The organism is Paenibacillus sp. J45TS6 (assembly GCF_018403285.1).
Taxonomy (GTDB): domain Bacteria; phylum Bacillota; class Bacilli; order Paenibacillales; family Paenibacillaceae; genus Paenibacillus.
On sequence record NZ_BOSJ01000025.1, the window covers coordinates 1 to 50,946 of the forward strand.

48 protein-coding genes, 1 tRNA gene, 3 rRNA genes, 1 other RNA gene and 1 riboswitch are annotated in these 50,946 nt (G+C 41.6%); of the genes, 42 read left to right on the forward strand and 11 right to left on the reverse strand.

Annotated features, from left to right (window positions below; translation table 11 throughout):
- From KJS58_RS22640 to KJS58_RS22655, 4 genes are all read left to right on the forward strand, one after another.
- Nucleotides 1-187, forward strand: a 23S ribosomal RNA gene (locus KJS58_RS22640); the annotation flags it as partial.
- Between the two features lie 136 nt (nt 188-323).
- Nucleotides 324-440: ribosomal RNA gene (rrf, locus tag KJS58_RS22645) — 5S ribosomal RNA — on the forward strand.
- 196 nt (nt 441-636) lie between these two features.
- Nucleotides 637-2,211 (forward strand): glucose-specific PTS transporter subunit IIBC, encoded by a 1,575-nt coding sequence (ptsG, locus tag KJS58_RS22650; protein WP_213535746.1) that lies wholly within the window; start codon nt 637-639, stop codon nt 2,209-2,211.
- A gap of 7 nt (nt 2,212-2,218) precedes the next feature.
- Entirely contained in the window at nt 2,219-2,935 is a 717-nt protein-coding gene (locus tag KJS58_RS22655) for an N-acetylmannosamine-6-phosphate 2-epimerase (protein WP_191805147.1), read from the forward strand.
- 53 nt (nt 2,936-2,988) lie between these two features.
- On the opposite strand, the gene KJS58_RS22660 is transcribed toward KJS58_RS22655, so the two are convergent.
- Nucleotides 2,989-3,780, reverse strand: coding sequence for a MurR/RpiR family transcriptional regulator (locus KJS58_RS22660; RefSeq protein ID WP_213535748.1), 792 nt, complete (start codon nt 3,778-3,780; stop codon nt 2,989-2,991).
- Between the two features lie 456 nt (nt 3,781-4,236).
- Between KJS58_RS22660 and guaB the strand changes: the two genes are divergently transcribed.
- From guaB to KJS58_RS22705, 9 genes are all read left to right on the forward strand, one after another.
- On the forward strand, nt 4,237-5,694 hold the full coding sequence (gene guaB / locus KJS58_RS22665) for an IMP dehydrogenase (RefSeq protein WP_213535750.1): 1,458 nt from the start codon (nt 4,237-4,239) through the stop codon (nt 5,692-5,694).
- A 404-nt stretch (nt 5,695-6,098) separates the two neighbouring features.
- Nucleotides 6,099-7,418, forward strand: coding sequence for a D-alanyl-D-alanine carboxypeptidase family protein (locus KJS58_RS22670; protein WP_213535831.1), 1,320 nt, complete (start codon nt 6,099-6,101; stop codon nt 7,416-7,418).
- Nucleotides 7,419-7,632: 214 nt separating this feature from the next.
- Nucleotides 7,633-8,514, forward strand: a complete 882-nt coding sequence (pdxS, locus tag KJS58_RS22675; protein WP_160037021.1) for a pyridoxal 5'-phosphate synthase lyase subunit PdxS — start codon at nt 7,633-7,635, stop codon at nt 8,512-8,514.
- A gap of 18 nt (nt 8,515-8,532) precedes the next feature.
- A complete protein-coding gene (gene pdxT, locus KJS58_RS22680) occupies nt 8,533-9,117 on the forward strand; it encodes a pyridoxal 5'-phosphate synthase glutaminase subunit PdxT (RefSeq protein ID WP_283771327.1) in 585 nt (194 codons plus the stop codon).
- 134 nt (nt 9,118-9,251) lie between these two features.
- Nucleotides 9,252-10,532, forward strand: coding sequence for a serine--tRNA ligase (gene serS, locus KJS58_RS22685; RefSeq protein WP_213535753.1), 1,281 nt, complete (start codon nt 9,252-9,254; stop codon nt 10,530-10,532).
- 95 nt (nt 10,533-10,627) lie between these two features.
- Nucleotides 10,628-10,716: transfer RNA gene (locus tag KJS58_RS22690), tRNA-Ser, on the forward strand.
- Between the two features lie 156 nt (nt 10,717-10,872).
- Nucleotides 10,873-11,214 (forward strand): hypothetical protein, encoded by a 342-nt coding sequence (locus KJS58_RS22695; RefSeq protein WP_213535755.1) that lies wholly within the window; start codon nt 10,873-10,875, stop codon nt 11,212-11,214.
- A gap of 12 nt (nt 11,215-11,226) precedes the next feature.
- The gene (locus KJS58_RS22700) at nt 11,227-11,376 is read left to right on the forward strand and encodes a small acid-soluble spore protein P (RefSeq protein WP_213535757.1); all 150 of its coding nucleotides are present in this window, start codon (nt 11,227-11,229) and stop codon (nt 11,374-11,376) included.
- Between the two features lie 184 nt (nt 11,377-11,560).
- On the forward strand, nt 11,561-12,640 hold the full coding sequence (locus tag KJS58_RS22705; protein ID WP_213535759.1) for a hypothetical protein: 1,080 nt from the start codon (nt 11,561-11,563) through the stop codon (nt 12,638-12,640).
- Between the two features lie 132 nt (nt 12,641-12,772).
- On the opposite strand, the gene tadA is transcribed toward KJS58_RS22705, so the two are convergent.
- Complete coding sequence (gene tadA, locus KJS58_RS22710) at nt 12,773-13,291, reverse strand: tRNA adenosine(34) deaminase TadA (protein WP_213535761.1); 519 nt, start codon at nt 13,289-13,291, stop codon at nt 12,773-12,775.
- Between the two features lie 354 nt (nt 13,292-13,645).
- Between tadA and KJS58_RS22715 the strand changes: the two genes are divergently transcribed.
- On the forward strand, nt 13,646-15,931 hold the full coding sequence (locus tag KJS58_RS22715) for an ATP-binding protein (RefSeq protein ID WP_213535763.1): 2,286 nt from the start codon (nt 13,646-13,648) through the stop codon (nt 15,929-15,931).
- A 46-nt stretch (nt 15,932-15,977) separates the two neighbouring features.
- A complete protein-coding gene (rluF, locus tag KJS58_RS22720) occupies nt 15,978-16,679 on the forward strand; it encodes a 23S rRNA pseudouridine(2604) synthase RluF (RefSeq protein WP_213535765.1) in 702 nt (233 codons plus the stop codon).
- A gap of 58 nt (nt 16,680-16,737) precedes the next feature.
- Here the strand turns inward: rluF and KJS58_RS22725 are convergent, their stop codons facing one another.
- Together KJS58_RS22725 and motA are read right to left on the reverse strand one after the other, a co-directional pair.
- Nucleotides 16,738-17,532 carry a flagellar motor protein MotB gene (locus KJS58_RS22725; protein WP_213535767.1) on the reverse strand — a complete coding sequence of 265 codons (795 nt, stop codon included), beginning with the start codon at nt 17,530-17,532 and terminating at the stop codon, nt 16,738-16,740.
- Entirely contained in the window at nt 17,519-18,319 is an 801-nt protein-coding gene (motA, locus tag KJS58_RS22730; protein WP_213535769.1) for a flagellar motor stator protein MotA, read from the reverse strand. Before motA ends, KJS58_RS22725 begins: the two co-directional genes overlap by 14 nt.
- A gap of 147 nt (nt 18,320-18,466) precedes the next feature.
- On the opposite strand from motA, the gene KJS58_RS22735 reads away from it, so the two are divergent.
- Together KJS58_RS22735 and KJS58_RS22740 are read left to right on the forward strand one after the other, a co-directional pair.
- Complete coding sequence (locus tag KJS58_RS22735; RefSeq protein WP_213535771.1) at nt 18,467-18,760, forward strand: hypothetical protein; 294 nt, start codon at nt 18,467-18,469, stop codon at nt 18,758-18,760.
- A 208-nt stretch (nt 18,761-18,968) separates the two neighbouring features.
- The gene (locus tag KJS58_RS22740) at nt 18,969-19,265 is read left to right on the forward strand and encodes a 4a-hydroxytetrahydrobiopterin dehydratase (RefSeq protein ID WP_213535773.1); all 297 of its coding nucleotides are present in this window, start codon (nt 18,969-18,971) and stop codon (nt 19,263-19,265) included.
- A gap of 57 nt (nt 19,266-19,322) precedes the next feature.
- Here KJS58_RS22740 and KJS58_RS22745 read toward each other — a convergent pair whose 3' ends face one another.
- From KJS58_RS22745 to KJS58_RS22765, 5 genes are all read right to left on the reverse strand, one after another.
- On the reverse strand, nt 19,323-19,688 hold the full coding sequence (locus tag KJS58_RS22745; RefSeq protein WP_213535775.1) for a c-type cytochrome: 366 nt from the start codon (nt 19,686-19,688) through the stop codon (nt 19,323-19,325).
- A 122-nt stretch (nt 19,689-19,810) separates the two neighbouring features.
- Nucleotides 19,811-20,305 (reverse strand): GNAT family N-acetyltransferase, encoded by a 495-nt coding sequence (locus KJS58_RS22750; protein ID WP_213535777.1) that lies wholly within the window; start codon nt 20,303-20,305, stop codon nt 19,811-19,813.
- A 166-nt stretch (nt 20,306-20,471) separates the two neighbouring features.
- The gene (locus KJS58_RS22755) at nt 20,472-20,939 is read right to left on the reverse strand and encodes a C40 family peptidase (RefSeq protein ID WP_213535779.1); all 468 of its coding nucleotides are present in this window, start codon (nt 20,937-20,939) and stop codon (nt 20,472-20,474) included.
- A 4-nt stretch (nt 20,940-20,943) separates the two neighbouring features.
- Nucleotides 20,944-21,083, reverse strand: a riboswitch (cyclic di-AMP (ydaO/yuaA leader).
- A gap of 239 nt (nt 21,084-21,322) precedes the next feature.
- Nucleotides 21,323-22,153 (reverse strand): hypothetical protein, encoded by an 831-nt coding sequence (locus KJS58_RS22760; protein WP_213535781.1) that lies wholly within the window; start codon nt 22,151-22,153, stop codon nt 21,323-21,325.
- Between the two features lie 10 nt (nt 22,154-22,163).
- Nucleotides 22,164-24,143, reverse strand: a complete 1,980-nt coding sequence (locus tag KJS58_RS22765) for a M1 family metallopeptidase (RefSeq protein ID WP_213535783.1) — start codon at nt 24,141-24,143, stop codon at nt 22,164-22,166.
- Nucleotides 24,144-24,246: 103 nt separating this feature from the next.
- Between KJS58_RS22765 and KJS58_RS22770 the strand changes: the two genes are divergently transcribed.
- Nucleotides 24,247-24,756 (forward strand): YwhD family protein, encoded by a 510-nt coding sequence (locus KJS58_RS22770; RefSeq protein ID WP_213535785.1) that lies wholly within the window; start codon nt 24,247-24,249, stop codon nt 24,754-24,756.
- Nucleotides 24,757-24,834: 78 nt separating this feature from the next.
- Here the strand turns inward: KJS58_RS22770 and KJS58_RS22775 are convergent, their stop codons facing one another.
- A complete protein-coding gene (locus tag KJS58_RS22775) occupies nt 24,835-26,889 on the reverse strand; it encodes a transglycosylase domain-containing protein (RefSeq protein WP_213535787.1) in 2,055 nt (684 codons plus the stop codon).
- A gap of 184 nt (nt 26,890-27,073) precedes the next feature.
- Here KJS58_RS22775 and KJS58_RS22780 point away from each other — a divergent pair, with 184 nt between their 5' ends.
- The 10 genes from KJS58_RS22780 (at nt 27,074) to argS (ending at nt 37,329) form a co-directional block, all read left to right on the forward strand.
- Nucleotides 27,074-29,986: a Na+/H+ antiporter subunit A gene (locus KJS58_RS22780; protein WP_213535789.1), complete on the forward strand. Its 2,913-nt coding sequence runs from the start codon at nt 27,074-27,076 to the stop codon at nt 29,984-29,986.
- 2 nt (nt 29,987-29,988) lie between these two features.
- On the forward strand, nt 29,989-30,327 hold the full coding sequence (locus tag KJS58_RS22785) for a Na(+)/H(+) antiporter subunit C (protein ID WP_160034311.1): 339 nt from the start codon (nt 29,989-29,991) through the stop codon (nt 30,325-30,327).
- Nucleotides 30,320-31,804, forward strand: coding sequence for a Na+/H+ antiporter subunit D (locus KJS58_RS22790; protein ID WP_213535791.1), 1,485 nt, complete (start codon nt 30,320-30,322; stop codon nt 31,802-31,804). The genes KJS58_RS22785 and KJS58_RS22790 overlap by 8 nt, the downstream gene beginning before the upstream one ends.
- Nucleotides 31,805-31,807: 3 nt before the next feature.
- Nucleotides 31,808-32,284 (forward strand): Na+/H+ antiporter subunit E, encoded by a 477-nt coding sequence (locus KJS58_RS22795; RefSeq protein ID WP_213535793.1) that lies wholly within the window; start codon nt 31,808-31,810, stop codon nt 32,282-32,284.
- Nucleotides 32,284-32,568 (forward strand): Na(+)/H(+) antiporter subunit F1, encoded by a 285-nt coding sequence (locus KJS58_RS22800; protein WP_160034317.1) that lies wholly within the window; start codon nt 32,284-32,286, stop codon nt 32,566-32,568. The genes KJS58_RS22795 and KJS58_RS22800 overlap by 1 nt, the downstream gene beginning before the upstream one ends.
- Entirely contained in the window at nt 32,552-32,950 is a 399-nt protein-coding gene (gene mnhG, locus KJS58_RS22805) for a monovalent cation/H(+) antiporter subunit G (RefSeq protein ID WP_213535795.1), read from the forward strand. Before KJS58_RS22800 ends, mnhG begins: the two co-directional genes overlap by 17 nt.
- Before the next feature lie 294 nt (nt 32,951-33,244).
- Nucleotides 33,245-34,072, forward strand: coding sequence for a polyamine aminopropyltransferase (speE, locus tag KJS58_RS22810; protein WP_213535804.1), 828 nt, complete (start codon nt 33,245-33,247; stop codon nt 34,070-34,072).
- Nucleotides 34,073-34,088: 16 nt separating this feature from the next.
- Nucleotides 34,089-34,958, forward strand: coding sequence for an agmatinase (gene speB, locus KJS58_RS22815; RefSeq protein ID WP_213535806.1), 870 nt, complete (start codon nt 34,089-34,091; stop codon nt 34,956-34,958).
- A 267-nt stretch (nt 34,959-35,225) separates the two neighbouring features.
- Nucleotides 35,226-35,645: a YwiB family protein gene (locus tag KJS58_RS22820; protein ID WP_213535808.1), complete on the forward strand. Its 420-nt coding sequence runs from the start codon at nt 35,226-35,228 to the stop codon at nt 35,643-35,645.
- 4 nt (nt 35,646-35,649) lie between these two features.
- The gene (gene argS / locus KJS58_RS22825; RefSeq protein ID WP_213535810.1) at nt 35,650-37,329 is read left to right on the forward strand and encodes an arginine--tRNA ligase; all 1,680 of its coding nucleotides are present in this window, start codon (nt 35,650-35,652) and stop codon (nt 37,327-37,329) included.
- Between the two features lie 118 nt (nt 37,330-37,447).
- On the opposite strand, the gene KJS58_RS22830 is transcribed toward argS, so the two are convergent.
- Complete coding sequence (locus KJS58_RS22830) at nt 37,448-38,602, reverse strand: S8 family peptidase (protein ID WP_213535812.1); 1,155 nt, start codon at nt 38,600-38,602, stop codon at nt 37,448-37,450.
- Between the two features lie 414 nt (nt 38,603-39,016).
- Between KJS58_RS22830 and rpoE the strand changes: the two genes are divergently transcribed.
- The 14 genes from rpoE to KJS58_RS22900 all read left to right on the forward strand — a co-directional run.
- The gene (gene rpoE / locus KJS58_RS22835; protein ID WP_213535814.1) at nt 39,017-39,562 is read left to right on the forward strand and encodes a DNA-directed RNA polymerase subunit delta; all 546 of its coding nucleotides are present in this window, start codon (nt 39,017-39,019) and stop codon (nt 39,560-39,562) included.
- A gap of 330 nt (nt 39,563-39,892) precedes the next feature.
- Complete coding sequence (locus tag KJS58_RS22840) at nt 39,893-41,503, forward strand: CTP synthase (RefSeq protein ID WP_213535816.1); 1,611 nt, start codon at nt 39,893-39,895, stop codon at nt 41,501-41,503.
- A 195-nt stretch (nt 41,504-41,698) separates the two neighbouring features.
- Nucleotides 41,699-42,073, forward strand: coding sequence for a response regulator (locus KJS58_RS22845; RefSeq protein ID WP_160034335.1), 375 nt, complete (start codon nt 41,699-41,701; stop codon nt 42,071-42,073).
- Between the two features lie 189 nt (nt 42,074-42,262).
- Nucleotides 42,263-43,117 (forward strand): class II fructose-1,6-bisphosphate aldolase, encoded by an 855-nt coding sequence (gene fba / locus KJS58_RS22850; RefSeq protein ID WP_213535818.1) that lies wholly within the window; start codon nt 42,263-42,265, stop codon nt 43,115-43,117.
- A gap of 170 nt (nt 43,118-43,287) precedes the next feature.
- Nucleotides 43,288-44,541 (forward strand): UDP-N-acetylglucosamine 1-carboxyvinyltransferase, encoded by a 1,254-nt coding sequence (locus KJS58_RS22855; protein WP_213535820.1) that lies wholly within the window; start codon nt 43,288-43,290, stop codon nt 44,539-44,541.
- Nucleotides 44,542-44,814: 273 nt separating this feature from the next.
- On the forward strand, nt 44,815-46,131 hold the full coding sequence (gene rho / locus KJS58_RS22860) for a transcription termination factor Rho (RefSeq protein WP_213535822.1): 1,317 nt from the start codon (nt 44,815-44,817) through the stop codon (nt 46,129-46,131).
- A gap of 107 nt (nt 46,132-46,238) precedes the next feature.
- Nucleotides 46,239-46,436 carry a 50S ribosomal protein L31 gene (gene rpmE, locus KJS58_RS22865; protein ID WP_160034343.1) on the forward strand — a complete coding sequence of 66 codons (198 nt, stop codon included), beginning with the start codon at nt 46,239-46,241 and terminating at the stop codon, nt 46,434-46,436.
- A 122-nt stretch (nt 46,437-46,558) separates the two neighbouring features.
- An RNA gene (gene ffs, locus KJS58_RS22870) (signal recognition particle sRNA large type) lies at nt 46,559-46,826 on the forward strand.
- A 206-nt stretch (nt 46,827-47,032) separates the two neighbouring features.
- A complete protein-coding gene (dnaX, locus tag KJS58_RS22875; protein WP_213535824.1) occupies nt 47,033-48,766 on the forward strand; it encodes a DNA polymerase III subunit gamma/tau in 1,734 nt (577 codons plus the stop codon).
- A 41-nt stretch (nt 48,767-48,807) separates the two neighbouring features.
- Entirely contained in the window at nt 48,808-49,119 is a 312-nt protein-coding gene (locus KJS58_RS22880) for a YbaB/EbfC family nucleoid-associated protein (protein ID WP_160034347.1), read from the forward strand.
- A gap of 30 nt (nt 49,120-49,149) precedes the next feature.
- Nucleotides 49,150-49,749 carry a recombination mediator RecR gene (gene recR, locus KJS58_RS22885; RefSeq protein ID WP_213535826.1) on the forward strand — a complete coding sequence of 200 codons (600 nt, stop codon included), beginning with the start codon at nt 49,150-49,152 and terminating at the stop codon, nt 49,747-49,749.
- 225 nt (nt 49,750-49,974) lie between these two features.
- A complete protein-coding gene (locus tag KJS58_RS22890) occupies nt 49,975-50,286 on the forward strand; it encodes a DUF2508 family protein (RefSeq protein ID WP_213535828.1) in 312 nt (103 codons plus the stop codon).
- Nucleotides 50,283-50,555: a pro-sigmaK processing inhibitor BofA family protein gene (locus KJS58_RS22895; RefSeq protein ID WP_213535829.1), complete on the forward strand. Its 273-nt coding sequence runs from the start codon at nt 50,283-50,285 to the stop codon at nt 50,553-50,555. The genes KJS58_RS22890 and KJS58_RS22895 overlap by 4 nt, the downstream gene beginning before the upstream one ends.
- Before the next feature lie 327 nt (nt 50,556-50,882).
- Nucleotides 50,883-50,946, forward strand: a 16S ribosomal RNA gene (locus KJS58_RS22900); the annotation flags it as partial.

The following is a 50,946-nucleotide window of genomic DNA, read 5'->3' on the forward strand; positions in this document are numbered from 1 at the left end:
AGGAGCATCGCTGGGTAGCTATGTATGGAAGGGATAAGCGCTGAAAGCATCTAAGCGCGAAGCCCACCTCAAGATGAGATTTCCCAATTAGTAAGACCCCTTGAAGACGACGAGGTAGATAGGCTGGAGGTGGAAGTGCAGCAATGCATGGAGCTGACCAGTACTAATCGGTCGAGGGCTTATCCTAAATATATAAAATCGCAAAGATTGTTTCGTATCTAGTTTTCAGGGAGCAAAACCTTGAAAAACGCTATTGGTTTTATACACACTTTATAGTGATGTACCAAAACCAACGCGGATCGCATTTGTTTCACAAATGCTCGTTTGGTGGCGATAGCGGAGGGGTTCCACACGTACCCATCCCGAACACGACCGTTAAGCCCTCCAGCGCCGATGGTACTTGGACCGCAGGGTCCTGGGAGAGTAGGACGTCGCCAAGCAAATAGAAAACCGTTGTTGACAATACGTCAGCGACGGTTTTTTTGTGTTTCCATGAAGAAAATAGATGAAGATAAAGTTTATAGTAACCAATGCGGAATGACTCGTTTTATGAAAGCGATTAAAATAATCATTGACGAAAATTGTTTTCATAACTATCATGAACATGAAAACGATTATTGAGGAGTGGTCATCCAGGTGAAACAATACTTCGAGAAAGCTCAAAAGTTTGGTAAGTCTTTTATGCTCCCTATCGCAGTTCTACCTGCAGCTGGTTTGTTATTAGGTATTGGCGGTGCTTTATCTAATGCAAATACAGTAGCAACTTACCCATTCTTGCAAGTGGAATGGCTCCAGCAGATTTTTACCGTTATGAGCAGTGCAGGAAGCATTGTATTCGATAACCTCGCTCTTATATTTGCAATTGGGGTAGCCGTCGGTCTGGCTCGTGCAGACAAAGGGACTGCCGGACTTGCAGCGGGACTGGCATACTTGGTAATGAATGCTTCGATTAATGCTATGCTGATTAATACGGGTCAGTTAGCAGAAGATCAATTAGCCTCAGTCGGGCAAGGAATGGTCTTAGGAATACAAACGCTTCAGACGGGTGTACTTGGAGGAATCATAGTTGGTCTGGTTACAGCCATGCTGCATAATAAGTACAACAAGATTGAATTTCCTGCTTTTCTTGGTTTCTTTGGGGGCTCTCGGTTCATTCCTATTGTTTCTTCTTTTGCGGCCATCTTCATCGGTATTATATTATTCCTGATATGGCCAACTGTTCAGCTGGGGATTTCTCAACTTGGCAGTCTGGTAGATAAAACAGGATATGTTGGTACCTTATTTTACGGATTTTTGTTAAGAATGCTTGGACCACTGGGTCTGCATCATATATTCTATCTTCCTTTCTGGCAGACAGGACTTGGCGGCACGGTAGATGTTGCAGGTACAGTCTACGAAGGTACACAAAATATATTTTTTGCTCAGCTGGGTGACCCAGCAACAGAGAAATTTTTCTCTGGTACATCAAGATTTATGTCCGGACGTTTTATTACGATGATGTTTGGATTACTCGGTGCTGCATTAGCTATTTATCATACGGCACGGCCGGAACGAAAAAAAGTAGTTGGCGGATTGATGTTATCGGCTGCTTTGACATCATTTCTTACAGGAATTACAGAACCTTTAGAGTTCTCGTTTCTTTTTGTAGCTCCGGTACTGTATGTCGTTCATGCTATATTTGATGGATTTGCTTTTATGCTTTCACATATCTTTGAGATTACAATCGGACAAACGTTCTCTGGTGGCTTAATTGACTTCATTCTCTTTGGAGTACTGCAAGGTAATGCTAAGACAAACTGGATACTTGTTCCGATCATCGGGGTGGTCTGGTTCTTCCTTTACTACTTCACGTTCCGAGTTCTAATAGTTAAATTGAAACTGAAGACTATGGGCCGGGAAGACGAGACAGACACTGATAAAGTAGAATTTTCTACAGATGCTAAGCCAAAAAAGGCAAATGCAAAAACCGGAAATGAACGTTCGATCGCTATTCTTAACGGACTTGGCGGTAAGGATAATATTAAAGAAGTAGATTGCTGTGCAACAAGACTTCGCGTGTCTGTTCTGGATATGGATAAAGTAGATGAGAATATGCTTAAAGAGACAGGAGCTACTGCGGTAGTTAAAGTCGGAAATGGTGTTCAAGTCATATACGGACCTCAGGTTACGATTATTAAGAATGAAATTGAAGAATATATGGAAACGGAGTGATGAAAAAATGGAATTAAATACGTTAGGAATTCAAGGTGGACTTATTGTATCATGCCAAGCACTTGAGCATGAGCCTTTACATAGCTCTTTTATCATGGGAAGATTGGCCATCGCGGCAAAACAAGGTGGAGCAATTGGAATACGCGCGAATACAGCTGCTGACGTTAAAGAGATTAAACAGCAGGTAGATTTGCCGGTCATCGGAATTGTAAAAAGAAATTATGGAACGAATCCAGTATTTATTACACCAACGATTCAGGAAGTAGATGAGCTTGCAGCTGTAGGCGCTGAAATCATTGCAGTTGATGCAACTGTAAGAGCCCGCCCAGATGGAAAAACATTAGAGGCATTTGTAAAAGAAATCCGCAGTAAATATCCAGATGTTTTACTTATGGCGGACATTTCTTCAACAGAAGAAGCTATAAATGCTGAAAAGCTAGGCTTTGATCTTATTTCTACTACGCTAGTAGGATACACAGAAGAAACATCCCACATGAAATTATATGATGAGGATTTTGCAGTACTAAAAGAAATTATCGCTAGTGTTCATACACCCGTTGTTGCAGAAGGAAATGTGATGACACCAGAGATGGCAGCCCGTTGTCTAGAAGTAGGAGTATACTGTGTCGTTGTAGGAGGCGCAATTACTCGACCTCAGCAAATTACTGAGCGATTCGCTGCTGCGATCTCTGGAATAAGTAAAGTAGCACCTGCTACGAAGTAACGAATTACGATATAAATGATCAGGCCAAAGCTAAAAAAGCTTTGGCCTGATTTTTATTCCCGATGATACAAAGCTTTAAGTGTATTCTGACGAGCTTCAAATAAAGATTCATCCTCAAGTAAGAGTAGGGAAATCACATCCAGGATATAGATGATGGCGAGCTGGCTATTAATAAAGTGGACATCTCCTGTGCGATCGATATCAGGGGTGAAAAGGCATATATCAGATATCTCCGAAAGAGGAGTATGATCAAAATTAGTAATGCCAACCACTTTGGCTCCGCGTTTCTTAGCAGCATCCAGTGCATCACTGACTTCAATCGTTCTTCCAGAATTGGATATCCCGATCACTAGATCATCCTGTCCTAACAGAGAAGCACTCATAATCATCATATGTGAATCGGTTACAGCATCAATGATGATATTCATCCGAGTTAGACGGTATTTAAACTCCAGAGCAGATAATCCGGAGCTTCCTAGACCATAAACATAGATTCGGCGTGATTTCTTTATTAAAGTCACAACTTGTTCAATCTGTTCCGTATCCAGCATTTCAGCCGTAGCATTAATAATGTCATTATAGGCTTGTTGGGTTTTAGGAAAAAAACGAGTTTCCGGATGAGGTTGCTGAACCTCACGATTGAGAAGAATTTTGAAATCAACAAAAGTTGCACAACCTACTTTTCGACAGAATCGTGTGATGGTCGAGGTAGAGGTGTATGTATTTGCAGCCAAATCACGGATATTTATATTCATAATAGATGCCTGATTACGCATGACATAATCGGCAATTTCTTTTTCTTTTGCTGAAAAACGTTGATATTCAATTTGTAGCTTATCGATCATACTAGACGACATCGTATTCGACCTCATTCCGTTCATAATTTAGCTAGGAAAAAGATTATTATATAGTAGTCTACTGCCGAATGATGAAAAGTACAAATAGGAAAGATTCGCATCTTACCTAAGAAATTAATCCATATAAGAGCTTTCAAAAGTAAGAAGAGGAGACAATAGGACAAAACTAATGAAATTCGAGAATTTATATTTACCAGTATAGGCTTCATTTCGTGAGATTCTATAGCTAAGAAAGCAAGCAGTTAACCAGAAGTGTCCGTCAGGGACAAACAGTTGTTTTTCTACAGCGATACACTCTTTCACAGCAAGTTACTTTTCCTTGACAGTGCAAATGGGCCTTTGCTAAGATTGCAATAATATATTTTCAGAAAATGTTCATTAGATCCATAAATGCTTTCATTTAGAGATCTTCAGTCTATATATAATAAAAGGAGGAACATCGTAGTGTGGGGAGATAAGTTTAGTAAAGAAGGTTTAACATTTGATGATGTTTTGTTAGTACCGCGTAAGTCTGAGGTACTTCCCAAGGAAGTTGATGTTTCGGTTCGTTTAAGTGATAACGTGAAGCTTAATATTCCACTGATCAGTGCTGCGATGGATACTGTTACAGAAGCACCTTTGGCGATTGCAATTGCGAGAGAAGGCGGTATCGGTATCATTCATAAAAATATGCCGGTTGAACAGCAAGCCGAAGAAGTAGATCGTGTAAAACGTTCAGAGAGCGGCGTAATTACGAATCCTTTCTCATTGACTAAAGATCATTTAGTATCTGATGCAGAAAAAGTAATGGCGAAATATCGCATCTCCGGTGTGCCTATCGTTGATGAAGCACAGAAATTGGTCGGAATTCTAACCAACCGTGATTTACGTTTTATTAAAAACTATGACATTAAGATCTCCGAAGTAATGACAAGTGAGAATCTGGTGACAGCACCTGTAGGTACTACGCTTGTACAAGCTCAAGAGATTTTGCAAAAACATAAAATTGAGAAGCTTCCGCTTGTTGATGAGTCGAATACTTTAAAAGGTCTTATCACCATTAAAGATATTGAAAAAGCAATCCAATTCCCGAATGCTGCAAAAGACAGTCAAGGAAGATTGGTTGTTGGTGCCGCTGTTGGTGTATCCAGTGACTTGTACGAGCGTACAGAAGCATTGGTAAAAGCAGGTGTGGATCTGATCTCGATCGATTCCGCACACGGTCACAGTAAAAACATTCTTGACTCGGTTCGTAAACTTCGCGAACTATATCCAAGTCTTACAATCATTGCGGGTAATGTCGCTACGGGTGAAGCAACGCGTGATCTGATTGAAGCAGGGGCATCTGTTATTAAAGTAGGTATTGGTCCGGGATCCATCTGTACAACTCGTGTTGTTGCTGGTATTGGTGTACCTCAAGTAACCGCAGTTTATGATTGTGCAAATGTAGCTCGTGAATACAATATCCCTGTCATTGCTGATGGCGGTATCAAGTATTCCGGTGAAATTACAAAAGCACTCGCAGCAGGAGCTCATGCAGTTATGCTGGGAAGTCTGCTCGCTGGTACAGAGGAAAGTCCAGGCGAATTTGAAATTTACCAAGGTCGCCGCTTTAAAGGGTATCGCGGTATGGGATCCATCAGCGCAATGAAAATGGGCAGTAAAGACCGTTACTTCCAAGATGATGATAAGAAACTTGTTCCTGAAGGTATTGAAGGACGCGTTGCTTATAAAGGTCCACTTAGTGCGACTATTCATCAGCTGATCGGCGGACTTCGCTCTGGTATGGGATATTGCGGTACAGCAACGATCGATGAACTTCGTAACGATACTCAGTTCATTCGAATTACGAGTGCAGGGCTTCGCGAAAGCCATCCACATGATGTTCAAATTACAAAAGAAGCACCAAACTATACATTGTAGGACAATCATTTTTGGTCATATAGCAGGCAGGCAAGGTGAAATTCACTTTGCCTGTCTTTTTTTGCGGAATATCGTGTGTTAAAATGAAACAGGACTTGTATAAGTATACAAGCAAACATATGAACCTTATGAAAAACATGAACAAAATGATCTCTATTGGATGTAGTAGGGACATTACATATAAATCAGTTATTCTCTGATTCAATGGGTTCTTCTTTTGGTCCTTGTTAGCCATTTTCGATTATGCTCAACATTTACAAATTAACAGAATGCTATTATTGCCTATAGAGGCATTATGAAAGATTAGAGGAGGATTTATTCCATTGAAAAAGAAGTACAGTCATTCATTGATTCGCTCTGAACAAATCGAGAGATCAAAGTTTAAAAAACGCGTTGCTACATTAATGGTTATGAATATGCTTTGTATGTCGGTGATTCCTGCTGCAGTGTCTGCTGAACAAGTAACTCAGGTAGCAACGGCTGCTACTACAAATGCTACGACAAAAGCATCTGTTTCTAAAGTGCCTTCGCCTGATACTCTAGGACTTGGGGTAAAGTCGGCAGTACTAATGGAAGCATCAACGGGTCAAATTCTATTATCGGTCAACGCAGATCAAGCTTACGCTCCAGCTAGTATGACGAAAATGATGACAGAATATATCGTCTCTGAAAAAGTAAAACAAGGCGAACTATCATGGGATGAACAGGTAACGGTTGAGAAAAATGCTTCCTTAAGTGTGGGTTCCCGTATTTTCCTGGCTGAAGGAGACCAACATTCGGTTAAAGAACTGTATATTGCTATGGCTATTGGCTCTGCGAATGATGCAACAGTTGCTCTTGCAGAACATGTGGCGGGTTCTGAGGAAGAGTTCGTAAAACTGATGAACGCAGAAGCCAAGCGTATGGGAATGAATGACACACATTTTATTAACTCAACCGGTCTCAACCGTAATGATATGCCGGAAGAATTCCGTCCGGAAGATGAACGTGAGACAGTAATGACAGCGAAAGATGTCGCTATTTTGACTAGATACATTGTTCAGGATCATCCTGACTTTGCTGAATTTACATCTCTTCAATCCTATGATTTCCGCGGAAAAGATAAGATTATTAACTGGAACTGGATGCTTGAAGCAAACAAAAACATTACAAACTTTAAAAAGTATGCGTATGAGGGTCTTGATGGCATGAAGACGGGGCATACATCCGATGCCGGTTACTGTTTTGCTGGAACTGCAGAACGTGACGGAATGCGTCTAATCAGTGTAGTAATGGGTGCTGCAACAGAGCCCGGCCGATTCAACGAAACGAAAAAGGTGCTCGACTACGGTTATAATAATTTTGAAGTGAAGCAAGTGGTTGCAGGTAAGACAACGGTAACCGGTGCAGAAACAGCACCTGTATCTAAAGGTAAAGAATCAACGGTACCCGTTGTAACCGAAGAAGCGGTTAACTTTATCGTTCCAAAAGGCACAGAATCTTTTGAACCTGAATTCACAACTAATTTTGAAGGTGAAGCGCTTGAAGCACCAATAGAAGCAGGTACTAAAGCAGGCACGATCACATACACCTACAAGGTAGAAGGTATGGATGAAGTGCAGGAACAAACAGTGAACCTTGTTACTTCTGAGAAAGTTGAAAAGGCTGGATGGTTCCGACTTATGTTCCGAGGAATCGGTGATTTCTTTGGTGACATGTTTGATAGTATTAAAAACCTGTTCTAATTAAAAGCAGTATTTATTTTAGTTCTGGTGGGACAACTTTCTAATAACCTGTATTTAGTAAAATAGTTGTATAATCAGGATTCATACGGTAAAATATCAAGTTAGAATTCAAATTGGAAACTTTTGATGGGTACAAGTCTTTTTCTATAGGATATTACCTTTTAAAAGGGCGTTGAATTGGAAAAACTGCAGATATAATACGGGGGGCTTAAACATGGAAACGGGCACATCACGCGTTAAAAGAGGAATGGCAGAAATGCAAAAAGGCGGCGTCATCATGGACGTTATGAATGCAGAACAGGCTAAAATTGCTGAAGCAGCAGGTGCCACAGCAGTTATGGCTCTTGAACGTGTACCATCTGATATTCGTGCAGCTGGCGGCGTAGCTCGTATGGCTGATCCAACGATTGTAGAAGAAGTGATGAAAGTCGTATCAATCCCAGTTATGGCGAAGGCTCGTATTGGTCATTTTGTTGAAGCGAAGGTGCTCGAATCTTTAGGTGTTGACTACCTTGATGAAAGTGAAGTATTAACTCCAGCAGATGAAGTTTTCCATATTGATAAACATGAATTTACTGTACCGTTTGTGTGCGGAGCTAAAGATTTAGGTGAAGCACTTCGCCGGATCGGTGAAGGTGCTTCGATGATTCGTACTAAAGGTGAACCAGGAACAGGTAACATTGTTGAAGCGGTTCGTCACATGCGTTTCATTAACAGCCAAATTCGTAAAGTTCAGAATCTGTCCAAGGACGAGCTGTATGCTGAAGCTAAAAATTTGGGTGTGGCTTATGATCTTTTGCTTGATGTACATGAGAACGGGAAACTTCCTGTTGTAAACTTTGCAGCAGGTGGTGTTGCTACTCCAGCTGATGCTGCTTTGATGATGCATCTTGGTGCAGATGGTGTATTTGTAGGTTCCGGTATCTTTAAATCAGACAACCCTGAGAAATTTGCTCGTGCTATCGTAGAAGCTACGACTCATTACACAGATTATAAGCTGATTGCGGAAGTCTCTAAGAACTTGGGTGCACCGATGAAAGGGATAGAAATCTCTTCATTGTCCCCTGCAGAGCGCATGTCGAATCGTGGTTGGTAAGAGAGAAGGATGTCTAGAGTGAAAATCGGAGTATTAGCACTACAAGGTGCTGTTGCTGAACATATTCGCACTACGGAGCTTGCCGGAGCAGAAGGCATAGCGGTGAAGAGAGTAGAGCAACTTCATGAGCTGGATGGTTTAATCATTCCAGGCGGGGAGAGCACTACAATTGGCAAGCTGATGCGTAAGTATGGTTTTATCGAGGCAATTAGGCAGTTCTCTGAAGAGGGGAAGCCGATCTTTGGTACTTGTGCCGGTCTTATCGTTATGGCAAAGCAAATATCTGGACAAGTTGATGCTCATCTTAGCTTAATGAACATAACCGTTTCTCGTAACGCATTTGGACGCCAGCGTGAGAGCTTTGAAACAGATTTAGAAGTAGTAGGCATTGATGAGCCTGTGCGTGCAGTGTTCATCCGTGCTCCGCTTATCGAGTCTGTTGGTGAGGGTGTCGAAGTTCTTTCCACCTATCATGATGAGATTGTAACCGCTCGTGAAGGTCATCTTTTAGTTTCTTCTTTTCATCCAGAGCTTACGGATGACTACCGGTTGCATCAATATTTTGTGAATATGGTGGAAAGCAGCTTGAAATCCTTGAGATAAGATAACAATATAACGATCTTGACTCTCGTGATATTTGAAGACTTTCCCTTATGCTGGCCTGTAAAGCTTGTATAAGGGTGGAGTCTTTTCTCTGGTCGCAGGTCAAGATTATTTTTTTTAGGAGGGAAATTTGCGTGTTAGATATTAAAATATTGCGTAATGATTTTGGCAGAGTAGAGGAGGCCCTCAAGCGTCGTGGTAAATCCGTTGATTTAATTGCTGATTTTCCAAAGCTTGATGTACGCCGCCGTGAACTTCTTCAAGAAGTAGAAACATTAAAGAATCGGAGAAATACGGTATCTGGTGAAGTTGCCAAACGCAAGAAAAATAAAGAAGATGCGGATGAACTAATCGCTGAAATGCGCCAAGTGTCAGATAATATCAAGCAAATGGATGAGGAAATCCGTGAACTTGAAGCGCAAATTAATGAACTGACGATGGCTATTCCTAATATTCCTCATGAGAGTGTACCCGTAGGGGCATCTGAGGATGATAATGTAGAGATCCGCCGCTGGGCTGAACCACGTGAATTTACGTTTAAACCGAAAGCACACTGGGATATAGCGCAGGATCTGGGTATTCTTGATTTTGAAGCAGCAGCTAAGGTTACAGGATCGAGATTTACATTCTATAAAGGGCTTGGAGCACGTCTTGAACGGGCGTTAATCAGCTTTATGATGGATTTGCATAGTGATCATCATGGGTATGAAGAAATTCTCCCTCCGATGATTGTTAACAAAGACAGCCTTTACGGAACAGGTCAGCTTCCCAAGTTTGAAGAAGATCTCTTCAAAATTAAAGACACAGAGTATTACCTGATTCCTACAGCAGAGGTTCCTGTGACGAACTATCACCGCGAAGAAATTATTGATGCTGAGCAGTTACCACAGAAATTTGTAGCATATAGCTCTTGTTTCCGTTCTGAAGCAGGGTCAGCAGGCCGTGATACCCGTGGTCTGATTCGTCAGCATCAATTTAATAAAGTGGAGATGCTGAAATTTGCGTTGCCGGAACACTCTTATGACGAACTTGAATCGATGACTAAAAATGCAGAACGCGTTCTAGAGCTTCTAGAGCTTCCATATCGAGTTATGGCACTCTGTACTGCAGACATGGGCTTTACATCAGCCAAGACGTATGACCTGGAAGTGTGGCTGCCTGAGAGCGGAATGTACCGTGAAATATCTTCATGCTCAAACTGTGAAGATTTCCAAGCAAGACGTGCCAATATTCGTTTCCGCCGTGAAGCGAAAGCCAAACCTGAATATTTGCATACACTCAATGGTTCAGGACTTGCTGTAGGAAGAACTTTTGCTGCTATTCTTGAGAATTACCAACAAGAAGATGGCAGTGTGAAGATTCCGAAAGTGCTCGTTCCTTACATGGGCGGCGTGGAAGTTATTTCACCAAAATAATTTTCGAATAAAAGTTGCATATATGGACAATCTATGATAAAATAATTTTTGTTGAGCGTTAAGTTGCTAAAACGTTAATAAAATTATTTTATCCTGGAGAGGTACCGAAGCGGTCATAACGGGGCGGTCTTGAAAACCGTTAGGGTGCAAGCCCACATGGGTTCGAATCCCATCCTCTCCGCCATAACACATAAATGACAAGCCATTTTCCTTATTTAAGGAGAATGGCTTTTTTTGGTTATCCAAAAAGATAGGTGTGAGAAGACAAGAATGAACAGTATTGAACAGTGCATAAAAAAGCGGTGAAAATCACACGTTAAAAGGTGTGGAGGTGTTACTAATGAGTGAAATTTTTAATATCGATCAAACCCAGCTTGTTCATGCTTGGAATGAGAGTTTGCCGAATGTGCTGAATAAAGGTGACCAAGCACAGGTAAAACCTGATGAAGCAGATCAACACACCCTTCGCATTCATATCGATACCGCAGGGCACCAGATGTACTCTTTTGATTTCAAATGCGCATATGTAGATAACCGTGAAGTCAAAGTCGATTTGATGGATGTAGAGAAAGACGGACGGCATGTTGATGAACGTACGGATACCATTCAGCAGCTTACGCATGATTATATGCGTCATATCCACGAGTGTGCACAAGCAGTGCAGTATTTAACAAACCCTTAAGGAGAGGATCTAATGAGTAAGCCAAAAGCGATTCCTGTACCGGAAGCACAGCCAGCTGGTGTGAGACATAAAAAGGATCATTCCTCTGGCCCAGAGCCCCTTTCGGGGTCCAAGAAGGTCAAGAACCGTAACCACGTAGATCATAATAATCCACAAGGCTGATTTTTTTATATCTTCATCATTACGAAGGGTTCTCCTCAAAAGAGGGGGACCCTTTTTCTGTATACAACTCATTTTTATAAATCTTATGAACCAAATATCTCCAAAAGTGTTTATCTTATCAGAGAAATGAGATATCATTCTAAAGGTGTTTATGAAAAGGATGAATGACGAGAGGGGAGCAATCATGAACAAGAGTTACACAAGAGTCTTGTTAACAATGATGCTGGCGGCAATCGTCGTACTAGCAGGTTGTGGAGCGAAGCAAGAACCTAAGGAAGCAGTGAGAGATGCTGCAGCTAAAGCAACGGAGATGACTTCGTTTGCACTTACAAGTAAAGTAGTGATTAATAACTTTTCCATGAGTCAGTCTGATGAACTTCCTGAAATGGAAATGGTCCTAGCCATGCTGAAAGATGCAGAGCTAAGTGTAGACGGGGTGTTCCAGAATGAACCAATGCAAAGCGAGTTCACTATTGGTATTCATCTGAAAGGTGATATGGAGTTTGCATACAACATTCCTGTTGTGATGACGGCAGATAAGATGTACATTAAAGTGCCGAATATCCCTATGCTTGGTATTCCAGAAACACTAGTAAATAAATACATTGAGATAGATATGAAGAAACTGGCTGAAGAAGAGGGAGTAGAGTGGAGTCCAGCAACTATGGATCTAACCAAATCTCAGCAGTTCTCTAATGAAGTGACAGACGCGGTATTATCCGAATATGATCAGGACACCTATTTTAAGAGTATTGAAAAAGAAGAGTTCTCTGTTCCTGAGGATGTCGATGCTAAACAGCTTGTTCAGTTCCAAGTCACAAATGAAAATGCCAAAGAAGCGATTACCATTCTATTGAACAAGGTTATGCCTAAAGTAATTGATATTATGAGTAAAGCGGAATATAAAGAAATGCTTCAAATCACGGACGAACAAATAGCTGAAATGAAAGAAGAACTAAACAGTACGGACGAGAGCCAAATAGCTGCCGATCTTGAAGAGTTAAAAAATCACTTAACCATTAATACGTTTACTATGAATACTGCCATCAATAAAGAGGGAATTCCAGCTTACCAAGAAGGAAAAGTTGATGTTATCATTAATGATCCCGACACAAGTGAGACGGTGAATTTAGACATGACCATCACACAACACTATAAAGACATTAATAAAACTCAAGAATTCCAAATTGGCATCCCTGCGGGGGATGATGTTGTAACGATAGAACAATTTCAGGAATTATTAAGCGAAGCGTACAGTTACTAAGTAAAAAGAAAAAGAAAGGTCAAGTGAAGGATCTAGATCCCTCGCTTGACCTTTTTTTGCGGAGAATAACAGCGCAGTTGTCCCGCTTTAAATGATCTATATCCCTTAGGATACGATTCGTTTGCAGTCACTTCATGATCCTTCTTTCGAGCTGTGTTTATGTCTTAGGCGTCTAAAGAAGGAAGTGAGTAAGGAGGCACAGGTTTCCTGCAGTACTCCGCTTGTAACTTCGGTTTGATGATTGAATCTAGATTCTTGCAACAAATTCATAAGCGTTCCAGCACAGCCTGCTTTCGGATCGGTTGTCCCAAATATGACGTGAGGGACTCTAGATTGGACTATAGCACCTGCGCACATGGGGCAAGGTTCGAGTGTAACATATAATTTGCAGCCAAGTAGGCGCCAAGCTTGCAAATGAGCACTTGCTTCTTTGATCGCTAAAATCTCAGCATGAGCAGTTGCATCATAATTAACTTCGCGGAGGTTGTGCCCTCTTCCGATAATTTGATTATCTTTGACGATGATCGCACCGATAGGTACTTCTCCAAGTGCTTCTGCCTTCAATGCTTCTTTAATTGCCTCATTCATCCAATACTCATCTGTATATAAGGAATCATCCTCAGTATGAATTTTTGGTTGGTCCTGTCCCATAAACGTAGTACATCCCTTCTAACGAGCATTTATCCAACGAACAAATATTCGGGTTGTTAACATGTTGTGTATAAGTTTGTGGATAACTGTCTAGTTTTGCACAGACTTGTACACATATTATCCAAAGGCTTGTGGATTTGTTAACAACTTTGTGTATGACTTCTTTATTTTATTCAATACTTGTCGATATATCAATTTCGCTTTACAATTATTCCTTTGTTTCCTAACTACGTATGCAGTCGTTCCTTTTCAAATAACTTGTAAGAAGGTATGATGTTCTTATACATAAATCCCTAGAAAGTCGTACATATAGTCACTTTTCGCCAGGATACGAGCCAAGAGGTGAGCTGGAGATTGTCCATTAAAATTAAATTGTCTTTGGTGATGTCGTTCTCGTTATTGATTTTACTTGGACTCAACATCGCGCTCAGTTATTACACGACCCAGGAAAATTTGCTGCAGGATAGTGAAAAACGAATTGTATCTGCGGCAAAGCAAATTGCACTGGCCATGGAGCAGAATCAAGACAATGCAGATGTCGTTAAGAAGCAGGTGGCTAAAAATTTGTGGCTCTCTGCAAAGTATGCAGCTAAAAGTTTGGACCCGGATATTAATAAGATAACGAATGAGCAGTTAGAAGAACTAAGTGAAGAGATAGGGGTATCTGCTATTTCCCTAATGATTCAGACGGAAGATGATATTATTGTAACGAAATCTTCAGATCCTAATGAACTTGGGTTATCTACAAGAAAAATGACATTTTGGTACAAAGCATTTAAGCAGCTTTTTGAAGAGTATCAAGTGACGATCCCCCAAGGGATAAAATATGATCATTATTGGTCAAATGGATTTGAATATGCTACATCAGACCCCGGGAATGTAAACATATGGGGTTATTATCATGATGGGCAAAGAAACTATATCATCAATCCATTCATGAATTCAGATGAGATTGAGGATTATGTTCTTTTTTTCAACCCGGAAGGGAATATTAAAAAGTTTCAAGATGTGAATCCATCGATTCTTTCCATTGCTGGGATTAATCCTGCTACGTTCGGACATCCGACTATGGAGGAAGATGGAACAGATGAAATCTACCCTAAATTTATTAATAAACCTATTTTCTTTGGGGAATATCGATATGGAGAAGTTGACAGGGATAAAAAAGCAATTAATAAAGCAATTGAAACTGGAAATAATGTGTCATATACCTCTGTAGTGGATGGAAAAAAAGTATTAAAAAATATGATTCCGATTACTAACTCTGTAGGACAGAAATATGTGATTAGTATTGTGACCGATTATCATGAGATTGAAAGTGTAATGACAGAACAGTTAACTAGTCATATCGCGGTATCCCTTGTACTGATGGAAATTGTTATTTTCGGGAGTTATTTGTTTGCTTCTGCTTATACGAAACCAATACAGACTATTCTATCTAAAGTAAATGAAGTAGGAGACGGTCATTTTAATTATGATCTGAAATTAAAGCGCAACGATGAACTAGGACAATTATCGAACGGGATCAATGCAATGATTCGGAATCTCGGACACTATACGAACAGACTGAAGCAAATGTATGAAGAAAATAGAGCGGTAAAAGAACATTTGGAGTCTGTTATCAATCAGACAGCCGATGCTATTCATATTACGGATGAAAAAGGAAATATTATTCAAGTCAATCGTGCTTTTGAACAAATGTATGGCTGGTTAGGTAGAGAAATCATCGGTCAGCCCCTTAGTAATATCCCTGAAGAATTAATCGAAGAAGAACAGGAGCAACGTAAGAAACTACATAGCGGGTTAACCATTCCTTCGAATGAATCGTATCGTTATGCGAAAGACGGCAGCCGAATTGAAGTTAGTGTCAGTACGGCGCCGATCAGAGATGATGAGGGGAAAATTACGGGCTATATTAGTATATCAAGAGATATAACGGGCCGTAAGCGAATGGAAGAGCTCTTGCGTCGCTCTGAGAAGCTTACAACCGTAGGTCAGCTTGCTGCTGGGGTTGCTCATGAAATTAGAAACCCGCTTACGACGTTGAGAGGTTTTATCCAACTTCAACAGCAGACTCAGAAAATGAATCCTCGCCATATTGATTTGATGTTATCAGAACTGGATCGAATTAATTTAATTGTAGGAGAGTTTCTTATTTTAGCTAAGCCGCAGGCTACTAATTTTACTCCTAAGGATATCCGTTTTATTATGGGGGATGTAATCTCTCTTCTAGACAGCCAAGCACATATGCTTGGTATTGAAATCTTATTAGATGCAGATGTTCCTACCATTGTTCACTGCGGAGAGAATCAGCTGAAACAAGTATTTATTAACCTTCTTAAAAATGCGATGGAAGCGATGGCGGACGGTGGAAAAATAAAAATCCGAATTAGAGTGAATGCCGGACAGAATGCTGAGATTATCATTCAAGATGAGGGCGAGGGGGTTCCTGAGGAGTTACTACCTAAGCTGGGCGAACCTTTCTTCACAAGTAAAGAATCGGGAACGGGACTTGGTCTAATGGTGAGTCAGCGTATCATTCAAGCGCATAAAGGAACAATGGAAATTGATAGTATTCAAGGCGAAGGAACCACAGTTACAATTCTGATGCCAGCTTTGAATCAAAATAAGTTCAAATAAATGATTTGAATCAATAAAATATATGAAAGTAAGGTGTGTGATCTGATTGCGGATAAATAAATTTATAAGTGAAACCGGATATTGCTCTCGCCGGGAAGCGGATAAGCTTGTAGACAGTGGGAGAGTAACGATTAATGGAGCGGTGGCAGTCTTAGGAAGCCAAGCAGAAGAGGGCGATGAGGTACTGGTTGACGGCAAGCCTCTGAAGGAAAAGAAGAATACAGTCTATATCGCCCTTAACAAGCCGGTTGGAATTACAAGTACTACCGAACAGCATATCGAAGGAAATATCGTCGATTTTGTGGGCCATAAGGAAAGAATATTCCCCATTGGCAGACTAGATAAGGACTCTGAAGGATTAATTCTGCTAACGAATGACGGAGATATAGTAAACAAGATATTACGATCCGAAGGCAGACATGAGAAAGAATACATTGTAACCGTAAATCGGCCGGTAACCGAATCGTTCATAAGAGGAATGTCTACTGGTGTTAAAATTCTCGGAGAGAAAACTCTTCCCTGTACGGTTACACGGATCTCAGAACGTACTTTCCGAATCATATTGACGGAAGGAAAGAATCGTCAGATTCGGCGGATGTGTAGTGCTTTTGGTTACGAAGTGCAACATCTACAAAGAATTCGTATCATGAATATTCAGCTGGGTTCTCTGAAAAAAGGTTCTTGGCGCGATTTAACGCCAGACGAAAAGAAAGAACTTGGCCGTATGCTCAACTATCGTCTGCTTTAATCCTATAAATAAAGAAGCTGTGCCATGGGCATAGCTTCTTTGTATTTCGAGTCTTTATTTATTGTACATTTGTTGTTTTTGTTTCACCGTTATATTTACGAATGATAGAGATTTCAACTCTTCTGTTTTTTGCGCGACCTTCCGCCGTAGCGTTCGACTCCACTGGATGATATTCACCATATCCACTTGGGGTGAATTTGGAAGGATCCAATTTAGAATTTTGAAGTACGATTTTTAAAAAGTTCAGCGCACGATCACTGCTCAAATCCCAGTTATCTGTGTACTTATAATTGCTAATAGGCATATTATCTGTATGGCCGGTAACAATGACATCATAAGAGGGAAATTGTTCAAGCATTCGGGAGATATTTTTGGCAAGCACTTTTGCCTCTGGTTTCACATCTGCAGCTCCTGATGCAAACAGAGCATTATCAGCGATGGTAATCATAAGCTGGGATTGATTGAGTTTCGTATCAAGCTGATTAGTAAGACCGTTTTTGTCAATATAATCATCGAGCTGCTTTTTTAATCTTTCCAGATCTTCTTGCTCCTTTTTAGCAAGTGCAGCATCTGTCGCCGTATTTGGATTGCTGGAAGGGCTCTTGTTTTTACCAAGATCCGCACCAGAGCCAGCATCGTAAGAGGAGGAATGTTCTAGAACTCCTGTACCTCCGTTAAGGGCACTGCTAAGTGCCTGAGACATCTCTTCGAACTTCTTAGCATCTACGGAACTCATGGAGAACAAGGTGATGAATAAGGCCAATAAGAGTGTCATGAGATCTGAATAAGGCAAGAGCCAGCTTTCGTCTGCATGTTCTTCGTGTTCTTCGTGGCGTTTATTACTCTTTTTCACCTGTTCCTCCCTCCTTGTTAGCAAGTTCAGCGCGCTCGCGCGGTGTCAGAAATACAGATAATTTTTGATTAATCGCAATGGTAGAAACACCGGATTGAATGGAAAGGAGACCCTCCACCATCATTAGTTTGACCTCTGATTCCAGTTTAGACATACGCTTCAGTTTGTTAGCAATGGGATGCCAAAGCACATAACCTGAGAAAATACCGAGCAAGGTAGCGATAAAAGCTGCTGCGATGGCATGAGACAACTTATCCATATCGCTCAGATCAGCCAGAGCCGCTATTAAACCAACTACTGCTCCGAGCACACCGAGAGTTGGAGCATACATGCCTGCTTGTGAGAAAATAAGAGCACCTACTTTATGGCGATCTTCGGTTGCATGAATATCTTCCATAAGTACGTCGCGTACAAATTCCTGATCATTACCATCAATAATCATTCGCATACCGCCGCGAAGGAAATCATCATCAATTTCGTCTACTTTCGACTCCAAAGCAAGTAGACCTTCACGTCTAGTTATGGAAGCCCACTCGACAAACATACTAATCAAAGAAACTTTGTCGATAAGTTTAGGTTTTGTGAAGACAATTTTGAACAGCTTCGGTATTTTTTTGACTTCAGACATGGGAAATGCCATGAATATCGTGGCGATGGTACCGCCAAAAATGATAAGGTAAGCCGCAGGGTTATTTACCAAGTTGATAATTGGTGCTCCCTTCAGGATCATACCAAATACAAGAGCGATGATTCCCAAGATTAATCCGATAATAGTTGAAATTTCCATGATACACCTCGTCCGTGAGATTTAATCTGAATCCTTTCATTGAGACATCCGGCTCATTTATTTTATTTATCGACATGTGATTCGTTTTTATGAAGGTTTATTTTCGGTATAATAGAACTACGATATGGAAATGGAGTGAACATTCAAATGGGTGTAAAACATGGACGCGAGTATAATGATATTTTGCAAGATTTAATACAGGCTCTTGGAAAAATACCGGATCGGTATATCTTTTTCGAGATGGAGGAAGAAGACTGGGCGAGACTGGGGGAAAAAGATCGTTTGGAAGTAGATGAAGCACTTGCAGAGGATCTATTCTACGCATTGGGATCTGAGAAAATGATTAGCGTTGGCAGCGGGGTTGTTATTCATGATCAGGAACTCCATCGCCTAAATATTCTTATCGGGGATGATGAACTCGACTTTGTATCCCTCATTTAAAGGATCAGGTTACAACTGGATTTAACATTCCTTCCGTGATAAGATGGAACACGAATAAAGCCGTTCGGGAAGCGAACGGCTTCCTATTTTCCAGTGATAGGCTTGTGCAGTAGGGCATACTATTTAAGCCACAAGCTAGAGTATCTACAAAGGCACCGGGCATGCTGATATGGATACGTTTTTTGATTAGGGGAGGTTAGATTGAACGATGGTCTTTACGCAAGAGGAAGTAGAAGCTCATCTCGATAAACTCGAAGGTTGGGAGTACGAGGAAGGTCGGTGGATTGTTCGCAAATTTATATTCACCAACTTTATGAAAGGCATAGCTTTTGTGGATGAAGTAGGTTTAATCTCCGAAGCGTTTAATCATCACCCTTTCATTACGATTGACCATAAAGTAGTCACATTAAGACTTACTTCTTGGGACGTTGGTGGCATCACTGCTATTGATATTAAAGAGGCTCAGCAATATAACGAAGCATACAACAGAATGATGCAAGTGTAATGAAAAGACGCCTTATCGTCTCTCTGAAGGGAGAAGATAAGGCGTGTTTTTGTTCATTCACTTTTTCTCGGATAGCCAAAGAGCAAGGTTGGCAATTTCTTCATCTGAAAGTTGTCCTTCAAAAGCAGGCATTTTGCCTCCGCCTTTACCCTTACTAATCGTTTTATAAAGCTGCTCGGCATTGGATTCAGCACCCACTTTTTGCAAGGAAGGACCTACGCCTCCTTCAAGCTGGTTTCCATGACAAGAGATACAGCTTCCTTTAGCTTTTTCCTCAGCACTTGCAGCGTCCAGAGTTACCTGGGGCATAACGGGTCCGGCTTCCTCTGCCATCTCTTGTTCTCTTCCTTCTACCGTAAACATTAACACGAGGGCAAAAGCGCAAGCGAAGAAAAACAAACCGCTCATGATCCATTTCTTCATTTGTAGTGTCCTCCTACTATGTACATTCCTTATTTCATTATAATGTAACCGGCTTCAGGTTCATAGTATTTTATGGTAAATATTTAAACAAAAGCGAGAATAAGTAAACAAAGCTAAATATGTCATGTTTTTTTGTAAATCATGCAATGGAACAATTGAGTTCCTTCCGGGGTTAGCCGCTCATAGGTATCATCAATGACAAACCCGGCTTTTTCGTATGATCGGATGGCCCTCGTATTCCAGGTCAGTACTTCCAAATCAATGATATGACTTGAATTCCTTTTTCGAGCCTCATGTACAATAGAAGACACAAAGGCTTGGCCGTAACCATTGCCACACAAAGAGGGCCGCATACCTAAACCGAGGCGAGTGACTCCTTCCATAGGAAAAAGTTGAGCAAAACCACATAGCGCAGGCATCTCTTGATCCCTTACTACAGATACATATTGCTGAGCTCTTAGCACGGGGTCTCCAAACTCAATCTCTAAAGCTTTCATCTGATCCCAAGGCAGCCAGCCGTATATATTATAGGGAGGGTCGTACTTCCAGGTACTAATCTCCGCAGCTTGCTCTTCGGTCATCGGCATGACTCGGAAAATAGGGGTCGCCTGTGTCATAGGATCACTCCTTTATCTAAAATTTATCTTTCCTAACACTCTACAGGGTAAGAGAGAGGCAAGGAAAGCGATGGTGTGTAGTAGGAAAAATAAAAAACTCGAACCTCATTACTTTTTTAAAAAAAGTAGTCAAGGTCGAGTTCTTAGGGTAATGATATAAGAAATATTAGTCAAGAGTAGCTGTTTCAAATTGTTCTGTACTCATAATTCGCTTTGCACCTACATAACGCTTTGCATAGTAGCTTTCGTCTAGCTTACTGATGGTCACACCTTTAGAGGAAGAAGCATGTGCAAACTTACCGTCTCCAACAAAAATACCTACATGGGATACCCCTTTACCGCTGGTGTTAAAGAATACAAGATCGCCCGTTCTAATATCAGAACGAGAGACTTCTTTACCCATGTTGAATTGTGAACCGGATTGTCTTGGTAATTCAATCCCAAGCTTCTCGAATACATACATCGTGAAACCAGAACAATCAAAACCACTGAGTGTAGTTCCGCCGTATTTATAATCTGTTCCCTGAACGCTTTCAATTACCTTGTCCATTTTGGAGTCAGCAAATGCACTCCCTGTTCCAATGGATAATGCGATTGCTAGGCTTAGCGCTGCAGCAGTTAATGTCTTTTTCAAAAAAATAAACTCCTTCCAATGCCTGCGAGGTTAGCTTAAGGATTCGGTAGAAGGTTCCCCTATGACCACTCTGTTGCGAGATCAATTCACCCGTAATATGGTTCCCCCGCTTCCCAGGTACCAGGAATTTGGCGTATCTGATGATATGTACCTGTGAAGACGTATGTATTTCCAATTTATAAAACAATCAAATAATTATGTAATAAAAGCTTGATCAATTTAGTTACAATAGATTACAAAGTTGTCACAAGATGTTCTGGGCTTATTGTAACAGAATATGTGTAAATTTGGCAATCATTTTCAAGGGAAAAATACAAAATAAGCCTGACTCATACGATAATGAGCTAGGCTTATCTTTTTGTAAGAGGTAATTGATGCTAACTTTAGGAGTTATCAGAGCTGCTTTTTGAATACCAGAGACTGAAGTGAGCACTGATTTTCCACACATTCATAATGGATCGAATGAGATGATAGGATTGCTGTAGAATTAGAGCTAGAAGTCCCGTCCAAATGAATGAAACGGCTGTGAATGAACCAAATATGGCTAGCGTAATGAAACCGAGCAATAGGGAGACCAAGGCTACTGGAACGGCATACCGGATACAGATCCATATCGACACTGATCCGCTGCGTTTCCCAATGAGTCCAATTTGACAGTAGAGCAGCAGCTGCTTTATTGCATAGCCGTAGATCATCCATAAGAGAAGGTAAGGAATAACTTTGGTAAGAACAGACAGATTATAAATAGCTGTAATAAGATTTGGGAGAATAACTGGAACAATCCAGTAAGCAGGGATGAGTAATAGTATGACCTCTATAAAATAGAAGAGAGATGTTTTTTTCCAGTGTTGCTTAATGCCTTGAAAGAAAGCCAGACCTTTTGCTGTATTCCCTTGTTCATGAAGACTGTGAAGTAAACCTGCCCGAATGAGCGGGGTCATTAGCATTCGAATGAGGAACATAAGGAATAGCAGCCAGGCGTACTGATGAACTAGCGGGCTTACCGATAAACTAAGCTGACCTTCCATCCAAAACAGCACCTTACTGAGCTCATGAGGCGGAGGATCCGGATAGCGCATCAACAGAGGAACCACAGCAGAAGAAACAATCTTATAAAGAAACATTCCCCAGACCAGCTGGTATATAAAAAGAAACAATACGACAAAATAATGCTCTCTCATAGATTTGAATCCTTCTGATACATAAACTTTCATCGACTCCACCTCACCATGACAGACTTCCAAGCAGGGTTTCAATCAGTTTCGTAATACTGATATTAAACCGAGTCTGTATTTCTTCTTCTACTTCAGCGCTCATATAGTTATTAATATGCTTGTTCTCAATGGCGATCGAGTAGGAAGGGTCTACCATGACCCATTCTATAGGTTCCTTATACGTAAGATTGTAGATAACATTTGCATCCTTGCCGTCCCATTCCTTGCGAATCATATGACCGTCTTTAAAGGCAAACACTACTGGGATTTCGGCGTAGTCTCCTGCTTTCTTAGTCAATTTTACAGTTGAGATATAGTTCGATTCCGTTTCTGTGCTTTGATCCTTAACTTGAATCGAGTCTACGGCAAAGTCAGCCATCATGTTGCTGTATACATATTGATCAAAGAAAGTAGCCCATGATTTGCGGGTGACTTGTTCTACAACGGTCTGGAAATCTTTCGTCGTTGGATGTTTAAAACGGTACTTGGCAGCATAGGCAGACATTACTTTGTCCATTTTTTTGATGCCGATTTGCTGCTCAATGGCTCGCAAGATGAGTTTGCCGCGAGTGTATACATTTTCTGCATAATGCTGCTGCGAATCATATTTCCATGCTTCCTGCGTGAGGGAGGCAGGAGAGGTAATATAACCAGACTGCAAAGGGATGTTGGGTGAAAGACCGTATTCTTGTTCCATTAAGCGTTCCTCAGCATAGGAGGTGAAGGCCTCATCAAGCCATGCTTCTTCAAATTCATTACTTGCGATCATGCCATAGAAGTACTGATGTCCAATTTCATGAATGACGGTTCGCTCCAGCTCATAACCAGGCGATGTTTCATCTGCGCCAAAGGCGGTAATCAAGGTAGGATACTCCATTCCGCCGGCTCCATTTCCTGCTTTGGGAGGCACTACGATGGATAATGTGGAATACGGGTACTTTCCGTACCATTTGCTAAAATTGGATAGTGCCGATTTAGCTGCATACAAGTAGCGATCTTTAAGATCAGCATGAGCAGGGTCTAGAAAAAGCTTAATTCGGACTCCAGGTACATTTGGTGCAGAGAATGGTTCTTCTACAACCACAAAGTCGGGGGAAGCGGCCCAAGCAAAGTCATGAACATCATCAGCATAGAATTGATAAATACGCTGATCGTTCTGTTTATAATAAGGTTTGGTTGGGAAACCGGTTGCTGCTACGGTATAATTAGCAGGTACCGCGATGCGTACACTATAAATCCCAAAGTCTGAGTAAAATTCGGAATTACCGTGATATTGATGTAAATTCCAGCCTTCAGTCTTTCGGTTGCGTGTTCCGACTGGTTCATAGACACTTAGTTTGGGAAACCATTGGCCTGCCATAACGAAGTTATCTGCTGTCCCCATCCGGGCAAAGATCCGGGGCATATCAACTTCAAAGGACATATGGAGGGTGATGGATTCTCCCCCTTTTACAGGCTTGGGCAAACGGACCTTGACCAGACTCTTATCATGTATATTTCCGTCATCGGGTTGTACATATTGAATGCGATGGAGGAGAGAAAGACCGTCTGGTGTTTTAATTTCCGTAAGTTTCATAGAGCCGTAACCATCTTTCGGCATCGCATCTCCTCTGAGTTTGCCTCCTGATTCTTTCATAAAGGTTGTCTCATCTGAGGCAAATGCATTGGGGTACAAATGAAAATAAAGCTCGCTCACCGTTTTTTTACCTGGATGAGTCCATGTCAAGGTAGAAGTACCTTTAAGGACATGGTCTTCTGTTAGTTGAACATCAATGTGATATTCAACTACTCGGTCACTAAGCACCTCGGCAAGCGGTGTCTGTACAATTCCCTCTGTGGGCGCAGGCACTGGGGCATTTATATTGCCCGGTATCGGCGCAAGGGCAGATTGCGTAGATGGAGCTTGGCTTAAACTGAGCAGCAGTGTGCCGCCGAGAACACAAATAGCAAGAACAGAGGATAGAATAATTTTCGCGCGAACTGGGGTCATACGTTAAATACCTCCCACTTGACAAGCATCTAAGGCATGTATATGTTTGCAAGCGGAGAAATATTAGTTAAAATATTGGTATCAACTTTTGGAGGCCATAAAAATGGAGCAAAACGGACAAATTGGCAAGAAGCAGATTGCCTTAAATATTGTGAATAGCAAGAGTAAGCATAAAGGTTTCGGTTCAGGTTCGATTGATTTGAATAATGTTTCTCCTGTTATCATTGATGGAGGCGTTGCCACCATTGATATTGGTGCGATGCATGCAAAGAGTAAGGTAGAACGCGGCATTAAATTTTCTACGGAAAAAGCAGATGTACCGAATGGCCGGCAAGTGTGGTTAGTATGGGTAGCGGTAGATCGCACTGCGGAAGGTCAGATGTATGCCGGAGCAACAGCATGTGAGATGTTGATCGATACGGAAGCAAAACGCGGCTGGAAGATTCTCGCTGACCATGTAAACAAAATGGATTATGCAATGAAGCGTCGTATCATGTTAGATGAGCTAGGAAATGAAGATAAGGCAGCATTAAAGCATCTGCTTATTTCTCATAATGAAAACTGGTGGAATGCAGCTCCAGATGAGCTCAAACAGGCATTAGAGACGAACTAAATGGTAACAAAAAAAGAGGGTTTCGGCGTTTAGCCGAAACCCTCTTTATATTGTAATAATGAACAGCCCGATTGATCTTTAATTCGTCCACCAACGTTTGAAGTGATTCCACCAAGAATCATCTCGGTCATTTTGAATTTCTTCTTCTCCGTTTGAACCCGGTTCTGCTTCGTGTTCATCGCAGTATTCCGTAGGCTCTGTACCGCGGACAAACACTTCAAGTCTACGGCTTTCGCAGTTTTCCCCGGCAAGTTTTCCGGTAGAAGGGTCGATATAGACGCTAACCACTTCTTCAGGAACCGGGAATATTTTCGGTGGAACATTTTCGAGTGCTTTTTCCATATACTCTGCAAAAATAGGAGCGGCTCTTCGGCTTTCAGAAGTAGTAATCTCCTGATTATTATCATATCCTACCCATACCGCTGTTGATAATTCCGGTGTATAGCCTACAAGCCAAGCATCTGAGCTTGTGGTGCCTGTTTTTCCGGCAACCGGTCTCTTGATCTTATCTGCTACCCGGTGAGCTGTTCCCCCTGTATCAAAGACACTTTCAAGCAGACTTGTTACTACATAAGCAGAAGCAGTGTCTACCACTTGTTCGGGTGTCTGTTCCGGCACTTTGTATACAATTCGGTCTGCTGCGTCCGTAATTTTCAGCACGGCTATAGGGGCATTTCGAAGTCCCTCATTAGCAAGAACTGAATAAGCGGAAGCCATCTCAAAAGGACTGACAGGCGATGTACCCAGCGCCAGCGATGGTACGGGATCAAGTGAACTCGTAATCCCCAGTTTTTTCGCCATTTCAATAATAGGGTCCGTTCCGATTTGCATAAGAGTACTCACCGCATAAATATTATCAGAGACGGCAATCGCTTTTCTCATATCAATGGGTCCAAGATATTTATCGCCAAAGTTTTTTGGCTCATACGTTTTACGATCATTATCGTACTTGAACACAGTCGGTTTACTATCGAATTGTGAGATAGCTGTCATCTGTTTTGATGAAATGGCTGCCAAGTACATAATCGGTTTAAAAGAAGATGCAGGCTGCCTATTATCCGCCAGTGCATGGTTGTACTGACTGGAGTTATAGTCTGTTCCTCCCACCATGGCCTTCACATATCCATTTCTCGGATCAATGGATACCAAACCTACTTCAAGATCACTTTCATTATCCATTCCGTTAGCGATCGCTTCTTCAGCAGCTTCTTGCATCTGCATATCTAGGGTGGTGTATATGTTAAGACCGCCATGTTCTAATTTGGCTGAATCAATCCCCAGATCCTTAACAACTACGTTTCGAATATAGTCTCGGAAATAGGAAGCTTTTTCATTTGTCTTCGGCTGACTTTTCGGCTTGATATCAAGCATTTCATTATAAGCCTCATCAGCTTCCTCTTGCGTAATGGATCCGGTAGTGACCATTGAATTCAGTACAACCTTTTGCCGATCTTTCGCCTTCTTCATATTGTTGTAGGGAGAATAATAGGTCGGTCCTTTTGGAATACCAGCAAGCATTGCACTTTCTGCTAAATTTAAATCGGCTGCAGACTTGCCAAAATACATTTGTGCTGCAGATTCAATACCATAGGCGCCATGGCCGTAGTAGATTTCATTAAGATACATTTGTAAAATTTCATCTTTGGTGTACTTCATTTCAAGTTGTGCCGTGTATATGGCCTCTTTAATTTTACGGGACCACGTTTTTTCATGAGAAAGGTACAAGTTCCTTGCCAGCTGCTGTGTGATCGTACTAGCCCCTTGGGACATGTTCATCTCTTTTATATTTACAAGAATGGCACGAGCCACTCCTTTTAAATCAAACCCAAAATGAGAATAGAACTTTCGATCTTCTACCGAGATGGTAGCCTGGGTAAGATCGGGTGAGACTTGGTCTAACTTGACGGGAATTGAATCTTTCCCCTCGGGAGAGAATGTAGCAATAACTTCACCATCTATATCAAAAAGCCTGGAGTTATGGTCATTATCTGCAAGAGGAAGACTAGTCGCATATAGATAGACAAGAAGTACAACAGCAAATATCAGACCCAGTACGGTTATTCCTGCTAACCACTTCAGAATCTTTTTGGTGCGAGAGTATTGCGGTTTTGACTGATCTGTAGATTCTGGCATCACATAGGTCTCCTTTCTAAAAAACTGCCTTATATTTCATTATGGGAATACAATTCATCCATTATTCACGATTTATACAGATTCTTTACACAGGTATTTAGGGTAAAGGTTAACATAAAGTCTAGTTCATGCTAACTCTGCTCTATGACTTTTCGATTCTTTACTTTACATAGGGGGTGTACTTGTGTACTTGATTCATGCGGCCATTCTGCTCCCCATTCTTGCTGGAGTTGGGATAGCCTTTATGAAACGTTTGTCTCGCAGCTTTCACTTGGGCTGGGCAGTTCTAACCATCCCGCTTGTCCTACTGATCTACTTTCTTAGCCTGATTTCACAAATAAGTAACCGGAATTTGATTAGTGAATCACTAGATTGGATGCCATCCCTTGGAATTAATTTCACCATTTTATTGGATGGGTTAAGCCTATTGTTAGCGCTGCTTATTACTGGTATTGGCTCTTTGGTTGTACTGTATTCCATTTATTATATGAAGCAAGACCAGGCTTTGCATCGTTTCTATCTGTATCTGCTCCTTTTTATGGGTGCCATGCTTGGTGTCGTTCTTTCAGACAATATGATGGTTTTGTATGGGTTCTGGGAACTAACGAGTATTGCTTCTTTTTTACTTATTGCTTTTCATCACAAGAAAGAAGCGTCAATCCGCGGCGCGAGTAAGTCATTCCTGATTACTGTTTTTGGTGGATTCGCCATGTTAACTGGATTTATCTTACTTTATCTGATCAGCGGATCCTACAGTATTCGGGAGACGATCGCATCTGTATCTAATATTGCAGAACATCATTTATTTGTTCCTGCTCTTATTTTAATTCTTATAGGAGCTTTCACCAAATCAGCGCAGTTTCCGTTCCATGTTTGGCTGCCTGATGCAATGGAGGCGCCAACACCCGTTAGTGCATACTTGCACTCGGCAACCATGGTCAAAGCAGGAATTTATATTGTTGCGAGGTTTACACCTGTTTTTGGCGGAGAAGCAACTTGGTTTTGGATCATATCTTTGGTGGGAACGATATCAATGGTTTATGGTGCGCTGATTGCCATAAAGAAAACAGATTTAAAGGCAATCTTGGCGTATTCCACTATATCGCAGCTGGGGCTAATTATGTCTTTGTTTGGACTAGGATCAGCCGCACTCTACTTTGGTTATGGCTCAGAGTCACTGCTTTATACTACAGCTACAATGGCAGGATTGCTGCATTTGTTCAATCATGCGCTGTTTAAAGGCTCCCTATTTATGATGGCAGGGATTGTAGATCATGAGACCGGTACACGTGATATCCGGAAACTTGGTGGGTTAATTACCGTTATGCCGCTTACATTTACCGTTGCGCTGATCGGTACCTTTTCTATGGCGGGTCTGCCGCCATTTAATGGATTTGTCAGTAAGGAGATGTTCTTCAAAGCTACACTCGAAGCAGCAGACTTTTCTATATTTAGCCTTGGCACATGGGGGATTATTTTTCCTGTACTTGCCTGGATCGGTAGTGTAATGACGTTTATTTATTCGCTCGTTATTGTGTTTCGTACCTTCCTTGGTAAGAACAAAACAGATATTCCACTCCAAAAGCTGCATGAAGCTCCAATTGGAATGTTGATTCCTCCCCTTATTCTTGTATCCATGGTATTAATCACCGGTATTTATCCCGATATCTTATCCTCGTCGATTATTGAACCGGCAATGGCTTCCGTATTATCTCCACTCCTCGCTGAAGGGGAACGGTTTGATGTCCATTTGTATCTCTGGCATGGTCTTACTCCAGAATTATGGATGACGGTAGGAGTCATTGTACTGGGTGTTATCTCTTATAAATTATTACCCCGCTGGAAAACGGTGTATGAAGAGTACATTCCTGTTTATACCATTAACAAGGGTTATAACTCTATATTTCGAGCTTTGCATCGATTTTCTAAACGCTGGACTCAAACCTATATGAATGGTTCGGTTCGGAACTATCTCATCTATATCTTTGTGTTTATGATCGTGTTGATTAGCTACGGTTTCTATCATGCAACGAATATTGAATGGAATTTCAGTGGGTATGATTCCTTTAAGTTATACGAAACGATTTTACTTGTTGGTCTCGTCGTTACAGCGATCTGTATACCATTTGCTAAACATCGCTTATCGGCTGTTATTTTAACAGGAGCGGTTGGTTATCTGGTTAGTTTGTTCTTTGTGTTATTCCGTGCACCAGACCTCGCCTTGACCCAGATGGTCGTGGAAACCGTATCCGTAGCACTTTTTCTGTTGTGCTTCTATCATCTTCCTGAACTTACGCCGAAATCTAGCAAGAAATATAAGTCTATAAATCTGATTATTTCTATTGGTGTAGGTATTATTGTCATGCTGATTGCTCTTGCTGCTAGCGGGACGACACAGCTTGAAACCATATCTGAATTCTATACGAAGGAAAGTTACAACCTAGCAGGCGGAAAAAATATTGTTAATGTACTGCTGGTTGATTTTAGAGGTTTTGATACATTACTTGAAATTATGGTCTTAGGCGTAGCAGCACTTGCTATTTATTCCATGATTAATCTTAATTTGAATGGCAAAGACTTGGGGTCTTCTCATTTTACACTCGCAAAGGAGAAGCAAGAATCAACGGAAAAAGAGAAAAGTAACTCGAATCCGGAGAGTTGGAACAGTGTATCACTTCGCAGTAACGATGTGTTCCTGCAGATGAGTACTAAAATTATCGTGTTTATCATCCTTATCTTTGCGCTCTATCTGTTCTTTGCGGGACATCATCAACCAGGAGGAGGCTTTATTAGTGGACTGGTTACCGCATCGGCTCTCGTTCTATTAGCGATTGCGTTTAATACAGATACGCTTCGCCGGATTCTACCCGTGGATTATCGTACAGTTATTGCCTGCGGGCTCTTAATCTCTTTGGCAACAGCGGCTGGTTCCTTTGTCTTTGACTTACCATTTATGAGTCAGGCATTTGGATATTTCGATATTCCTTTGCTGGGAGAAGTGGAATTAACGACAGCTACCCTATTTGAGACTGGAGTGTTTATGGCTGTCTTGGGTGTCACCATGACGATCATCTTACAGATCGGGGAGGACCGTTAGTTATGGAAATTATTATGAGTGTTACCGTAGGTATTCTGTTTGCTATAGGGGTGTATTTAATTCTCTCAAGGAGTTTGCTTCGTCTTGTACTAGGTCTTTCCTTGTTAACCCATGGTGTACATTTACTCCTGATGACCATGGCCCGTCTAAAAACGGGAGCACCTCCCCTTTTAGGAGAGAAGGCCGAGAATTACGTAGATCCGCTGCCACAGGCATTAATTCTAACCTCTATAGTTATTAACTTTGGACTTCTGGCATTCTTCTTCGTCCTTGCGTATCGATCCTATTTGAAGTTAAAAACGGACGATATGGAAGAAGTAAGGGGGCCGAAATATGAATAATGTGGTTGTTCTGCCCATCTTCTTGCCTGTACTAACCGGAATTTTGCTCATTTTCTTTATGAAATCAGTCCGGATGCAGCGCCTAATTAGTGGAATTGGTTCAATAGTTACGCTCTTGGTTACCGCGTTTTTATTCTATACGGTGTCCACATCAGGGCTTCAGCTTCTTAATATGGGGGGATGGGCAGCTCCATACGGCATTGTATTTGTTGCAGATACACTTGCTTCTTTATTAGTGTTGGTGTCTTCCGTTATTTCGGTTGCCTGTACTTTTTATGCTTTTCACAGCATTACAGAAGAGCGGGAGAAACATCACTTTTATGTATTTTTTCAATTTTTAATGGCGGGTGTAAATGGATCTTTTCTAACAGGTGATCTATTTAATTTGTTTGTTTGCTTTGAGCTGATGCTGATTTCCTCCTATGCGCTTTTGGTACTGGGAAATACAGAACGTCAGCTTAGAGAATCACTGAAATATGTACTCATTAATATGGTTTCGTCATCTTTACTAGTAGTAGCTATTGGGTATTTATACTCGGTGACAGGAACCATTAATATGGCGCATCTGTCTGTACGGGTAGCTGAAGTAGGTCAAGATGGGATTTTAGGTGTCATTGCTTTATTGTTTTTGCTTATCTTCAGCATTAAAGCGGGGCTGTTTCTCTTTTTCTGGCTATCTGGATCGTACGCAGCGCCGCCGGCACTTGTCACTGCCTTATTCGCTGGTTTGCTGACCAAAGTAGGTCTATATGCCATCGTAAGAGTATTCACGTTAATCTTCTATCATGATCTGCAATTTACAAATGCTATTATTGGCTGGATGGCAGGAGCGACAATGTTGCTCGGGGTTATTGGAGCGATTGCTTATAAGGACGTTAACAAAATACTTGTCTACAATGTCGTAGCGGGTGTTGGATTTGTTGCTTTTGGTGTGGCAGCAGGCAATAAGCTGGCACTTGAAGGTCTAATGTTTTATCTCATACATGACATGATTATCAAATCACTGCTCTTCTTGCTCGGAGGAGCACTCATTGCAGCTGCGGGTACATCTAATTTGAACAATATGGGCGGGATGATTAAGAAATATCCTTTACTCGGCTGGATGTTCTTTGTTACCGCACTTGCTCTTGCCGGAGTACCGCCGCTTAGTGGATTTCCAGGTAAACTGATGTTGTTTGAAGGCGGACTTGATGCAGGTCTCTATGGGCTTACAGCCATTGCTGTCATTGCGAGTTTTATTATGCTGTACTCTGTGCTGCGGGTGTTCATCTATGCATTTTGGGGCAGTGATAAGACAATCCACGGAGGGACAACACAGATTTCTGTAAACCAGCTGCTTGTTCCGTCAGGGTTCCTGTTTATTCTGATCATTGGAATAGGGGTATTTGCTGAAGTTCTTTATCCTGCACTCTCTACAGCAGCACACGTACTGATAGATCCTAACCTTTATATTGATAACGTTTTGAAGGAGTGGTGATCGATGGCACGACAAATGATACTGAATCTGATCATCGCCTTCTTATGGATGCTTTTGAATCAATCCTGGACTGGAGCCGGTTTCGTGACAGGATATGTACTAGGTCTTTTGATTATTGGAATCTTCCGGCGCTTTTTTCCCACTCCGTTTTACATTGTTCGTATCTGGGCTGTCATCAAACTGCTGAAAATGCTTCTAGTCCAACTGTTCCGTTCGTCATTTCAGGTGATTGGGGCCATACTTAAGCCGAAGCTCGATATTACCCCAGGTACTTTTAAGTATCGGACGGAGCTGACTTCGGACTTTGAAATTATGATTTTATTTCTATTTATCTCTTTAACACCGGGGACACTTGCGCTGGAAATTTCAAAAAACAAACGCACCTTATATATCCATGCCTTTAACATGTCTGACGAAGAGGAAATGGTTTCAAGCATTCGGGATTCCTTTGAAAAAGCCATAATGGAGGTGACGAGATAATGCTGCAAGTTATTCTAAATATTTCTTTACTTCTATTAGGTATCTCAATAATCGGCTGTCTATATCGGATACTAAAAGGTCCTTCTATGGCAGATCGAATTACTGCACTCGACACGATAGGAATTCAACTCATAGGAAGTGTGGCGGTTCTCTCCATGCTGCTTCATACACAGGCTTATGTAGATATTATTTTGCTTATTGGCATCTTGGCTTTCATTAGTACAGTCGCCTTTGCAAGATTTATCGAAAGGGGGGTCGTACTCGAAAATGATGACGATCTTTAGTATACTCATCGGGCTCTTAGTTCTGTTTGGTTCCATCATCAGTGTACTGAGCGCCTTTGGACTTATTCGACTTCCAGATGTTTATCTCCGTGCTCATGCTGCGACAAAGAGTACAACACTTGGGATTTTGTCTATCCTTTTTGGTAGTTTCTTGTTTTTTATTGTATTCGACGGGTATATAAGTGCAAGGCTTCTTTTAGGTATTCTGTTTGTGTTTATGACAGCCCCTGTTGCCGGTCATCTTAATGCTCGGGCAGCCTATCGTACAGACGTGCCGCTCTGGAAAGGAACCGTTCACGATGCACTTGCCCCTGTTCTTCGAGGGAAGAAGCGTATTTTAGCAGAGGAAGAAGAAGTATCAGTGGATGAAAAAGATCAATAAAAAGACGCAGAGTGATATTCTTCACAATATCTTTACAGTTATTTCTGGTTTAACGTATAATGCAAAAGTGCGTTTATAGGCATTTACGTTTAGTACAATATTTAGAAGTGAAACGGAATTCATACTGGTGCGAGCCAGGAACGTCTTTTCCATATCGCTTCGTAAACGCTGTTTACGATGGAGAACTCCAGCTGAGCTGGCCTAAATCATAGGAAACCCTTGCTATATAGGGCCATTTTACGGCGATCATATGACGGCTGAACACTTATTCTAATCGAGAGAAGGTAGTTAACGATGGAATTGTGGTTTACGGAGAAACAAACTGAAAATTTTGGTATTACAATGAAGATCAAAGAGACTTATGTAAGTGAGAAAACAGATTTTCAGGATTTGGCTATGGTAAAAACCGAAGAGTTCGGCAATATGCTTTTGCTTGATGGTATGGTAATGACAACAGAAAAAGACGAATTCGTATATCATGAAATGGTTGCGCATCCGGTTCTATATACACATCCAAACCCAGAACAGGTTCTTGTTGTTGGCGGCGGAGACGGCGGAGTTATTCGCGAAGTACTGAAACACCCGCAGGTGAAAAAGGCAGTTCTGGTTGATATCGATGGAAAAGTTATTGAATATTCCAAAAAATATTTGCCAAGCATTGCGGGTGGGCTAGAAGATCCTCGTGTTGAAGTGCTTGTAAACGATGGTTTCATGCACATTCATGATCATAAGAATACTTATGACGTTATTATGGTAGATTCCACTGAACCAGTGGGTCCTGCAGCAAATCTCTTTACACGTGGATTCTATCAAGGAATTTATGAAGCTTTAAAAGAGGATGGAATTTTTGTTGCTCAAACGGACAATCCTTGGTTTAAGGCAGATTTAATTCAAAGTGTGAACAAAGACGTGAAGGAAGTATTCCCGATTGTTCGTGTATACGCTGCGAATATCCCAACCTATCCAAGTGGACTGTGGACTTTCACTATGGGAAGCAAGAAATATGATCCGCTTGAAGTGGATGAGAGTGCAATTCCTGAAATGGATACAAAATACTATACACCGCGTCTTCACAAAGCAGCATTCGTACTGCCTAAATTTGTAGAAGATTTGATTAAATAGAGGAGGTCTTTTACAGATGAAGCTTGATCAAGCCTATTCAGGCAACGTGTTTATATGCAGTTCAGAAGATTATGCGGGAGCTAAAGCTGTTATTTATGGTATGCCTATGGATTACACGGTAAGCTTCCGCCCAGGCTCTCGTTTTGGCCCGGCACATATTCGTCAGGCTTCGGTTGGACTTGAGGAGTATAGTCCTTATCTCGATAAAAGTATCGTAGATATGAATTATTATGATGCAGGAGATTTATTGCTTCCTTTTGGTAATGCAAGCCGCAGTCTCGATGTGATTCGTGAATATGTCGAAGGTTTGCTTGCGGATGATAAAATTCCAGTTGGTCTAGGCGGAGAGCATCTCGTGACTTGGCCGGTAATTGAAGCAACTTATAAAAAATATCCTGATCTTGCGATCATTCATATTGATGCTCATGCTGATCTTCGTGATCAGTATGAAGGAGAGCCGCTCTCTCACTCTACTCCAATTCGTAAAGCTGCTGAGCTTATGGGTGGAAAGAATATCTATCAATTTGGTATCCGTTCCGGTTCAAGAGAAGAGTTCCAGTATGCACGTGAGCATATTAACTTCCATCCGTTTGATGTGGCCGAGCCGTTGAAGAAAGAACTTCCTTCTATGGGCAATCGACCTGTCTACGTTACCATTGATATTGATGTGCTTGATCCTTCTGCAGCACCGGGAACGGGTACAGCGGAGGCAGGGGGAATTACTTCTAAAGAACTTTTGGAAGCAATCCATGCGATTGCTGGATCAAATGTAAATGTGGTAGGTTTTGACGTGGTAGAAGTAGCTCCAATCTATGATCCTACACAGCAGACTCCGATTGTGGCAGCAAAGCTCCTTCGTGAGATGTTGCTTGGATTTGTGAAGTAAACTTTTTGCTTCCAAACTTTTATTTATTACGTAGATAAGAAATCTCCGTAAAGATTACACCCTTTAAACCTCCTGATTTTTTATTAGTCAGGGATTTAAGGGGTGTTTTTATGCGTGCCGTGCACAAATTCCTTGTTTCTACTAAGAATCAGCTTCTTTTTGTAGCTACAGGCAGGATTTAAATTTGAACAATATCGGTAAACTATATAGAATATATAAAAGATGAATGAAGAAAGTACGCCTATGAATAGATGGGAGAAGAAAAAGATGTCAGTATGGAGTCCTGTCAAACTCCAAATCCACAGTGTCGCTGATGGTGAGAAAGTAAATCAGCAGGTTGTGGGTGAAGCTTTACGGAAAGGCAATGCCTTATATATACGGTATGTGGAAGAAGAACAGCTGCCTGGAAGTGAACCTATTCGTAATACGGTGAAGATAACAGATCATAGTGTAAAGCTGATTCGGCACGGTGGTGTAGAATCAGAGCAAACATTTGAACAGGGAAAAAGGCTGCCCGGTTTTTATCGTTCACCTTATAGTTCCTTTGCTTTATCTACCGATACGAAAGAGCTGTCTCTATCCTTGTCGAATTTATCGGGGAAGATTTCGTTCAGCTATGATTTATATGTATTTGAGGAACAATCAGGACAATTGTCTATTAGTATAGAAATTCAGGAGGATCAATAAAATCATGACACGCAATCCACTCGATCTAATTAACGAGCAGGTAACAAAAGGAATTCAAGAAGCCATAATTTCTGCAGGGCTGGTTACATCAGAAGAAATGCCGAGTATTGTACTTGAAGTACCAAAAGATAAGAATCATGGAGACCTTGCAACAAATGCAGCAATGCAGCTTACTCGTATTGCTAAGAAAAACCCTCGCATGATCGCTGAACAAATCATTGAACATCTGAATCTTTCCGATGCAGGGATTGAATCAGCAGAAATCGCGGGACCCGGATTCATTAATTTTCGTTTAACGAAAAGTTACTTGTATCCTATCGTTGAACTTGTTCAAGAACAAGGCGACGACTATGGACGGGTTAATCTGGGAGAAGGACGTAAAGTCCAAGTTGAGTTTGTTAGTGCGAATCCAACAGGAAGTCTTCATTTAGGCCATGCTCGCGGAGCAGCAGTAGGCGACGCTCTTTGTAATGTGCTTGATTTTGCAGGTTATGAAGTTACTCGTGAATACTATATTAATGACGCCGGTAACCAAGTATTTAATCTGAGCAAGTCTATTGAAGCCCGGTATCTTCAAGAGCTGGGTCAAGAAGTTGAGATGCCAGAAGACGGATACCATGGAGCTGATATTCGCGGTTTTGCTAAAGAGTTAATTGCGGAGAAAGGTTCTTCTCTTCTTGAAATGAGTCCAAGCGATCGTGCAGCATTTTTCAGAGACTATGGTTTAGAGAAAGAACTTGACAAAATCAAACGTGATCTAGGCCGATTCCGGGTGTCCTTCGATAATTGGTTCAGCGAGACTTCACTTTATGATAATGGTGCAGTACTTAACGCACTGGATGAACTTCGCGAACGGAATGAGATTTTTGAAGAAGAAGGAGCAACTTGGCTCGAAACTACGAAATATGGCGATGATAAGAACCGGGTGCTTATTAAGAATGATGGTACCTATACTTATCTGACTCCAGACATTGCTTATCACCGTGATAAGTATGCTCGCGGATATGACACCATGATTAATATTTGGGGCGCTGATCATCATGGATATATTCCAAGAATGAAAGCGGCAATGGAAGCACTCGGTAATGATCCGGATAAGTTGATCGTATTGATTGCTCAAATGGTCAGCTTGTTCCAAGATGGCGAGAAAGTAAAAATGTCCAAGCGTACAGGTAAAGCGGTAACGATGGAAGATTTGATGGATGAAGTGGGCGTAGATGCAATTCGCTACTTCTTTACAATGCGCAGTATGGATTCTCATCTTGATTTTGATATGGATTTGGCAATTTCCACTTCGAATGAAAACCCAGTATTCTATGTTCAATATGCACATGCTCGTGTATGCAGCGTGTATCGTCAGGCAGAAGAGCAAGGAATAACGGTTTATCCAGTGCGTGATGTTGATCTATCCAAGCTGACTTCAGAACATGAATACAACTTGCTTCGCAAGCTTGGTGAGTTCCCTGAAGAAATTGCAACCGCAGCAAAAGGACATGCACCACACCGTATCGTTCGTTATGTATATGAACTGGCCTCTATGTTCCACAGTTATTACAAAGCTGAACGAGTAATTACGGATGATGCAGAACAAACACAAGCTCGTCTTGCTCTGCTCGGTGCAGTACGTATCGTAATTAAGAATGCTTTGAAGCTAGTAGGCGTAAGCGCTCCGGAAAAAATGTAAGAACGTTTAGGTATCTGCTGAAAATAGATAAAACCCTCCTTTGAACGGGAGGGTTTTTTGTGGTTTCAAGTTTCCATGAAATTACCATAGTCTGGTGCTATTAAGCTGTTTATGAAATTCATAATTTCATTCCTTCCCGCAGAAGGCGCAGTGCATGCAGTTCTCCGCCTTGTTCAGCCCCTCTTGTGGCCTTACGGGAACGCAAAGGGGTTGCCGTTTTCCTGATTAGATTTTTGATCTCATCAGGAGATAAGCCGGGTCTCTCCGCCATAAGTAAGGCGATTGCCCCGCTCACATGCGAAGTTGCCATCGATGTTCCGCTCATTTCATGATATCTTCCCTGTACCCAGCAGGAGTTTATATTTTTCCCAGGTGCATAGATATCTACATGTGGACCTCGGTTGCTGAATTCAGCTATATGCCGATTCTCATCTGATGCCCCTACCGAAATGGTTTGAGCATATCTTGCTGGATAATCAATGCTTCTTCGTTTGCCATCATTTCCTGAAGATGCAACGATAACAATACCTTGTTTGGTGGCTCTGTTAACGACATCCAGGAGTGCCTTGCTCTTCGTTCTCATACCAAAGCTCATATTAATGATATCTACTCGGTTCCGGACGCACCAATCAATCCCGAGAATGATATCTGATACATAGGCAGAGCCTTGATTGTCAAAAGCCTTAACCGGATAAATAACAGATCTCGGCGCCACACCTATAATTCCTTCCATGCTGTTCGCTGCTGCGATCGTTCCTGCAATATGAGTGCCATGTCCGTTATCATCAAGCGGGAGCATATTCCTATTCAGCAAGTTGATTCCTCTAGCTAATGAATGTCTAAGATCAGGATGCTGATAATCAGCTCCAGTATCAATGACGGCAATTTTAATTTTATGTCCCGTTGAAGTAGACCATGCCTTAGGTGCTCGGATCTGTTTTACTCCCCAAGGGACACCCAGACTGTTTTCTGGTTTTGGGATTCGAGCAGAAGCGGAGTGGACCTTGATTTTGGTGTCCTGTTCAATAGTAACTTCGCTGTGAGAGTGAATTAGCCTTGAGGAGGAGGGGAGAGGAACAATGAGCGCTCTTATTAAATGCGAGGCACGTATATACTGGAGCTTGCTGAGGGAAGGTTTCATTTTACGTAACTGATCTAGGCAGTCCCAGTATTGGTGTGGTTTCATAAAACGGATAATTTGATGTCTTCCGGCTGGGCGGGAGGTGTGCTCAATTTCATTATGGATCATTTTTAAAAATGTGGAATAGTCCATTTTGGGAAATCCCCCTCTGGATGCCATGCTTGAGGTATACTATGAGGAAGACATCCGAACTGCATGGGAAACCCGCCTGTTTTTTTTAATAAATAGGCCCTTTGGTTCGTGTCAAAATGGAAGTATACTCATACTATACATGGAGAGCTTCATAGCTCTTGCGGGGACCCGTAGAAGAGTATTTCTTCAGGGCGGATACAGTCAGAAGGCGGGGGAGGGACCTCCGTCTTTTTTATCTTAGGATTCGCTTTCAAAGAAGCGAAATTGTTTTTGCAAGATATCTCCTTACATAAAACTTGCATTTTAGTGCTAAATAGGTTTTACTTATGTTTGTTAATGGATATGTTAGATATAGATCCAAGTTATTGAAACGAAAAAAGTCAGTGAATTATGTGTGAGAGGAAGTGTCCGCAAGTGAGTACCTCACTCAAATTAAAATTAGATCCAGAGCAAATTCGTGAGATGCCGTTAGTTGACTTGGCATTTATGGTACTGAAAGCAGTCAATACACCGATGTACTACCGTGATCTTATGCAAGAGGTAGCTAAACAACGTGGTTTGAATGCTGCAGAATCAAATGATGTCATCGCTCAGCTATATACCGAAATCAATATTGATGGTCGTTTTGCCTATGTAGGCACTAATCTTTGGGGTTTGAAGCGTTGGTACCCAATAGATAAGTCCGAGGACGGTGTAACAGGTACGAAACGTCCAAGAATCATCAATGACGACGATGATGATGATGAGGAATATGTTGAGGAAGAAGATACACTAGACACATTTGCAAGTGAAAAAGAAGATTTCGACAGTCCAGATGAAGACGAAGACGAAGATGAAGATCTCTTTGATGACGACTCTGATGAGGAAGAAGAAATTATCGGTGATGAAGAGCTTGATGAAGAGGACGACCTGGAAGAAGACGACGATGATTCTTCAGAAGATGAAGACGAGTTAAATTAGTCCAAAACCTAGTCTTATAAAGTCTGTGAACATCCTTGACAAAAGATCATGCAAACGAGTAAACTATTGCATGGGCTTATGATTGAACGACAATAATTACACTTGTTTTTATATAAAAAAGTGCCCCGTTTTTTCGGGTGTGCTTTTTTGTTTTTTATAGGGGAAGTTGATAGGTAAGAAAATGGACCGCCTTGAACGTGGAGGCGGGATGTTTTTTTGCAAGCAATTTTTGCATTTTCCCTTTTTTACGATGATAACCTGAAAAATGGGTTAGGATAACATCATAATGTCGCCTGATTTTAACGGACTTTTAATAGGAGGGTATTAGTAGTGACAACAAAGTATATTTTCGTGACGGGCGGGGTTGTTTCTTCCCTGGGTAAAGGGATTACGGCTGCATCTCTTGGGAGATTGCTCAAGAACAGAGGACTTAAAGTAACCATTCAAAAATTTGATCCATACATCAACGTGGACCCAGGAACAATGAGTCCTTATCAGCATGGTGAAGTGTTTGTTACAGATGATGGTGCGGAGACAGACCTTGACCTTGGACACTATGAGCGTTTTATCGATATTAATCTGTCCAAGAACAGCAATGTGACGACAGGTAAGGTATACTCATCTGTTATTAGTAAAGAACGCCGCGGAGAATATCTGGGTGGTACGGTACAAGTTATTCCTCATATTACGAACGAAATTAAGGAACGTGTTTTACGTGCAGGTCGTGAAGCGGGATCGGATGTTGTTATTACTGAAATTGGCGGAACTGTAGGCGATATCGAGAGTCTGCCGTATCTCGAAGCCATTCGTCAACTCAAAGGTGATGTAGGCCGCGACAATGTAATGTATATTCATGTTACGTTGATTCCTTTTATTAAAGCTGCTGGCGAAATCAAAACAAAACCGACACAGCACAGTGTAAAAGAACTGCGCAGTATCGGTATACAGCCTAATGTTATCGTCTGCCGTACGGAGCAAGAGCTGTCTGCAGATGTTAAGGCTAAGCTAGCTCTTTTCTGTGATATTGATCCTCACGCTGTGGTGGAATGCCGCGATGCAAGTACTCTATATGACGTTCCTTTGATTTTGCGTGAAGAGGGTCTTGATGAGATCGTAGTAAACCATCTGAAGCTGACTACTCCTTTGCCGGATATGAGCGAGTGGGAAAATCTCGTTAGCCAAATTAAAAAGCTGGAAAGAACTGTGGAGATTGCGATTGTTGGTAAGTATGTTGCCCTTCATGATGCCTATCTCAGTGTTGTTGAATCTCTTTCCCACGCGGGATTTGCTGCGAATTCAGATGTTAAACTTCGCTGGGTTAATGCAGAAGAAATTACAGATGAGAATGTAGATGAGCTTCTACATGGCATCGGCGGTATCTTGGTACCAGGCGGCTTTGGTGATCGCGGTATCGAAGGTAAAGTATCTGCCATCCGTTATGCTCGTGAGAATAAAATTCCATTCTTCGGCATTTGCCTTGGAATGCAAGTATCTGTAATTGAATATGCACGTTCCGTAGTGGGACTTACAGATGCAAACAGCTCTGAAATTAACCCTTCTACAGAGTTCCCTGTAATCGATCTTCTTCCTGAACAGAAGGATATAGAAGATATGGGTGGAACGATGCGACTTGGACTATACCCTTGTAAGTTGCAAGATGGTTCTCTTGCAGCAGCATGTTACCAAGATGAACTGGTATACGAAAGACATCGTCACCGGTACGAATTTAACAATCAATATCGTGAAATGATTGAAAATGCGGGTCTTGTTATTTCTGGTACTTCACCAGATGGCCGTCTCGTAGAAATTGTGGAACTGCCAGAACATCCTTGGTTCTTGTCTGTTCAATTCCATCCGGAATTCATTTCACGTCCAAACCGTCCGCACCCTCTTTTCCGTGAATTTGTAAAAGCATCTCTTACTCATTCGGAGAACTTGTAGAGATCGGAACAAAGTCCCAGATTGGGCTTTGATTAATATAGATACAAAAGACCCCAGCTTGGGGTCTTTTTTGTTTGAGCAAGAGAAGCAGGATTTACCGGAAAAAGGTAGAATCTTTAAATAAATAACCTAATGGTCATTTAGGTAAGAATGATGAGCGGGTAGAATCGATAGATAAGATCGCAGGAGGTTTAGATGAATAATAAAAAGGTGCTCATTGTCGATGATCAAAATGGAATTCGAATTTTGCTCATGGAGGTATTTAACAGTGAAGGGTATACAACTTATCAAGCAGCTAATGGTAAAGTCGCCCTTGAGATCGTTGAGAAGCATACGCCTGATCTTGTCCTGTTAGATATGAAAATCCCTGGAATGGATGGTCTGGAGATTCTTAAACATATTAAGGAAATGAATCCATCCATAAAAGTGATTATGATGACGGCATATGGAGAACTAGATATGATTAAAGAAGCTACAGAGCTGGGTGCACTTATGCATTTTACGAAGCCTTTTGATATTGATGAGATGCGTGTTGCGGTAAATATGCAGCTCAGCGGGGTAAACACATAGTAAGGAAGGTGTATGAAGTTCTGTCTTCCTGGGCAGGATTTTTTGTAGTGGGTTTTTCCGTGTGGAAAAGAGCACAGCTATTTTTATTGCCTATGTTTAGTATTTGACATGGGATGTGGTATAATAAGTCTCGTATGTGAAGTCGGCTTTAAACCATAGACAAACAATCATTTTAGGAGGATTTAAACCATGCCATTAGTATCTATGACAGACATGTTGAACAAAGCACTTGAAGGTAAATATGCAGTTGGACAATTTAACATCAACAACCTTGAGTGGACTCAAGCAATCTTGGGTGCAGCTGAACAAGAAAAATCTCCAGTAATTCTGGGTGTTTCTGAAGGTGCAGCTCGTCACATGGGCGGTTTCTATACCGTTGTAAAAATGGTGGAAGGTCTTATGCACGATATGAAAATTTCCGTGCCTGTAGCTATTCACCTGGACCATGGTTCCAGCTTTGATAAATGTAAAGAAGCGATTGACGCTGGTTTCACTTCCGTTATGATCGACGGATCTCACCATCCAATCGACGAGAACGTTCAAATCACAAAACAAGTGGTTGAATATGCTCACTCCAAAGGTGTTTCTGTTGAAGCAGAAGTTGGTATCGTTGGTGGACAAGAGGATGATGTTGTTGGTGAAGTAATGTACGCGAAACTTGACGATTGCCTGCGCATCGTTAACGAAACAGGTATCGATACACTTGCTCCAGCTCTTGGTTCTGTACACGGTCCTTACAAAGGCGAACCAAACCTTGGATTTAAAGAAATGGAAGAAATTTGCAACGCAGTTCACACTCCACTTGTTCTTCATGGTGGTACAGGTATTCCTGAGCATGACATCAAAAAAGCGATCTCTTTGGGAACATCCAAAATCAATGTAAACACGGAGAACCAAATCGCATTTGCTAAAGTTGTTCGCGAAGTTCTTGCTGCTAAACCAGATGCTTACGATCCTCGTACGTTCATTCAACCAGGACGTGAAGCAATCAAAGAAACTGTTATTGGAAAAATGCGCGAGTTTGGATCCAACAACAAAGCATAAGATTGCTCTTTAAATTAATAATATAGCTATTAATGGAAACACACCGCTTAGTCGGTGTGTTTCCATTTTTAATACAATTTTTAATTCGTGATAAGGATATGTTATACTAACTTTGCCAATTAGAACTATTTTTTCGGCTAGAAGTGATTTCTAGGGGGACCCTTTACCTTATGGAAAAATTAATGATTAGTGGTGGACGTCCACTACAAGGCACCGTTACGATCAGCGGTGCTAAAAACAGTGCGATTGCACTGATTCCGGCGGCGATTTTAGCCGAATCAGAAGTTATACTTGATAATTTACCTTTACTCAGTGATGTTGCCGTTTATTCCGAAATTCTTGAAGAACTTGGTGCAAATGTTTCATGGGAAGGCAACCAGATGAGAATTGATCCTACACACATTATCTCGCTGCCGATGCCTAATGGTCCCGTTAAGAAACTTCGTGCTTCCTACTATATGATGGGAGCGATGCTTGGTCGTTTTAAGGAAGCGGTTATTGGACTTCCTGGAGGATGTAACTTTGAGCCTCGGCCAATTGACCAACATATCAAAGGATTTGAAGCTCTGGGCGCTACGGTTACTAATGAGCATGGAGCCATCCATCTTCATGCCAAGGAATTAAAAGGCGCTAAGATCTATTTGGACGTTGTTAGTGTAGGAGCAACTATTAATATTATGCTTGCGGCCACTCGTGCCAAAGGCTCTACAATTATCGAAAATGCGGCTAAAGAGCCTGAGATTATAGATGTAGCAACGCTTTTAAATTCTATGGGTGCTTCGATTAAGGGAGCGGGTACAGAGACGATTCGGATTGAAGGCAAGTCGGAACTTCGAGGCTGCCGTCACTCTATTATCCCTGACCGTATACAAGCTGGAACCTATATGATCGCGGCAGCAGCGACACGTGGAAATGTTCTTATTGACAATGTCATTCCTAAACATCTGGAAGCATTAACAGCGAAGCTGATTGAGATGGGTGTTGAGATTGAGGAACTTGACGAGAGCATTCGAGTTATTGGAAAAGAAAAATATGAGAGCATTGACGTTAAGGCGCTTGTTTATCCGGGCTTCGCAACCGACTTGCAATCACCAATGACGAGTTTACTGACGCAGGCAGATGGAGTCAGTGTGCTGAGCGACTTTGTTTATAGCAACCGTTTTAAACATGTTCCTGAACTAGCCCGAATGGGTGCAAAGATACGAGTCGAGGGACGCTCTGCAATAATAGAAGGACATCCACTTAATGCGGCGAAAGTAAAAGCAACAGATTTACGTGCCGGTGCTGCGTTAGTTATTGCTGGACTGACTGTAAGTGAAGGAATAACAGAAGTTACCGGAGTAGAGTTTATCGATCGGGGTTATGATCATCTGGTTACCAACTTGAGAGAGCTCGGTGCTGACGTTTGGCGACAGAATGATTAAGAAGTGATCCTTATTTTCATAAGGGGTATAAAACTTATGTAAGAAGTATATCTTCGGTTGAATATCCCTTGTGAAAATGGGTAAACCTAATTTAATAGATTTGTTTATTACGATGTATGAAAGCGCGGAACATATCATTTGCAATATACAGGGTATTTTCCGTACAATGGAGAGTAAGAGCATCTGAATGCAATTCATGAGCTTATAATAAAAGGCTGCACCGTCAGCTGTTCTCCTTACAACGGACTTAATAATTGAATAGGTGGTTATTTTATGGATCTACAAATTTCTGATCTGGAGGTAATGAAGCTAACCGATTTGTACAAGTTAGCAAAAAAGTACCAGATCCCTTATTATGGGCAGCTCAAGAAGAAGGAACTCGTTTTCGCTATTCTTCGTGCACAAGCAGAACAAAGCGGACTTATGTTTATGGAGGGTGTTCTAGAAATTTTGCCTGAAGGTTATGGTTTTCTTCGCCCGATAAACTATTTGCCAAGTAAAGAAGATATTTATATTTCTGCTTCACAAATTCGTAAATTTGATTTAAGGACAGGAGATCTTGTATCAGGTAAATGTCGAACTCCTAAAGAGAATGAGCGATATTTTGGGCTATTGCAAGTCAATGCTGTTAATGGTCAAAGTCCTGATCTTGCCGCAGAAAGACTCCATTTTCCAGCCTTAACTCCTCTATATCCACAGAAAAAGCTAACGCTTGAAACATCCCCGACGAATTTATCTACCCGAATTATGGATGTGCTTGCTCCCGTAGGATTGGGACAGCGCGGTCTTATCGTTGCTCCACCCAAAGCGGGAAAAACGCTTCTTCTGAAAGAGATTGCAAACAGTATTTCAACCAACAATCCGGAAATCGAATTATTTGTACTACTGATTGATGAACGTCCTGAAGAAGTAACGGATATGCAGCGTTCTGTAAAAGGGGAAGTGGTAGCATCCACTTTTGATGAACTCCCGGAAAATCATATTAAAGTAGCTGAACTTGTACTTGAGCGTGCTTTACGTTTAGTAGAAGCTAAAAAAGATGTCGTAATTCTTTTAGATAGCATCACCCGTCTTGCGCGTGCATACAACCTGGTCATTCCTCCTTCTGGACGAACACTCAGCGGCGGTATTGATCCGGCTGCATTCCATCGTCCTAAACGGTTCTTCGGTTCGGCTCGTAACGTAGAAGAGGGTGGAAGTTTAACTATTTTGGCTACAGCTCTGATTGATACGGGCTCCCGGATGGATGATATTATTTATGAAGAGTTCAAGGGTACGGGCAATATGGAACTTCACTTGGATCGCAAACTTGCGGAGCGTCGTATTTTCCCAGCCATCGATATTCGTCGTTCTGGTACACGCCGGGAAGAAGTTCTCCTTAGCAAAGAAGAACTCGATGCGATCTGGGCTGTACGTAAAAATATGAATGAAAGTCATGACTTTGTGGAAGGTTTCCTTAAAAAGCTGCGTAATACCAAGACGAATACAGAATTCCTGGCTTCGCTTGATACAGCGGGTCAAAATACGAATACAGGAAGCGGTGCAACACGCCGATCGAACCGGACAACGACAGCTTCGGCGACCACGTAAATCTGGGCTAAGGGATTGCATTTGTAAAATGTACATGCTATAATTTACTTTGTGTTCTTAATAACTCTGGATCCGCATGAGGTTCAGGGCAAGAAGAGGTGAAAGTCATGAATGAAGCGATTCAACCAAAATATCACATAACTACAGCTACTTGCGCTTGTGGTAACACATTTGAAACGGGTTCTGTTAAAGAATCACTGCGTGTAGAGGTTTGCTCCGCATGTCACCCGTTCTTCACTGGTAAACAGAAATTCCTGGATGCTGGTGGTCGTGTTGATAGATTTAAGAAAAAATACGGTATCTAATTTTGATATGAGGCTTGCGTTTCTACGCTTGCCTCATTTTTGTTTTTTTTTGGAGATAAGTAAATAATGGATGGGTCATAATCGGTTGCAATTTTGCCTGTCATGCGATATAATTGTTTTCACCGTGCTAGATGGGGAGGTAGCGGTGCCCTGTAACTCGCAATCCGCTGTAGCGAGGTTGAATTCCTGTTAGAGGTTTTGTCGATGTGAGGTTTGGTCTCTGCATGCAATGTTGACGGCTGGGTCCTCCGCAATGAGTACTTGTGAACTTGGTCAGGTCCGGAAGGAAGCAGCCATAAGCAAGACCACTCTTGTGCCGGAGGGGTGCCTAACCCGAGTTGTTATGCAGGGGTGCCGCTTGGATCGCAATTATCGATAACAGGTGCACGGTTCTATTTTTTAAATCAACTAAAGAATATGTTATATAGAAAACGGACATCTTTGCATATATTTGCAAGGATTTTTTTGTTTTTATAGGGCAAAATGAAAGGCTATTTTATACGTAGCTGCTTTTAAAGTTTTGATTGAGCAGGGAATATAGTATAATGAAGCCACGACAAAAGGTCACGAGACATGTGGAAAGAGGGTAAAGCACAGTGGAACATATTGCGTTGTACCGTGCTTGGCGGCCTCAGTCGTTTCAAGACATGGTTGGACAACAGCATATTATTCAGACCTTACAGAATGCCATTCGTGAACAGCGGATTTCGCATGCGTATTTATTCAGTGGTCCACGAGGAACAGGGAAGACAAGTGCGGCCAAAATTTTGGCCAAAGCTGTTAACTGTGAACGTGGCCCAAGCACTGAGCCGTGCAATGAATGTGAAGCGTGCCTTCGAATTACATCTGGAGCAGTGATGGATGTTCAAGAGATTGACGCGGCCTCTAACCGAGGGGTTGAAGAAATTCGTGATCTTCGCGAAAAAGTAAAGTATGCTCCAACGGAGGTTCGTCATAAAGTGTACATCATTGATGAGGTACACATGCTGACGACAGAAGCATTTAATGCACTTCTTAAAACGCTTGAAGAACCGCCGCCGCACGTGATGTTTATTTTAGCAACAACAGAGCCTCATAGACTTCCTGCAACGATTATCTCTCGCTGTCAGCGGTTTGATTTTCGCCGAGTTTCGCTGGAGGAACAGACTGAGCGTCTTGCTTTAATCTGTAAAGAAGAGGAGATTACTGCTGAGGAAGAGGCGCTTCAGTATATTGCCCGTCTTTCGGACGGAGGTATGCGGGATGCGCTGAGTATTCTTGATCAGGTATCTTCCTTTACAGGAGGACAAGTGACTTATAGTCAAACGCTGGATATGACCGGCGGCTTGCCAGCAGAACAGTTTGGTAAACTTGCTCAGTTTCTTCTAAAGGGAGAAGTGGGTGAGGTGCTGCAGACGGTAGAGCAGTTCATGCAAGAAGGAAAAAGTGCAGATAAGAGTATGGAGAACCTTCTTTATTATTTCCGAGATCTTCTCCTGATCAAAATGGTTCCTAATGCGGAACATATGACGGATCGTGTACTTGACCCATCCTCTTTTAAAGGAATGGCAGAGGCATTTTCGAGGGAACAACTTTTTTATATTATTGATACACTGAATCGTTATCAAAGTGAAATGAAATATGCGGCACAGCCGCAGACGTTGTTTGAAGTAGCACTTCTAAAATTGTGCAGTCTTCCTAAGGGTGCAGGTGAGTCTGCTTCTGAGGCAGGAGGGGGCGCTGCGGTAAGTTCTTCTGAGTTAACTGCAATGAAACGACAAATTGCAGAACTTGAGCAGAAACTTGAGAAAGCATTGAAGAATGGCGGTGTAGCGACTGCGAATCAAAATTCAGCAGCTCCGGCGCGATCGAATCGTCCTACACCTTCAAGATCCTCAGGGGTAGCCAAAATACCGCCTCATATGGATCAATATATTGCTGAGAAGGACAGTGCAGAATTCACTGATATCAGCAAAAAATGGAGTCAAATCCTCCAGCGTGTGAAAGAGGAAAAAGTGACCGTCCACGCCTGGTTTGTGGATGGAGAACCTGTATCTGTTCTAAATGATGCAGTTCTTGTTGCTTTTAAGAACAACATTCACCGTGAAACGACAGAGAAACCAGCAAACAAACAAGTGATTGAGAGTGTTCTTGAGCAGGTGGTTGGAAGACCGCTTCGGCTTGTTACTATGCTGCAAAAAGATTGGCTCGCCGCGATTGAAGGTTCCTCTGATCCGAAAAAGGAAGAAGAGTTCACGCTTGAAATGGAACAGGTAGATGGAAAAAAGGAGCCTTGGATTGACGAGGCACTTGAGCTTTTTGGTGAGAAATTGGTTATCATTAAAGAATGAAACTCTAAATCAAATATAACCCAATTAGGAGATGATGAACGATGAATAACATGAACCAGATGATGAAGCAAGTGAAGAAGATGCAGGAACAAATGCTGAAAGCTCAAGAAGAGCTTGGAACAAAAACAGTAGTGGGTACCTCTGGCGGCGGTGTAGTAACTGCAGAAGTTAATGGTCATAAAAAACTGACTTCCATCACAATTAAACCAGAAGCTGTAGATCCAGAAGACGTAGAAATGCTGCAAGACCTGGTTATGGCTGCAGTAAATGATGCAATGACTAAAGCTGATGAGTTGGCTAACCAAGATATGGGTAAATTCACAAACGGCATGAAAATCCCTGGTTTGTTCTAAATTGAATTGATCTAGAAGGAGAATGTAATTTTGTATTATCCTGAACCGATCGCGAAACTTATAGATGCGTTTACTCGTCTACCTGGCATTGGCCCCAAAACGGCGGCACGCCTGGCTTTTCATGTACTGAAGATGAATGAAGACGATGTGATCGATTTTGCTAAGGCGCTGGTTAGTGTGAAGAGAAATCTTCATTACTGTTCGGTATGCTGTAACATTACAGATACAGATCCTTGCCGAATATGCCAAGATAAATCCCGCGACCCTTCTGTCATTTGTGTAGTTCAGGACTCGAAAGACCTGGTGGCTATGGAACGGACAAAAGAATTCGATGGTTACTATCATGTACTTCAAGGAGCGATATCTCCTATGGAGGGAATCGGTCCCGACGATATCAAACTTAAAGAACTGCTTATGAGACTGAGTGATGAGCGGGTCAAAGAATTGATACTTGCAACCAATCCTAATATTGAGGGAGAGGCTACAGCGATGTATATCTCAAGGCTGGTTAAGCCTTTTGAAATTGTGGTGAGCCGGATTGCTCACGGACTTCCTGTGGGCGGCGATTTGGAGTATGCAGATGAAGTGACTTTGTCGAAGGCGCTTGAAGGACGGCGCCAGTTGCATTAGTGTACCGTGAACTTAATATGATGAATTATAAAAAAGCTCCCCATTGGGGAGCTTTTTTGGTTCTAAGGTGATCTCTCCTGCGATATGAATGGAATAACGTTAGCTTTTTACATGATTGCTTTGTTGAGAAGGACGAGCATTCATGGATCAGTCACTGTGTATCTGTTTCATTTCAATCATTCTTGCTTCAAGAATGATATAAGGACAAGAGCGGGAGGGGTCATTATGGTTAGTTGGATAAAGTCTATGAGATTTAAAAGCGGGAACTTGTTAAATGAAAGGGTAGAGATACAAAAGGAGATTTTCGAAGACATTAAAAAATCGCATGAAGAGTGGAAAGCGGCGCATTGTATGTTTGAAGAAGCGGTAGAGCAAGATCAAATTGATTATGCCATTTTTATTCTTGAGGCTGCAGAGCGTAGATATCAAATGCATCTTAGAAGAGCTAAGAACTATGGAGTTGTAGGGTCGACTCAAGATTGTGTGAATGATACTCCTTATAATAACCTTGCTAAAAGAGTGGAGGGTTCACATTGAGGGATGTAATTCTTTGGGGAGTTTTATCGGTTTCCTTACTGCTGATACTGATTATTGTATTTAGAAAGAAAATTGGGCTGGGCTGGATCTCCTCATTTGGCCTTCATTTAGTTCTTGCCTCTCTTGGGATTTATGTAATTAACTATTCTGGTTTAACCGGAGATATGTATATACCCATAAACCCTACAACCATAGGGACGGTGACCGTATTAGGACTGCCTGGAGTGGGACTTTTATTAGGTTTAAAATATTCTTTATTTAGTAGTTGACTTTAGTACTAACTATATGATAAATTATATCTCGGCCCTAAAAAAGAGAATTTAATTAGAACTGAAGCTGAGAGATCAGCAAAAAAGAAAATTAAAAAAACTCTTGACATGAAGGTAGCCAACATGGTATATTATAAAGGTCGCTGAAACAAAGCGATTCACGAAAAAAACTTGATCTTTGAAAACTGAACAACGAGGAGTTTTACGTAAGTAAAACTCGTGAGTGAATTAATACAAATTTCATTTGTTGGTCATAACAAATGAAATAGAGAACGTTAAGTTCTCGTCAGCATTTTCTAAATGAGCTTATCGCTCTTTTCAATAACTTTATTGGAGAGTTTGATCCTGGCTCAGGACGAACGCTGGCGGCGTGCCTAATACATGCAAGTCG

Coding starts and splice junctions, on each gene's coding strand:
- KJS58_RS22655 (WP_191805147.1), top strand. CDS start 2,219: ATGGAATTAAATACGTTAGGAATTCAAGGTGGACTTATTGTATCATGC.
- KJS58_RS22660 (WP_213535748.1), bottom strand. CDS start 3,780: ATGATCGATAAGCTACAAATTGAATATCAACGTTTTTCAGCAAAAGAA.
- KJS58_RS22670 (WP_213535831.1), top strand. CDS start 6,099: ATGGTTATGAATATGCTTTGTATGTCGGTGATTCCTGCTGCAGTGTCT.
- pdxS (WP_160037021.1), top strand. CDS start 7,633: ATGGAAACGGGCACATCACGCGTTAAAAGAGGAATGGCAGAAATGCAA.
- KJS58_RS22695 (WP_213535755.1), top strand. CDS start 10,873: ATGAGTGAAATTTTTAATATCGATCAAACCCAGCTTGTTCATGCTTGG.
- KJS58_RS22700 (WP_213535757.1), top strand. CDS start 11,227: ATGAGTAAGCCAAAAGCGATTCCTGTACCGGAAGCACAGCCAGCTGGT.
- KJS58_RS22705 (WP_213535759.1), top strand. CDS start 11,561: ATGAACAAGAGTTACACAAGAGTCTTGTTAACAATGATGCTGGCGGCA.
- tadA (WP_213535761.1), bottom strand. CDS start 13,291: ATGGGACAGGACCAACCAAAAATTCATACTGAGGATGATTCCTTATAT.
- motA (WP_213535769.1), bottom strand. CDS start 18,319: ATGGAAATTTCAACTATTATCGGATTAATCTTGGGAATCATCGCTCTT.
- KJS58_RS22735 (WP_213535771.1), top strand. CDS start 18,467: ATGGGTGTAAAACATGGACGCGAGTATAATGATATTTTGCAAGATTTA.
- KJS58_RS22740 (WP_213535773.1), top strand. CDS start 18,969: ATGGTCTTTACGCAAGAGGAAGTAGAAGCTCATCTCGATAAACTCGAA.
- KJS58_RS22745 (WP_213535775.1), bottom strand. CDS start 19,688: ATGAAGAAATGGATCATGAGCGGTTTGTTTTTCTTCGCTTGCGCTTTT.
- KJS58_RS22750 (WP_213535777.1), bottom strand. CDS start 20,305: ATGACACAGGCGACCCCTATTTTCCGAGTCATGCCGATGACCGAAGAG.
- KJS58_RS22760 (WP_213535781.1), bottom strand. CDS start 22,153: ATGAAAGTTTATGTATCAGAAGGATTCAAATCTATGAGAGAGCATTAT.
- KJS58_RS22765 (WP_213535783.1), bottom strand. CDS start 24,143: ATGACCCCAGTTCGCGCGAAAATTATTCTATCCTCTGTTCTTGCTATT.
- KJS58_RS22770 (WP_213535785.1), top strand. CDS start 24,247: ATGGAGCAAAACGGACAAATTGGCAAGAAGCAGATTGCCTTAAATATT.
- KJS58_RS22775 (WP_213535787.1), bottom strand. CDS start 26,889: ATGCCAGAATCTACAGATCAGTCAAAACCGCAATACTCTCGCACCAAA.
- KJS58_RS22785 (WP_160034311.1), top strand. CDS start 29,989: ATGGAAATTATTATGAGTGTTACCGTAGGTATTCTGTTTGCTATAGGG.
- KJS58_RS22790 (WP_213535791.1), top strand. CDS start 30,320: ATGAATAATGTGGTTGTTCTGCCCATCTTCTTGCCTGTACTAACCGGA.
- KJS58_RS22795 (WP_213535793.1), top strand. CDS start 31,808: ATGGCACGACAAATGATACTGAATCTGATCATCGCCTTCTTATGGATG.
- KJS58_RS22800 (WP_160034317.1), top strand. CDS start 32,284: ATGCTGCAAGTTATTCTAAATATTTCTTTACTTCTATTAGGTATCTCA.
- mnhG (WP_213535795.1), top strand. CDS start 32,552: ATGATGACGATCTTTAGTATACTCATCGGGCTCTTAGTTCTGTTTGGT.
- speE (WP_213535804.1), top strand. CDS start 33,245: ATGGAATTGTGGTTTACGGAGAAACAAACTGAAAATTTTGGTATTACA.
- speB (WP_213535806.1), top strand. CDS start 34,089: ATGAAGCTTGATCAAGCCTATTCAGGCAACGTGTTTATATGCAGTTCA.
- KJS58_RS22820 (WP_213535808.1), top strand. CDS start 35,226: ATGTCAGTATGGAGTCCTGTCAAACTCCAAATCCACAGTGTCGCTGAT.
- argS (WP_213535810.1), top strand. CDS start 35,650: ATGACACGCAATCCACTCGATCTAATTAACGAGCAGGTAACAAAAGGA.
- KJS58_RS22830 (WP_213535812.1), bottom strand. CDS start 38,602: ATGGACTATTCCACATTTTTAAAAATGATCCATAATGAAATTGAGCAC.
- KJS58_RS22845 (WP_160034335.1), top strand. CDS start 41,699: ATGAATAATAAAAAGGTGCTCATTGTCGATGATCAAAATGGAATTCGA.
- fba (WP_213535818.1), top strand. CDS start 42,263: ATGCCATTAGTATCTATGACAGACATGTTGAACAAAGCACTTGAAGGT.
- KJS58_RS22855 (WP_213535820.1), top strand. CDS start 43,288: ATGGAAAAATTAATGATTAGTGGTGGACGTCCACTACAAGGCACCGTT.
- rho (WP_213535822.1), top strand. CDS start 44,815: ATGGATCTACAAATTTCTGATCTGGAGGTAATGAAGCTAACCGATTTG.
- rpmE (WP_160034343.1), top strand. CDS start 46,239: ATGAATGAAGCGATTCAACCAAAATATCACATAACTACAGCTACTTGC.
- KJS58_RS22880 (WP_160034347.1), top strand. CDS start 48,808: ATGAATAACATGAACCAGATGATGAAGCAAGTGAAGAAGATGCAGGAA.
- KJS58_RS22890 (WP_213535828.1), top strand. CDS start 49,975: ATGGTTAGTTGGATAAAGTCTATGAGATTTAAAAGCGGGAACTTGTTA.